Annotated in this window: 52 protein-coding genes (1 of these 52 cut by a window edge); 27 read left to right on the forward strand and 25 right to left on the reverse strand. The window is 71.2% G+C overall.

Translation table 11 applies throughout. The features are described 5' to 3' along the window. The 7 genes from csoS1 to cbbX form a co-directional block, all read left to right on the forward strand. On the forward strand, nt 1-332 hold a 332-nt coding region (csoS1, locus tag KUG39_RS14030), incomplete at its 5' end, for an alpha-carboxysome major shell protein CsoS1 (RefSeq protein ID WP_286194017.1). 5 nt (nt 333-337) lie between these two features. Next, complete coding sequence (locus tag KUG39_RS14035; protein WP_094584741.1) at nt 338-805, forward strand: ferritin-like domain-containing protein; 468 nt, start codon at nt 338-340, stop codon at nt 803-805. Between the two features lie 14 nt (nt 806-819). Then, nucleotides 820-2,664, forward strand: a complete 1,845-nt coding sequence (locus tag KUG39_RS14040; RefSeq protein WP_216915703.1) for an NAD(P)H-quinone oxidoreductase subunit F — start codon at nt 820-822, stop codon at nt 2,662-2,664. A gap of 7 nt (nt 2,665-2,671) precedes the next feature. After that, nucleotides 2,672-4,204, forward strand: a complete 1,533-nt coding sequence (locus KUG39_RS14045; protein WP_094584743.1) for an NADH-quinone oxidoreductase subunit M — start codon at nt 2,672-2,674, stop codon at nt 4,202-4,204. Continuing rightward, nucleotides 4,201-5,361, forward strand: a complete 1,161-nt coding sequence (locus KUG39_RS14050; RefSeq protein WP_216915705.1) for a CO2 hydration protein — start codon at nt 4,201-4,203, stop codon at nt 5,359-5,361. Before KUG39_RS14045 ends, KUG39_RS14050 begins: the two co-directional genes overlap by 4 nt. 15 nt (nt 5,362-5,376) lie before the next feature. Next, nucleotides 5,377-5,622: a 4a-hydroxytetrahydrobiopterin dehydratase gene (locus tag KUG39_RS14055; RefSeq protein ID WP_094584745.1), complete on the forward strand. Its 246-nt coding sequence runs from the start codon at nt 5,377-5,379 to the stop codon at nt 5,620-5,622. Next, on the forward strand, nt 5,609-6,577 hold the full coding sequence (cbbX, locus tag KUG39_RS14060; protein WP_094584746.1) for a CbbX protein: 969 nt from the start codon (nt 5,609-5,611) through the stop codon (nt 6,575-6,577). The genes KUG39_RS14055 and cbbX overlap by 14 nt, the downstream gene beginning before the upstream one ends. 3 nt (nt 6,578-6,580) lie before the next feature. On the opposite strand, the gene dnaA is transcribed toward cbbX, so the two are convergent. Continuing rightward, a complete protein-coding gene (dnaA, locus tag KUG39_RS14065; RefSeq protein WP_502988653.1) occupies nt 6,581-8,014 on the reverse strand; it encodes a chromosomal replication initiator protein DnaA in 1,434 nt (477 codons plus the stop codon). A 91-nt stretch (nt 8,015-8,105) separates the two neighbouring features. Between dnaA and KUG39_RS14070 the strand changes: the two genes are divergently transcribed. Genes KUG39_RS14070 through KUG39_RS14080 form a run of 3 tightly spaced genes read left to right on the forward strand, consistent with a single transcriptional unit; the run spans nt 8,106 to nt 10,638 of the window. Then, entirely contained in the window at nt 8,106-9,233 is a 1,128-nt protein-coding gene (locus tag KUG39_RS14070; protein WP_094584747.1) for a trypsin-like peptidase domain-containing protein, read from the forward strand. Beyond that, on the forward strand, nt 9,230-9,895 hold the full coding sequence (locus KUG39_RS14075) for a TIGR04282 family arsenosugar biosynthesis glycosyltransferase (protein ID WP_216915707.1): 666 nt from the start codon (nt 9,230-9,232) through the stop codon (nt 9,893-9,895). The genes KUG39_RS14070 and KUG39_RS14075 overlap by 4 nt, the downstream gene beginning before the upstream one ends. Continuing rightward, a complete protein-coding gene (locus KUG39_RS14080; protein WP_216915708.1) occupies nt 9,892-10,638 on the forward strand; it encodes a TIGR04283 family arsenosugar biosynthesis glycosyltransferase in 747 nt (248 codons plus the stop codon). The genes KUG39_RS14075 and KUG39_RS14080 overlap by 4 nt, the downstream gene beginning before the upstream one ends. Here the strand turns inward: KUG39_RS14080 and KUG39_RS14085 are convergent. Beyond that, complete coding sequence (locus tag KUG39_RS14085; RefSeq protein ID WP_094584889.1) at nt 10,581-11,051, reverse strand: GNAT family N-acetyltransferase; 471 nt, start codon at nt 11,049-11,051, stop codon at nt 10,581-10,583. The two genes, KUG39_RS14080 and KUG39_RS14085, sit on opposite strands and share 58 nt — an antisense overlap. Before the next feature lie 148 nt (nt 11,052-11,199). Between KUG39_RS14085 and KUG39_RS14090 the strand changes: the two genes are divergently transcribed. Next, complete coding sequence (locus tag KUG39_RS14090) at nt 11,200-11,991, forward strand: alpha/beta fold hydrolase (protein WP_094584750.1); 792 nt, start codon at nt 11,200-11,202, stop codon at nt 11,989-11,991. Here the strand turns inward: KUG39_RS14090 and KUG39_RS14095 are convergent. Both KUG39_RS14095 and hisG read right to left on the reverse strand, forming a co-directional pair. Continuing rightward, nucleotides 11,943-13,742 carry an ABC transporter ATP-binding protein gene (locus KUG39_RS14095; RefSeq protein ID WP_190611824.1) on the reverse strand — a complete coding sequence of 600 codons (1,800 nt, stop codon included), beginning with the start codon at nt 13,740-13,742 and terminating at the stop codon, nt 11,943-11,945. The two genes, KUG39_RS14090 and KUG39_RS14095, sit on opposite strands and share 49 nt — an antisense overlap. Further along, nucleotides 13,739-14,407, reverse strand: a complete 669-nt coding sequence (gene hisG, locus KUG39_RS14100; protein ID WP_094584890.1) for an ATP phosphoribosyltransferase — start codon at nt 14,405-14,407, stop codon at nt 13,739-13,741. Before hisG ends, KUG39_RS14095 begins: the two co-directional genes overlap by 4 nt. 29 nt (nt 14,408-14,436) lie before the next feature. Here hisG and gloB point away from each other — a divergent pair, with 29 nt between their 5' ends. From gloB to KUG39_RS14120, 4 genes are all read left to right on the forward strand, one after another. Continuing rightward, on the forward strand, nt 14,437-15,219 hold the full coding sequence (gene gloB, locus KUG39_RS14105; protein ID WP_286193185.1) for a hydroxyacylglutathione hydrolase: 783 nt from the start codon (nt 14,437-14,439) through the stop codon (nt 15,217-15,219). 102 nt (nt 15,220-15,321) lie between these two features. Beyond that, complete coding sequence (locus KUG39_RS14110) at nt 15,322-15,690, forward strand: STAS domain-containing protein (protein ID WP_094584752.1); 369 nt, start codon at nt 15,322-15,324, stop codon at nt 15,688-15,690. Between the two features lie 10 nt (nt 15,691-15,700). Further along, nucleotides 15,701-16,174, forward strand: a complete 474-nt coding sequence (locus tag KUG39_RS14115) for an ATP-binding protein (protein ID WP_216915710.1) — start codon at nt 15,701-15,703, stop codon at nt 16,172-16,174. 5 nt (nt 16,175-16,179) lie between these two features. Beyond that, nucleotides 16,180-17,433 carry a PP2C family protein-serine/threonine phosphatase gene (locus KUG39_RS14120; RefSeq protein ID WP_216915712.1) on the forward strand — a complete coding sequence of 418 codons (1,254 nt, stop codon included), beginning with the start codon at nt 16,180-16,182 and terminating at the stop codon, nt 17,431-17,433. Here the strand turns inward: KUG39_RS14120 and KUG39_RS14125 are convergent. Next, nucleotides 17,417-18,613 carry an ABC transporter ATP-binding protein gene (locus tag KUG39_RS14125; RefSeq protein ID WP_286193186.1) on the reverse strand — a complete coding sequence of 399 codons (1,197 nt, stop codon included), beginning with the start codon at nt 18,611-18,613 and terminating at the stop codon, nt 17,417-17,419. The two genes, KUG39_RS14120 and KUG39_RS14125, sit on opposite strands and share 17 nt — an antisense overlap. A gap of 29 nt (nt 18,614-18,642) precedes the next feature. Between KUG39_RS14125 and KUG39_RS14130 the strand changes: the two genes are divergently transcribed. The 3 genes from KUG39_RS14130 (at nt 18,643) to KUG39_RS14140 (ending at nt 20,060) form a co-directional block, all read left to right on the forward strand. Further along, on the forward strand, nt 18,643-19,071 hold the full coding sequence (locus tag KUG39_RS14130; RefSeq protein ID WP_233133834.1) for a Rid family detoxifying hydrolase: 429 nt from the start codon (nt 18,643-18,645) through the stop codon (nt 19,069-19,071). A 68-nt stretch (nt 19,072-19,139) separates the two neighbouring features. Continuing rightward, a complete protein-coding gene (locus tag KUG39_RS14135; RefSeq protein WP_216915716.1) occupies nt 19,140-19,415 on the forward strand; it encodes a cell division protein SepF in 276 nt (91 codons plus the stop codon). A gap of 90 nt (nt 19,416-19,505) precedes the next feature. Further along, entirely contained in the window at nt 19,506-20,060 is a 555-nt protein-coding gene (locus tag KUG39_RS14140; protein WP_216915718.1) for a L,D-transpeptidase, read from the forward strand. 2 nt (nt 20,061-20,062) lie between these two features. Here KUG39_RS14140 and KUG39_RS14145 read toward each other — a convergent pair whose 3' ends face one another. From KUG39_RS14145 to KUG39_RS14155, 3 genes are read right to left on the reverse strand one after another with little or no spacing between them, the layout of a single operon-like run. After that, complete coding sequence (locus KUG39_RS14145; RefSeq protein ID WP_094584757.1) at nt 20,063-20,293, reverse strand: hypothetical protein; 231 nt, start codon at nt 20,291-20,293, stop codon at nt 20,063-20,065. Further along, nucleotides 20,290-20,550 (reverse strand): TIGR02450 family Trp-rich protein, encoded by a 261-nt coding sequence (locus KUG39_RS14150; RefSeq protein WP_216915720.1) that lies wholly within the window; start codon nt 20,548-20,550, stop codon nt 20,290-20,292. The genes KUG39_RS14145 and KUG39_RS14150 overlap by 4 nt, the downstream gene beginning before the upstream one ends. Nucleotides 20,551-20,573: 23 nt before the next feature. Beyond that, nucleotides 20,574-21,401, reverse strand: coding sequence for a fumarylacetoacetate hydrolase family protein (locus KUG39_RS14155; protein WP_216915721.1), 828 nt, complete (start codon nt 21,399-21,401; stop codon nt 20,574-20,576). A 130-nt stretch (nt 21,402-21,531) separates the two neighbouring features. Between KUG39_RS14155 and KUG39_RS14160 the strand changes: the two genes are divergently transcribed. The 4 genes from KUG39_RS14160 to KUG39_RS14175 all read left to right on the forward strand — a co-directional run bounded on the left by KUG39_RS14160 (nt 21,532) and on the right by KUG39_RS14175 (nt 28,448). Then, nucleotides 21,532-23,262, forward strand: coding sequence for an NAD-dependent malic enzyme (locus KUG39_RS14160; protein ID WP_216915723.1), 1,731 nt, complete (start codon nt 21,532-21,534; stop codon nt 23,260-23,262). Nucleotides 23,263-23,365: 103 nt separating this feature from the next. Then, entirely contained in the window at nt 23,366-24,925 is a 1,560-nt protein-coding gene (locus KUG39_RS14165) for a bifunctional orotidine-5'-phosphate decarboxylase/orotate phosphoribosyltransferase (RefSeq protein ID WP_216915725.1), read from the forward strand. Between the two features lie 43 nt (nt 24,926-24,968). Beyond that, on the forward strand, nt 24,969-25,190 hold the full coding sequence (locus KUG39_RS14170) for a DUF3136 domain-containing protein (protein WP_094584893.1): 222 nt from the start codon (nt 24,969-24,971) through the stop codon (nt 25,188-25,190). A gap of 69 nt (nt 25,191-25,259) precedes the next feature. Then, nucleotides 25,260-28,448 carry an efflux RND transporter permease subunit gene (locus tag KUG39_RS14175; RefSeq protein ID WP_216915727.1) on the forward strand — a complete coding sequence of 1,063 codons (3,189 nt, stop codon included), beginning with the start codon at nt 25,260-25,262 and terminating at the stop codon, nt 28,446-28,448. Nucleotides 28,449-28,486: 38 nt separating this feature from the next. Here the strand turns inward: KUG39_RS14175 and KUG39_RS14180 are convergent, their stop codons facing one another. Beyond that, entirely contained in the window at nt 28,487-29,398 is a 912-nt protein-coding gene (locus tag KUG39_RS14180; RefSeq protein WP_216915729.1) for a TraB/GumN family protein, read from the reverse strand. 105 nt (nt 29,399-29,503) lie between these two features. On the opposite strand from KUG39_RS14180, the gene KUG39_RS14185 reads away from it, so the two are divergent. Next, nucleotides 29,504-32,359 carry a cation-translocating P-type ATPase gene (locus KUG39_RS14185; RefSeq protein WP_216915731.1) on the forward strand — a complete coding sequence of 952 codons (2,856 nt, stop codon included), beginning with the start codon at nt 29,504-29,506 and terminating at the stop codon, nt 32,357-32,359. On the opposite strand, the gene hypE is transcribed toward KUG39_RS14185, so the two are convergent. From hypE to KUG39_RS14260, 15 genes are all read right to left on the reverse strand, one after another. Further along, the gene (gene hypE / locus KUG39_RS14190) at nt 32,328-33,359 is read right to left on the reverse strand and encodes a hydrogenase expression/formation protein HypE (protein ID WP_216915733.1); all 1,032 of its coding nucleotides are present in this window, start codon (nt 33,357-33,359) and stop codon (nt 32,328-32,330) included. The genes KUG39_RS14185 and hypE overlap by 32 nt on opposite strands. Further along, entirely contained in the window at nt 33,352-34,488 is a 1,137-nt protein-coding gene (hypD, locus tag KUG39_RS14195; RefSeq protein ID WP_216915735.1) for a hydrogenase formation protein HypD, read from the reverse strand. The genes hypE and hypD overlap by 8 nt, the downstream gene beginning before the upstream one ends. Then, nucleotides 34,485-35,519 (reverse strand): dihydroorotate dehydrogenase-like protein, encoded by a 1,035-nt coding sequence (locus KUG39_RS14200; protein ID WP_094584767.1) that lies wholly within the window; start codon nt 35,517-35,519, stop codon nt 34,485-34,487. The genes hypD and KUG39_RS14200 overlap by 4 nt, the downstream gene beginning before the upstream one ends. After that, complete coding sequence (nifJ, locus tag KUG39_RS14205; protein ID WP_216915737.1) at nt 35,516-39,118, reverse strand: pyruvate:ferredoxin (flavodoxin) oxidoreductase; 3,603 nt, start codon at nt 39,116-39,118, stop codon at nt 35,516-35,518. Before nifJ ends, KUG39_RS14200 begins: the two co-directional genes overlap by 4 nt. Beyond that, nucleotides 39,115-39,300 (reverse strand): HypC/HybG/HupF family hydrogenase formation chaperone, encoded by a 186-nt coding sequence (locus KUG39_RS14210; RefSeq protein ID WP_353617392.1) that lies wholly within the window; start codon nt 39,298-39,300, stop codon nt 39,115-39,117. The genes nifJ and KUG39_RS14210 overlap by 4 nt, the downstream gene beginning before the upstream one ends. Next, entirely contained in the window at nt 39,293-41,821 is a 2,529-nt protein-coding gene (gene hypF, locus KUG39_RS14215; protein WP_216915803.1) for a carbamoyltransferase HypF, read from the reverse strand. Before hypF ends, KUG39_RS14210 begins: the two co-directional genes overlap by 8 nt. Before the next feature lie 11 nt (nt 41,822-41,832). Beyond that, nucleotides 41,833-42,573, reverse strand: coding sequence for a hydrogenase nickel incorporation protein HypB (hypB, locus tag KUG39_RS14220; protein WP_216915741.1), 741 nt, complete (start codon nt 42,571-42,573; stop codon nt 41,833-41,835). Between the two features lie 112 nt (nt 42,574-42,685). Further along, the gene (locus KUG39_RS14225; protein WP_216915743.1) at nt 42,686-43,543 is read right to left on the reverse strand and encodes an outer membrane protein; all 858 of its coding nucleotides are present in this window, start codon (nt 43,541-43,543) and stop codon (nt 42,686-42,688) included. Between the two features lie 500 nt (nt 43,544-44,043). Further along, nucleotides 44,044-44,367: a hydrogenase maturation nickel metallochaperone HypA/HybF gene (locus KUG39_RS14230; RefSeq protein WP_286194018.1), complete on the reverse strand. Its 324-nt coding sequence runs from the start codon at nt 44,365-44,367 to the stop codon at nt 44,044-44,046. A gap of 10 nt (nt 44,368-44,377) precedes the next feature. Then, entirely contained in the window at nt 44,378-44,827 is a 450-nt protein-coding gene (locus KUG39_RS14235) for a hydrogenase maturation protease (protein ID WP_216915746.1), read from the reverse strand. Beyond that, a complete protein-coding gene (locus KUG39_RS14240) occupies nt 44,824-46,266 on the reverse strand; it encodes a Ni/Fe hydrogenase subunit alpha (protein WP_216915748.1) in 1,443 nt (480 codons plus the stop codon). The genes KUG39_RS14235 and KUG39_RS14240 overlap by 4 nt, the downstream gene beginning before the upstream one ends. Before the next feature lie 10 nt (nt 46,267-46,276). Beyond that, nucleotides 46,277-46,855, reverse strand: coding sequence for an NADH-quinone oxidoreductase subunit B family protein (locus tag KUG39_RS14245; protein ID WP_216915750.1), 579 nt, complete (start codon nt 46,853-46,855; stop codon nt 46,277-46,279). Between the two features lie 11 nt (nt 46,856-46,866). Continuing rightward, nucleotides 46,867-47,586 carry a bidirectional hydrogenase complex protein HoxU gene (gene hoxU / locus KUG39_RS14250; RefSeq protein ID WP_216915752.1) on the reverse strand — a complete coding sequence of 240 codons (720 nt, stop codon included), beginning with the start codon at nt 47,584-47,586 and terminating at the stop codon, nt 46,867-46,869. Further along, a complete protein-coding gene (locus tag KUG39_RS14255) occupies nt 47,586-49,181 on the reverse strand; it encodes a NuoF family protein (protein WP_216915754.1) in 1,596 nt (531 codons plus the stop codon). The genes hoxU and KUG39_RS14255 overlap by 1 nt, the downstream gene beginning before the upstream one ends. A 54-nt stretch (nt 49,182-49,235) precedes the next feature. Continuing rightward, a complete protein-coding gene (locus KUG39_RS14260) occupies nt 49,236-50,273 on the reverse strand; it encodes a type 2 periplasmic-binding domain-containing protein (RefSeq protein ID WP_216915756.1) in 1,038 nt (345 codons plus the stop codon). Between the two features lie 140 nt (nt 50,274-50,413). Here KUG39_RS14260 and KUG39_RS14265 point away from each other — a divergent pair, with 140 nt between their 5' ends. Both KUG39_RS14265 and KUG39_RS14270 read left to right on the forward strand, forming a co-directional pair. Then, entirely contained in the window at nt 50,414-53,056 is a 2,643-nt protein-coding gene (locus KUG39_RS14265; RefSeq protein WP_216915758.1) for a putative bifunctional diguanylate cyclase/phosphodiesterase, read from the forward strand. Then, on the forward strand, nt 53,053-54,852 hold the full coding sequence (locus tag KUG39_RS14270) for a sensor domain-containing diguanylate cyclase (protein ID WP_216915760.1): 1,800 nt from the start codon (nt 53,053-53,055) through the stop codon (nt 54,850-54,852). The genes KUG39_RS14265 and KUG39_RS14270 overlap by 4 nt, the downstream gene beginning before the upstream one ends. Here KUG39_RS14270 and KUG39_RS14275 read toward each other — a convergent pair. After that, nucleotides 54,834-55,373, reverse strand: a complete 540-nt coding sequence (locus KUG39_RS14275; protein ID WP_216915762.1) for an NAD(P)H-dependent oxidoreductase subunit E — start codon at nt 55,371-55,373, stop codon at nt 54,834-54,836. The genes KUG39_RS14270 and KUG39_RS14275 overlap by 19 nt on opposite strands. Before the next feature lie 128 nt (nt 55,374-55,501). On the opposite strand from KUG39_RS14275, the gene KUG39_RS14280 reads away from it, so the two are divergent. Together KUG39_RS14280 and KUG39_RS14285 are read left to right on the forward strand one after the other, a co-directional pair. After that, entirely contained in the window at nt 55,502-55,648 is a 147-nt protein-coding gene (locus KUG39_RS14280) for a hypothetical protein (protein ID WP_158219503.1), read from the forward strand. A gap of 127 nt (nt 55,649-55,775) precedes the next feature. Beyond that, a protein-coding gene (locus KUG39_RS14285; RefSeq protein ID WP_216915764.1) for a sensor domain-containing protein crosses the window boundary here: on the forward strand, nt 55,776-56,062 show its 5' end (the start). It continues 1,690 nt past the right edge of the window; the window shows 287 of its 1,977 coding nt (coding positions 1-287); it begins with the start codon at nt 55,776-55,778; the stop codon falls past the right edge of the window.

Genomic DNA, 56,062 nt, shown 5'->3' on the forward strand with positions numbered 1-56,062 from the left:
CCCCCACTCCCCGTACCCCCTCCATGGCCCCCACCATCCACGGCATCGCCCTCGGTCTGATCGAAACCCGGGGCCTGGTGCCGGCGATCGAGGCGGCGGACGCCATGACCAAGGCCGCGGAAGTCACCCTGATCGCCCGCGAGTTCGTCGGCGGCGGCTACGTCACCGTGATGGTCCGCGGTGAGACCGGCGCCGTGAACGCCGCCGTGCGGGCCGGCGCCGATGCCTGCGAGCGGGTCGGCGACGGCCTGGTGGCGGCCCACATCATCGCCCGTCCCCACAGCGAGGTGGAGCCGGCCCTGGCAGCCTCCGGCGTCGGCCGCAGGGGCTGATCCCCATGGACGCCGCCCATCCGCGCGTCCTCGGCTACCTGGGCCGCGCGTTGAGTCTGGAGCTGTCCGCCGTGCAGCAGTACATGACCCAGGCCTCCCTCGTGGAGCTCTGGGGCGACACCAGTGCCGCCGAACGGTTCCGCCAGGAAACCGTGGAGGAGATGCGGCACGCCGAACGGCTGGTGCAGCGCATGCTGCAGCTGGGGGTGGCCCCCGCCGCCTCCCAGCTGCGGCCGGTCGCCCACGCCGCCGACCTGGAGGGTCTGCTGCGGCTGAATGCGGTGCTCGAAGAGGACCTGATCCAGCACTACGGCGAAGCGATGCGCTTCTGCCTGCTGATCGGCGATGGCAACAATGCGTCCTTCTTCCGTGCCCTGCGGGACGAGGAACAGCAGCATGGGGAAGATCTGGCCGCCTGGATCGGCAGCCTTGCCACCGTCCCGTCCAGGGCCCTGCAACGGGCCACCTTCTGAGGTCCCTCCTCCCCTTGCCGGACACCCTTCCCCTGTCGATCCAGCTCAGCTGGCTGATTCCCCTCTACGGGTTCAGCGGCATGCTGCTGTCGTTGCCCTGGGCGGCGGGCTGGGTCAAGCGCAACGGCCCCCGTCCAGCCGCCTACCTCAACCTGCTCGTCACCCTGCTGGCGGTGCTGCACGGCAGCCTGGTCCTGCGCGACGTGCTGGCCCTCGGTCCCCAGCACCTCGACATCGCCTGGTTCTCGGCGGCCGATCTGGATCTGCGCATCGGCTTCGATCTGTCCCTCACCAACCTGGCGGCCCTGGAGCTGGTGACCGGCCTGAGCCTGGTGGGGCAGGTGTTCGCCCTCGGCTACCTCGATAAGGAGTGGTCCCTGGCCCGCTTCTATGCCCTGGTGGGCTTCTTCGAAGGGGCCATGGCCGGGGTGGTGCTGAGCAGCAACCTGTTCATGAGCTATTTCCTGCTGGAGATGCTCACGCTCTCCACCTACCTGCTGGTGGGCTTCTGGTACGCCCAGCCCCTGGTGGTGACCGCCGCCCGCGATGCCTTCCTCACCAAGCGGGTGGGGGACGTGCTGCTGCTGATGGGGGTGGTGACCCTGTCGGCCTGGGCCGGATCACTGGAGTTCAACGACCTCTACGCCTGGTCGGCCAACGAGACCCTGCCGGCCCTGGGGGCCACCCTGCTGGGCCTGGCCCTGATCGCCGGCCCGATGGGCAAGTGCGCCCAGTTCCCGATGCACCTCTGGCTGGATGAGGCGATGGAGGGTCCGAATCCGGCCTCGATCCTGCGCAATTCGGTGGTGGTGACCTGCGGCGCCGTGGTGCTGCTCAAGGTGATGCCGCTGCTGCTGATCTCCCCGGTGGCCATCGACGTGCTGCTGGCGGTGGGCACCATCAGTGCCCTCGGCGGCGCCCTGGTGGCCATCTCCCAGGTCGACCTCAAGCGGGCCTGCTCCTACTCCACCACCTCCTATCTGGGGCTGGTGTTCATCGCCATCGCCCTGCAGCAGCCCTTCATCGCCCTGCTGCTGCTCTTCTCCCACGCCCTGGCCAAGGCCGTGCTGTTCATGAGCGTCGGCAGCGTCATCGCCACCACCAACTGCCAGGACCTCACCGAACTGGGCGGCCTCGGCTCCCGCATGCCCGCCACCACCACCGGCTTCCTGGTGGGGGCCGCCGGCCTCACCGGCCTGCTTCCCCTCGGCTGCTTCTGGAGCTTCGGCCTGATGGTGGAAGGGTTGGGCTCCCGGGCCCCGTTCTTCGCCGCCGTGGTGCTGCTCACCAACGCCCTGACGGCCCTCAACCTCACCCGGGTCTACCGCCAGGTGTTCGTGGGTGCCCCCCACCCCAAGACCCGGCGGACGCCGGAGGTCAACTGGCTGATGGCCCTGCCCATGGTCACCGTCGCGGTGCTGGTGCTGGTGACGCCCTTCGTGATGGCCCGCATCGACCGGGTTCCCGGCATCGGCGCCTTCTCGAGCGGCACCGCCCTGGCCCTGGTGGGCAGCGGCCTGGCCGGGCTGCTGGTCGGCAGCCTGGTGCCCCTGGACACCTTCTGGTCCCGCTCCGTGCTGCGGCCCCTGCGGGTCCTGCAGGACCTGCTGGCCTTCGACTTCTACACCGACCGCATCTACCGGGCCACGATCGTGGCCTTCGTGGCCGGCCTGGCCCGGATCACCAACGGCTTCGACCAGCTGGTGGTCAACGGCATGGTCAACCGCATCGCCGCCGTCTCGATGGGCTCGGCCGAGAGCCTCAAGCTGGGGGTGAGCGGCCGGCTGCAGACCTACGTCTTCACGGTGGTGGCCGCGATCGTGCTGCTGGTCGGCAGCCTCTCCTGGCTGGGGGGCTGAACGGACGATGCTGAGCGCCCTGCTGCTGATTCCCTTCTTCGGCGCCCTCGGCCTGCTCTGCTGGCCGGGGGAACTGGCCACCGAGCGCATCCGCCGCGCCGCCCTGGCCCTGCTGGGCCTGCAGCTGCTCTGGAGCCTGCGGGTGCTGCTGGCCTTCGACCCCGGCCAGGCGGGCCTGCAGCTGCAGGAGTCCTTCGCCTGGGTCGACAGCATCGGCCTCGACTACCGCCTGGGCGTCGATGGCCTGGCCATGCCCCTGGTGCTGGTCAACGCCGCCCTCACCCTGGTGTCGGGGATCTGCACCCGCGACCTCAGCCAGCGCCCCCGGCTCTACTTCGCCCTGTTGCTGACGATCAGCGGAGCCGTCAACGGGGCGTTCCTTTCCGAAAACCTGCTGCTGTTCTTCCTCTTCTATGAGCTGGAGCTGATTCCCCTCTGGCTGCTGATCTCCATCTGGGGCGGCGCCAACCGGGGCTACGCCGCCACCAAGTTCCTGATCTTCACGGCCGTGTCCGGGGTGCTGATCCTGGGGGCCTTCCTCGGCCTCTCCCTGTTCACCGGCCAGGCTGATTTCGGCATCCACCCCGTCACCACCGCCCAGCTGGGCATGGGCACCCAGCTGGCGCTGCTGGGGGCGCTGCTGATCGGCTTCGCCATCAAGATTCCCCTGGTGCCGTTCCACACCTGGCTGCCCGACGCCCACACCGAGGCCTCCACGCCGGTGTCGGTGCTGCTGGCGGGCGTGCTGCTGAAACTGGGCACCTACGGCCTGCTGCGCTTCTGCCTGGGGATGTTCCCCGAGGCCTGGGCCCTGCTCGCCCCCTGGCTGGCGGGCTGGGCGGCGGTGTCGGTGCTGTACGGCTCCCTGGCGGCCATCGCCCAGCGGGACATGAAGCGGATGGTGGCCTACAGCTCGGTGGGCCACATGGGCTACATCCTGCTGGCGGCGGCGGCGGCCACCCCTGTCAGCATGCTGGGGGCCGTCTTCCAGATGGTCAGTCACGGGCTGATCTCCGCCCTGCTGTTCCTGCTGGTGGGCATCGTCTACCGCAAGACCCGCACCCGGGACCTGGAGGTGCTGCGCGGCCTGCTCAACCCCGAGCGGGGCCTGCCCTTCACCGGCACCCTGATGATCCTGGGGGTGATGGCCAGCGCCGGCATGCCCGGCATGGCGGGCTTCATCTCCGAATTCCTGGTGTTCCGCGGCAGCCTGGCCGCCTTCCCGGTAGCCACCCTGCTCTGCATGGTGGGCTCCGGTCTGACGGCGGTGTACTTCCTGCTGCTCGTCAACCGGGCCTTCTTCGGCCGCCTGGCGGTGACCCCGCCGAGCGGCGATCCGGTGGCGGACTCCCGCCTGGAGGTGCGACTGCCGGCGGTGGCCCTGCGGGAAACCCTGCCCGCCCTGGCCCTGGCCAGCGGCGTGGTGGCCCTGGGGGTGCTGCCCTTCGGCCTGGGCCGGCTCAGCGAACAGGCCACCACCGCCATGGCCCAGCTGCCGGCGCTGGTGGCGGCCCTCCAGGGCGGAGGGCTGGTGTCATGAGACCGATCCCCCGCTCCCCCAAACCGCCCCTCACCTACGCCGGGGGCCGCCCCAGCAGCGGCGATCTGGTGGAGACCCTGCTGGCCGGACACACCCTGCTGGCGGAGTCCCCCGATCACCTGGCCCAGGTGGTGGACGTGCTGGAGAGCTACGGCGAGGTGCTGGATGCCTACAGCATCAATCTCATCTACCAGGCCGAGAAGCAGTTCCTGAACCCCTTCCCGGTGTTCCGCTTCCTCGACGGCGACCTCAGCCCGGCGAAGATCTGGCGCCACCTGCTGCACGACCGGATCAACTTCGAATACGCCGAGTACTGCCAGAAGGCGATGCTCTGGCACGGCACCGGCGGCCTCGACGCCTATCTCGACAGCGAAGCGTTCGCGGCCAACTGCGCCGCCATCGTCGCCCGCAAGACCCGGCGCGATCCCCTGCTGGCGGCGCTCAACCCGCTGTTCCCCCAGTTCCTCACGGAACTGATCCGCTCGGCCGCCACCACCCATGCCCTGGGCCAGTTCTGGCGGGTGATGAGCGATCTGTTCCTGGATCTGGCCCTGGCCGAACGGGACGGGCGCGTCGACTCGATCGCCTCCGTGGTGACGTTCATCAAGGAGGGCCTGGTGGCGGCGGCCGGGGCGCCGATCACCTACGCGGTGGAGATCGGCGGCACCTCCTTCTGGGTGCTTCCCCCCGAGGCCGGTCTCACCTTCCTGGGGGATGTGGCCGTGCCCTACGTGGAGGCGGTGTTCCTGCGCGGCACCCCGTTCCTGGGCACGGTGTCCTTCAACGCCCAGGCCCAGCAGATCTCCCCCGACCAGGCCAAGTTCATGTACGGCGCCCTCTACGCCGACCCGCTGCCCACCATGGGATCGGGCATCCCCCCCAGCCTGCTGATGCAGGACATGTACCGCCATCTCCCCGAACGGCTGCGCAACCACTACGTCAGCGGCATCCGCGGCGACGGGGACATGCGGGTGAAGATCTGCATGAGTTTCCAGAAGGCGATGTTCTGCGTCACCAACGCGGCCATCGCCGGCACCTTCCCCCACCCGCTCACGAGCCAGGCGCCGGCGGAACAGGCCGCCAACCGGGCCCATGCCGCCGCCTGGGCCGCCCGCCTCTGCGTGGCCCGCACCGACTGCCTCGACGATCCGGGCTGATCTAGGGTCGGACCCATGGATCAGCCCTGGACCCGTCGGCCACGACCCGATCGGCTCGAGCGCCGCATCGAGTTCGACGACTACGAAAGCACCCGCGTCTTCCTGGAGCGCCTGAACGGGCTCTCGGAGCAGGAGGGCCGCTTCCCCGACATCAGCTTCGGGCGCACCTACGTGAACCTCACCGTCCGCGCCGAAGCCGACGAGGACCCCATCGGCGAGCCGGAGGAAACCTTCGCGAAGGCCATCGATGGTCTCCTCTGAGGGCGCCGCGTCCGACGGGGAGGACGGCTCCTCGCCTCTGGAGTCGACGCTGGTGGATCTGCGGGCGGCCTATGACGCCGCCGGCATCAAGGAGGTGCTCGACCAGCTCGACCGGGAACTGATCGGTCTGCGGCCGGTGAAGGCCAGGATCCGGGAGATCGCCGCCCTGCTGGTGATCAACCGGGCCCGCACCCAGGTGGGCCTCGACACGGCGCCACCCAGCCTGCACATGTCGTTCACCGGCCGGCCCGGCACCGGCAAGACGACGGTGGCGGCGCGGATGTCGAAGATCCTGCACGGGCTCGGCTATGTCCGCAAGGGCCATGTGGTGACGGCCACCCGCGACGATCTGGTGGGCCAGTACATCGGCCACACCGCCCCCAAGACCCGGGAGATGCTCAAGAAGGCGATGGGCGGGGTGCTGTTCATCGACGAGGCCTACTACCTCTACCGGCCGGAGAACGAGCGGGACTATGGCGCCGAAGCCATCGAGATCCTGCTGCAGGTGATGGAGAACAACCGCAACGACCTGGTGGTGATCTTCGCCGGCTACAAGGAGCGGATGGACGTCTTCTACCAGAGCAATCCGGGCCTCTCCTCGCGGGTGGCCAACCACATCGACTTTCCTGATTACACCGCCAGCGAGCTCCTGGCGATCGCCCAGCTGATCCTGGCGGCGGAGAACTACCGCTTCAGCCCCGAGGCCGCCGCCGCCTTCGCCGAGTACATCCAGCGCCGCATGCAGCTGCCCTTCTTCGCCAATGCCCGCTCGATCCGCAATGCCATCGACCGCTCCCGCATGCGCCAGGCCAACCGCCTGTTCAGCGGCATGGGCCGGGCCCTGACCAAGACCGACCTGATGACGATCGAGGCCGAGGACATCACCGCCAGCCGGGTGTTCCACGGGGAAGTGGAAGGGCTGGATCCGGCCCGGCCCCTCACCGGCGCGGGCTGAACCTCAGCGGCGCTGGCGGCAGGCGATCTGCAGCAGGTCCCGCACCTGCTGCACGCGCCTGGCCAGGGCGGGATCGCTGCTGAGCTTCTTCTCCACCTGCTCCACCGCGTACATCACGGTGGAGTGATCCTTGCCGCCGAAGGCTTCGCCGATGCGCGGCAGCGAGAGGTTCGTGTTCTGGCGCATCAGGTACATGCCCACCTGGCGCGACTGGCTCACGGCCCGCTTGCGGCTGGGGCTGAGCATCTCCTCGATGCGGACCTCGAACACCTCGGCCACCTTCTCCAGCACCTGCTGGGGGGTGACCGCCACCTCGTTGCCGACCGGATCGAGCATCGGCGCCAGCGATTCCACGGTCATCGGCAGGCCCGTGATCGAGGCGAAGGCCACCGCCCGGGTGAGGGCACCTTCGAGTTCGCGGATGTTGGAGGTGAAGCGTCCGGCGATGTACTGGATCAGCTCCCGGGGCAGGGCCACCTGCTCGGCCTCCGCCTTCTTGTGCAGGATCGCCATCCGGGTCTCCAGATCGGGGATCTGGATGTCGGCGATCAGCCCCATCGAGAAGCGGGAGATCAGCCGCTCCTGGAGCCGGGGGATCTGGCTGGGGGGCCGGTCGCTGGCGATCACGATCTGGCGGCCCGCCTCGTGCAGGGCGTTGAAGGTGTGGAAGAACTCCTCCTGGGTGTATTCCTTCCCTTCGATGAACTGGATGTCGTCCACCAGGATCAGGTCGGCGGCCCGGTAGCGGTCCCGGAAGGCCTGCATGCCGTCCTTGCGGATGGCCTGGATCAGGTCATTGGTGAAGGTCTCGGTGCTCACGTAGAACACCCGCGCCTCCGGATCGATCTCCAGCCGGTAGTGGCCGATGGCCTGCATCAGGTGGGTCTTGCCCAGCCCCACCCCGCCGCAGATGAACAGGGGATTGAACTCCCGGCCCGGGGCCTCGGCCACCGCCAGGGAGGCGGCATGGGCCATGCGGCTGTTGGCCCCCACCACGAAGCGGTTGAACACGTAGCGGGTGTTCAGGCCCGCCCCGGGGCGCAGGGGGCCGGGCAGGGGACGGGCGGCGCCGGCGGTACCGGCGGACGGAGAGGCCTGGGGCCGCTCGGGGGCCGGGACCGGCGGCGGCGTGGGCGCGCCGGCGCCGTTCTCGCCCACCAGCTCCGGGGGGGCGCCCAGGGGTTCGGCATCGGGGGCCACCTCCACCTCCACCCGCACCTGCCGACCGGCGTGCTCGCTGGCCACCGCGGCGATCATCACCAGGTAGTTCTTGCGCAGCCAGCCGCAGGCGAAGCTGTTGGGGGCCTCCAGGCGCAGCAGGCCGTCGGCGTAGTCGCGGCAACGGGCCTGACGGATCCAGGTCTCGTAGGTGGGCTTGCTGAGCCTGCCCTGAAGATCCTGGCTCACCCGGTGCCACAGCTGATCACCCTGCTGCACCAGGAGCCCACGACGCGATGGCCGAATATAGGCATCCCCGGCCCGGAGGTTCGTCTTTAATGAATCCTTCAGCGCCGACCGCCCACCTCCGATGGTCCAGCCCCGTTTCCTGTCACGCCTCACCCTGCTGGCGGCCACGGCAGGCCTGCTGACCTCCTGCACCGGCACCCGTCTGGCCCTGCCGGGGGTGCGCCAGCCCGAGCAACCCCCGATCAGTGATGCCTCTCCGGCACCGACGCTGCAGCCCAGCAGCTCGGTGATCGTCGATGCCGTCGAGAAGGCCGGTCCGGCGGTCGTGCGCATCGACACGGTCAAGCGCACCGTGAACCCCCTCGGGGGGATCTTCGGCCGCGGTCCGGCGATCCAGCAGCAGCAGGGCCAGGGATCGGGCTTCATCACCCGCTCCGACGGGGTGCTGCTCACCAACGCCCACGTGGTCGAGGGCGCCAGCGAGGTGAGCGTCACCCTCCCCGACGGCCGCAGCTTCACCGGCAAGGTGCTGGGGGCCGACCCCCTCACCGACGTGGCGGTGGTGAAGGTGGTGGCCTCCAAGCTGCCGGTCGCCACCCTGGGCGACTCCAACAAGGTGCGACCGGGGGAATGGGCGATCGCCATCGGCAACCCCCTCGGCCTCGACAACACGGTCACGGCCGGGATCATCAGCGCCATCCAGCGCACCAACGCCGTGGGTGAGGGCCAGCGCGTGCCCTACATCCAGACCGATGCGGCCGTGAACCCCGGCAACAGCGGCGGCCCCCTGATCAACGACCGGGGCCAGGTGATCGGCATCAACACCGCCATCCGCCAGGCGCCGGGGGCCGGCCTGAGCTTCGCGATCCCGATCAACACGGCCCGCCAGATCGCCGCCCAGATCCTCGAGCGCGGCTACGCCAGCCACCCCTACATCGGCGTGCGCCTGCAGGCCCTGACGCCCCAGCTGGCCAAGGAGATCAATGCCACCACCAACGAGTGCCGCCTGCCGGAGGTGAACGGCGTGGTGGTGGTCGAGGTGATGGACAACAGCCCGGCGGCCCGGGGCGGCCTCAAGCCCTGCGACCTGATCGAGAAGGTGGGCGACAAGGCGGTGAAGAACGCCTCGGAGGTGCAGCTGGCCGTCGACCGGGGCAGGGTGGGCGAGCCGCTGACGATCACCGTGCAGCGCAACGGCTCCCGGCAGAACCTCACCGTTCGTCCCGCCGAACTGCCGCGCGAGGGTTGAGACCGCCGAACGGCCGGGGAACCGGGCCGCCCCAGCTGGTGATGCTGGCCCGCTGGCCGGCGCCGGGTCGCTGCAAGAGCCGTCTCGTCCCCGGCGTGGGGACGGGGCGGGCGGCCGCGATCCAGGCCCGCCTCACCCAGCACGGTCTGGCGGCCGCCGCCCAGGCCCGCCGGGCCATGGCCAAGGCCGGCTGCGATGGACGCCCCGGGGCCGGGCTGCGGCTGGTGCTGGCCACCAGTGGCCTGGGCCCCGGGGCCGCGGGCCGCTGGGGGCGCCGGCTCGGTGTCGACCGGGTGGTGGACCAGGGATCCGGCAGCCTCGGCCTGCGGATGCAGCGCCAGATGCGGCGCGGCTGGCGGGAGGGGGCCGCCGCGGTGGTGCTGATCGGCAGCGACCTGCCGGAGCTGGCGGCCGACGACCTGCTGGCCGCATTCCAGGCGCTCGAGCACAGCGACCTGGTGCTGGGTCCCGCCGGCGACGGGGGCTACTGGCTGATCGGCCGGCGCCGGGCGACGCCCCAGGTGTTCAGCGGCATCGACTGGGGCAGCGACCGGGTGCTGGAGCAGACCCTGCAGCTGGCCCATCGCTCGGGCCTGAGCACGGCCCTGCTGGGGGAGCGCCACGATCTCGACCGTCCCGCCGACCTGGACCGCTGGCGATGAGCCCGCCCCTGAGCGTGGTGATCGCCGCCCGTGACGAGGCCCAGGGCCTGCCGGGGCTGCTCGCCGATCTGGCCACGGCGGCCGACCTGGTCCGGGAGGTGGTGGTGGTGGATGGGGGCAGCACCGATGCCACCCCGCGGCTGGCCGCCCTGGCTGGCGCGCTGGTGCTCCACCAGGGTGGTGGCCGCGGCGGCCAGCTGGCCGCCGGGGTGGCCCGCAGCACGGCCCCGTGGCTGCTGCTGCTGCACGCGGACGTGCGCCTGCCGCCGGGATGGGCCGAGGCTCTGGCCGCCGCGATCGGCGGCGGTGCGTCCACCGCCTGGGCCTTCCGGCTGCGCATCGCCGGCGACGATCCGGCCCTGCGCATGGTGGAGCTGGCGGTGGAGCTGCGCAGCCGCTGGCGCCAGCTGCCCTACGGCGACCAGGGGTTGCTGCTGGCCCGGCGCCTGCACGATGCCGCCGGCGGGATCGCCCCGCTGCCCCTGATGGAGGACGTGGAGTTCGTGCAGCGGCTGCGGCCCCTGGCCAGGATCGCCCTCCTGGCGCCGGCCCTGCGGGTCAACGGCCGGCGTTGGCGACGGCTGGGGGTGTGGCAGACGATGCTGGCCAATGCCCGGCTGCGGCGCGACTGGCGCCGCGGCACCCCGGTGGAGCAGCTGGCCGCCCGCTACTACGGGCCTGCCTCTCAGGGGGCGTACCAGAAGGCGCAGCGGCGCTGCAGCGGCTCCAGCTCCCAGCCCTGAGCGGCATAGAAGCCCACCACGTCGGGGTCGGCGAACAGGCTCACCCGGTCGATGCCCATGGCCCGCAGCTGTTCGAGCACGTAGTCCATCAGCTCCTTGCCCAGCCCGGCTCCCTGGTAGCGGGGATGGACCGCCACATCCCAGACCGTGGCCTCCACCACCCCGTCGCCGGTGCAGCGGGCGAAGCCCACCAGCCGCGGCAGGCGGGCGTCATGGCGCCAGAGCCCCACCTGGAGCAGGCTGTGCTGGAGGGCCTTGCGAACGCGCCGCAGCGGGCGGCGGCTCCAGCCCACGGCATCGCAGAGCGCTTCCAGCTCGATCAGGTCGATCGGCCGGGCCTGGCTGAGCACCAGCTCCAGGCTGGGGTTGGGGCAGGCGCAGAGGCGATGGCCGGGCCCGTAGAGGTCGGTCATCAGCGGATGGGTCCCGGGCACGGCGAGAGGGCTACGCGTTCTGAAGATCCTGACGGATGCCGGCCGGACTGCGGCAGGGTGGGGGATCGACGCGGCCCTCGTCCTGAGCGTCCCCTCCACCGGCTCCGATCGGACCCAGGCCGCTCCGGTGACGCCTGGGTCCCCCCTGCTGGTGGGCGTGCATGGCTGGTTGCTGGCGGGACGTCTCTGGCACCCGCTCCAGCGGGAACTGGCGCCCCGCTGGACGCTGTGGTGCCCCGATCTGCCCGGATTCGGCGGCAGCGACCGGCCCCGGGGGCTGCAGGCCAGCCTGGCCAGCTACGGGCGCTGGCTGGCGGAGGCCGTCCAGCGGGAAGCCGCCGGGCGACCGGTGGTGCTCCTGGGTCACTCGCTGGGGGGCAGCGTGGCGCTGCATGCGGCGCCCCTGCTGGGGGGACAGCTGCGGGGCCTGGTGCAGATCGCGGCCGGGGGCGGTGTGTTCCAGCCCCGCCCCTTCGCCCGGGTGCGCCGCGGCGGGGCCGCCTTCCTGCGCTGGCGGCCGTCCTGGCTGGCCCGTCTGCCGGGCACGGAGGCGATCCGCAGCCCGCTGCTGGCGGACGTCCGCGCCGCCCGGGGGCTGCTGGCCTGCAGCACCAACCGGGGCGCCGTGCGTCAGCTGCCCAGGCTGGCCGCCGCCCTCACGGTGCCCAGCCTCTGGCTCGCCGGCAGCCGCGACCAGGTGATGGAGCCCCGCTACGTGCGCCACCTGGCCGGCTACAGCCCCGACCACCAGCTGGCGATCCTTCCCGGGCTGGGCCACCTGCCGATGCTCGAGAACCCCCGCGCGCTGGCGGCCCTGATCGACGCCTGGCTGGCGGACGACCTGGGCCTGTCGTCCGAGCCGCCCGGGCCTCAGAGCGTGGCCAGTCCCTTCTCCTGCAGCTCCGCCAGCTGGGCGTAGAGCCCGCCGACGGCCCGCAGTTCGCGGTGGTTGCCCTCCTCGATCAGGCGGCCGCGGCGCAGCACCAGGATCCGGTCGGCGGCCTCGACTGTGGCCAGGCGGTGGGCGATGACGATGGCGGTGCGGCCGCTGAGCAGGGTGTCGAGGTCCCGCTGCAGGGTGGCTTCGGTGGAGGGATCCATGAAGGCCGTGGCCTCGTCCATCACCAGCACCGACGGGTCGCGGATCGCCACCCGCGCCACCGCCAGCAGCTGGCGCTCGCCGGAGGAGAGGTTGCCGCCCCGCTCACGCAGCTCCGAGGCCAGGCCATCGCCCAGCCGGGCCAGCAGGGGGCCGAGGCCGAGGTCGCTGCAGAGGCGCTCCAGATCCTCATCGCTGATGGCCGCATCGAGGCGCAGGTTCTCCGCCACGTTGCCGCTGAACAGGAACGTGTCCTGCAGCACCACCCCCAGGCGGCGGCGCAGGGTGGCGATCGGCAGCTCGCGGATGTCGACGCCATCGAGGCGGATGGTTCCCTGCTGGGGTTCGTAGAGCCGGCAGAGGAGGCGGATCACGGTGGTCTTGCCGGATCCGGTGGGCCCCACGATCGCCACGTGCTCACCGGGGGCGATGCGGAAGGAGAGATCGGTGAGGATCGGGTCGTCGGGGCGGTAGGCGAAGGAGACGTTCTCGAACTCCACCTCGCCGGGGCTGAACCGTTCCGCCCCCGACACCATGGCGGCGGCGCTGCGCTGGCTGGTGGGCAGATCGGCGATCTCGATCGGCTGCTCCAGCAGCTCGCCGATGCGCTCCACCGCCGTGAGGCCCCCCTGGATCTGGGTGAAGCGCTCCGCCAGCTGGCGCAGGGGGTCGAACACCCGCTGGGAGAAGAGGATGAAGGTGGTCAGGGTGCCCAGGCCCATCGCACCGCCGGTGACCATGGCGCCGCCGAGGGCCAGCACCATCGCGACGGCCGCCAGGGCCACCCACTCGATGAAGGCGGAGATGGCGCTGTCGTAGAAGATCGTGCCGGTCACCGCCCGGCGGTAGGCGTCGGTGGTGTGGGAGAAGCGCTGGCCGTTGACGGCCTCGCGGCGGAACATCTGCACCACCTCCAGACCCTGGAGGTTCTCCTGCAGGTCGGCGTTGAGCTGGCCCAGCTCCTCGCGCACCCGGTAGTTGGCCTTGCGGTAGCGGCCCTGGAGCCAGAGCACACCGAGGGTGACGGGCACCTGGCTGACGAGCAGCAGCAGCCCCAGGCGCCACTCAATGGAGAGCATGGTGAGCCCGATCACCAGCAGGGTGACCAGATCGGAGAGCACCCCCACCGCACCGCTGCCGAACACCTCGGCCAGGGCATCGACGTCGCTGGTGAGGCGGGTGAGCAGCTTGCCCACCGGCGTGCGGTCGTGGAAGCGCAGCGACAGGGCCATCGCATGGCGGAACAGGTCGTCGCGGATGCGCGCCGTGAGGCGCTGGCCCACCACCTGCACGTTGTAGGTCTGGGTGCCCTGGAGGGAGAGGCGCAGCAGCACCGCCGCCAGCAGCATCGCCACCAGCACCCGCAGGGCCGTCGGTACCGACAGGGGGGTCAGCCAGGGCAGCACCTCCTCGCCCCGGAGCTTGGAGATCACCTGGCCCACCAGCAGTGGCTGCACGGAGGCCGCCAGGGCCAGGGGAATCAGCAGCAGCAGGGACAGCAGCAGCCGCTTGCGATCGCGGCCCAGGTAGGGCAGCAGGCGCCGCAGTCGCTGGCCATCGAGGCTGCTCATCGGGCCGGCACCTGGGCGGCAGCGACACGCTCCACCAGGCCCTGGAGGGTGCCGTCGTCGAGCCGCAGGGCAAGGGGATGGCCGATCAGCCGGGCCGTGCTGCTGAACAGGTCCTCGATCGCCACCAGGCCGTTGTCCCGCAGGGTGCGGCCGGTGGCCACCAGATCGACGATCGCCTCGGACATCCCCGTGATCGGCCCGAGCTCCACCGAGCCGGTGAGATGGATCAGCTCCACCGGCAGATCCAGCTGCTCGAAGAAGGCTTCGGCGCAGCGGGTGAACTTGCTCGCCACCCGGCAGTGGGCCGGCAGGTCGGCGGCCCGGCGGTAGCCGCTGCTCGCCTTCACCGCCACCGCCATACGGCAGCCGCCGAAGCCCAGATCCACCAGCTGGGCCACCGGCAGCTGGTGCTCCCGCAGCACGTCGTACCCCACCACCCCGAGCTGGGCCTGGCCGTAGGCCACATAGACGGGCACATCGGCGTTGCGCACCAGCAGGGCCCGGGCGGTGCCACAGCGGCTGGGCACCATCAGCAGACGGTTGTCCTCCTCCAGCAGGGCGGAGAAATCGAGGCCGGCCGACTGGAAGCGGCGCACCGAGTCCTTCAGCAGGGCGCCTTTGGCCAGGGCGACGGTGATCGGGGACCGCTGGTTCGCGGTGATCATGGAAGCCAGCAGCAACCTGGACTGTAACGATGCCTGATCATGCCGAAGCCGCCGTCGCAGCCGGAGCCCCGGCGCCACTCCCGGAGCCCCTGCAGGTGGCGCTGCTGCCGGTGCTGCGGGACAACTACCTGTTCGTGCTCCACGACGGTCGGCGGGCGGTGCTGGTGGACCCGGCGGTGGCGGAGCCGGCGATCGCCTGGCTGAAGCAGCGGCACCTGGAGCTGGTGGCCGTGCTGCACACCCACCACCACAGCGATCACATCGGTGGCACCCCCGCCCTGCTGCGGGAATGGCCCCGGGCCGAGGTGGTGGCGGCCAGCGACGACCGGGAGCGGATCCCCTTCCAGACCCGGGGGGTGGCGGACGGCGATCACTTCACCCTGCTGGGTCAGCCGGTGGAGGTGCTGGCGGTGCCGGGCCACACCCGCGCCCACATCGCCTTCCACCTGCCCCTGCAGGGGGAGCTGTTCTGCGGTGACACCCTGTTCGCCGCTGGCTGCGGCCGGCTGTTCGAAGGAAGCCCCGAGCAGATGCACCGTTCCCTGCAGCGGCTGGCCGCCCTGCCGGAGACCACCCGGGTGTGGTGCGCCCATGAGTACACCGAGGCCAACCTGCGCTGGGCGGCGGCGCAGCGGCCCGGGGACGGGGCCATCGCCGAACGGCTGGCCGCGGTGTTGCTCACCCGTGCCCAGGCCGGACCCACCATCCCCAGCAGCATCGGCGAGGAGCGCCGCACCAACCTGTTCCTGCGGGCGGCGGATCCCCGGGAACTGGCCGATCTGCGCCGCAGCAAAAATGACTGGGCGGGATGAGCGGCGAAACCGAATGTGTTGTGCGACACAACGCCCTGTTTGCATTGTCAGGTGATGGCCCTCGACAGGTAATCTCATCAGGTTGAATTTCCAGCGGACAGGATGGAAACGGCTTCAATCCGATCGGATGATGTCCTGGAGGCCGACGGTTCGACGAAGCTGCGTAGGGTTGTTCTTTCCGGCCGCCTCGACATGCTCGGCATGGAAGAGATTTCCCTGAAGCTCACCTCCCTGACCGCCATCAAACCTCTGCCGGTGATTCTTGATCTCCGGGAAGTCAGTTTTCTCGCTTCCATCGGGATTCGCAGCATCATCTCCAGCGCCCGGGCCCTGGATCAGAAAGGTGGCCGCATGGTGATTCTCCTTGGCGGCAACGAGCTGGTGCAGGCGACGCTGGAGTCCACAGGGATCGATGACGTGATTCCGATGGTCTTTGACGCGGATCAGGCCGAACGGGACGTGCTGGCCTGAGACCGCTGCGATGGCGCCGCCCCTGCCCGAAACCCTCAGCCTGTTGCTGCAGCCCAACCCACTGGAACTGCGGCGCTGCTCGGATTGGCTCCAGGCCACCTGCCAGCGGCTGGATGTCCCCGCCGCTTCCAGCGGCAAGCTCGACCTCTGCCTCAACGAGGTTCTGGCCAATCTCATCGACCATGGCGGCGCCAGAGCGTCCAGCTGCCCGGTGCAGCTGACCCTGGAGCGGGTCGATGGCGACGAAGATGGCGGCGAAGGTGGCGCCGACCGTGGCCTCGCCACCTTGACCATCAGCGATGCGGGAGCTCCCTTCGACCCCCTGTCCTTCAGCCGCGAGCCCTTGCCCCGCACCCTTCAGGAGGCGGAGCCTGGCGGGTTGGGACTGCTGCTGGTGAATCGATTCATGGATGAATGCAGCTATCGGCGGGAGGGGGACAGGAACGTGCTTAAGCTCAGCATCCGCTGGTTGAAAAGCCCCTGATCGGCATGAGCGTTGAGCCCTCGCTCTCCCTGGACCTGTCCAAAAAAGCCTCCCTTCCCTACAAGAAAATCCCGCTGTTTCGGAATGTCAAGAGAAAGCACCTGAAGGCGGCCGTCAGCCGTTGTGAGCTGCTGCCCCTGGCTCCGGGCCATGTGCTGCTCAGCCCGGGACAACCGAACGCCGACATCTTCATCATCGTCGCCGGAACCGTCTCGGTTCATCTGGGCGCCGATGGTTATCGGGGCAAGGGGATGGCGATTCCCGTTGGCCAGTGCATCGGCGAGTTCTCCGCCATCGACGGACGACCGGCCTCGGCGCTGGTGCGGGCCGAAGATGATGCGATCGTGCTGAGGATTCCGCAGCATGTGTTCTGGTCGCACATGGTGCAGCTGCCTGGAGTCGCGCGCAACATGATGATCTCCCTGGTGGAGCGCACCCGGCTGACCAACCAGCTGACCCTGGAGGCCCAGCGGGAAGCCCTGGAACTCTCCCATCTGCGCAAGGAACTGGACCTGGCCCGTGACCTGCAGCGAACCATGCTGCCGCCGCAGGGACGTCTGTTCGCCGAGCATCCGGGAATCGAGCTCGCCAGCCTGATGGAGCCGGCCACCACGGTGGCCGGAGATTTCTTTGATGCCTTCTTCGTCGACAGCAACCGACTGTTTCTCTGCATCGGCGACGTCTCCGGCCATGGTCTCGGTGCCGCCCTGTTCATGGCCCGCACGGTCGGCCTGCTCAGGGTGCTGGCCAACACGGAGTCCTCGCCGGATGCCGTTCTTCAGCGGCTCAACGACACCCTCAGCGAGGGCAATGAGGCGAGCCTCTTCGTGACGATGTTCTGTGGCTTTCTGGATCTGACCTCCGGGGAGTTCAGCTACTCCAACGGCGGCCATTGCCCGCCCCTGCTGCTGCACGGTGACGAGAGCCATCCGATCCCGCTCCCCCGCGGGGCCCTGCTGGGCGTGTTTCCCGGCCGGACCTACCGGAGCCAGGCCCTGCAGCTGGAACAGGGCGACCTGCTGATGGTGTACACCGACGGGGTCACCGAAGCGGAGAACATCGCCGGCGAACCCTTCGGCGTCCAGGGGTGCCAGCGCCTGCTGGCGGAGACGGGCCAGGCCCCGCTCGATGCCCTGATCGAGGGCCTGCGCCAGAGCCTGCGGGGCTTCACCAGCAGCAACCACCTCGAGGACGACGCCACCCTGCTGCTGCTGCGGCGCCCGGCCGGCCCCGGCTCCGGCCTCAGGGAGGGGAGCTGAGGCCCCCGGCGTTGCGCCCCGAGGGCAGCGTCACCAGCGGCCGGCCACCGGGAAACAGCAGCGCCGACTCGCCGGCACGGAACCGCAGCCGTCCCCGGCGGCCATGGGGGTGGTCGGCCTGCAGGGGCGCCCGCCAGCGCAGCCGCTGGTCACCGAGCTGCACCTGGTAAAGCCACTCCCGGCCGAGGAACTCCCGGCCGCTGATCCAGGCGGATCCATCCTCCCCGGGCAGGAACTCCAGGGCCTGGGGGCGGACCATCACCTCAACGGCCTCGGATCCCCCGCAGCCGTCATGCCCCCCGGAGAGCGGCTCGAGCTCGCCGAGGACGGTCTGCAGCCGCCGGCCGCGCCAGGTGGCCGGCAACAGGTTGGACTGCAGCACGAACTGGCCGACGAAGGCGGTGGCGGGCTGGTCGACCAGCTCCCGTGGCGGGGCGCACTGGTGCAGCACCCCGTCGCGGAGCACGCCCACCCGGTCGCAGATCGCCAGGGCTTCCTCGGGATCGTGGGTCACCATCAGGCCGCTGGCGCCGCAGCGGGCCAGCACGGCCGGAAGTTCACTGCGCAGCCGCAGACGCACCTCCACATCCAGGTTGGAGAAGGGCTCATCGAGCAGCACCACCGAAGGGGACGGCGCCAGGGCGCGGGCCATGGCCAGGCGCTGGCGCTGGCCGCCGGACAGCTCGTGGGGGTAGCGGCGCTCCAGGCCGCCCAGGCCCAGCAGATCGAGCAGCCAGGCCACCCGGGCGGTGTCCTGGCCGCGGCGCAGGCCGAAGCAGGCGTTGCGCCAGGCATCGAGATGGGGGAAGAGGGCATCGTCCTGGAAGACCATGCCGACGCCCCGCCGCTCGGGGGGCAGCAGGCGATCCGGGCCCGCCACCGTCTGGCCGCCGATGCGGATGGTGCCGCGGCCGGGGCGCTCGAAGCCGGCGATCAGGCGCAGCAGGGTGGTCTTGCCGCAACCGGAGGGCCCCAGCAGCCCCACCAGCTCCCCGGCCCCAAGGACGAGGTCGATCCCCTGGAGGGTCCAGGTGGAGACGTCGCGGCCCGGGTAGCGGTACCAGAGGTCCTCGATGCGGACGTGGGCGCCGGGGCCTGTGACATCCCCGGGGGTGACGGCCGTGGCGGCGGCGGTGGACGGCGTGACGATGGTCGTGGCGATGGTGTTGGAGTAGGCCATAAGATCCCAGTCCCGCATTTTTACCCGTCATGAGTTCCAGCGCTGGCGGAGGTGACCAAAGGCACAGCCCCTTGTCTCATCCGGTCAACACCCCGGAGGCCCCCGCGCCGGTGGGTCCCTACAACCAGGCCGTGCTCGCCGGCGGGGTTCTCTACTGCTCCGGCCAGATCGCCCTCGACCCGGTGAGCGGGGTGCTGGTGGGGGATGGCGACGTGGAGGCCGAGACCCGGCAGGTGCTGAGCAATCTCCAGGCGGTGCTGGCGGCCGCCGGCTGCGGTCCCGATCAGGTGGTGCGCACCACGGTGTATCTGGTCGACCTCGACGACTTCGCCCGGGTGAATGCCCTCTACGCCGGTCTCTTCAGCGAGGGGGTCGCACCGGCCCGCGCCTGCGTCCAGGTGGCGGCCCTGCCCAAGGGCGCCCGGGTGGAGATCGACGCCATCGCCCTGGTCGCCTGAGCCGGTTCTCACCGGAGGCTCACGCTCTGCCGCTGGCTGGCGGGGGCGGGCTGAGGCAACCTGGAGCGATGGAAACCCCCTTCGGCACCTGGTTTCACGAGGTGGTGGTGATGACACCGGGCCGCTTTGAGGAGGCCGTTGAGGCTGTGCTGGCGGTGCAGCAGTTCAAGACCGTGGTGCTGCACCTCAGTGCCATGGCGCCGGAGGAGGCCCAGCGCACCATCGATTTCGTCTCCGGCGGCGTCTTCGCGCTGGACGGTCAGTCGGAGCGGCTGGGGGACACGGTGTTCCTGTTCGCACCGGCCCTGGTGACGATCAGCCGGGACCAGGACGAACGGGCCTGAACCTTCGCGGTGCGTCTTCGAGGGCTGGCTGCCCCTCCCTTGTGGCACCCGTGCCGGGGCAGTAACACGGGCGCTGGTCCCGTGCTGTTCATGAAGCGTTCCACCGGCCAGGCCCCGCTGGTCCTCGCCTGGGCCCTGGGCCTGGTGCTGGCCGCTCCCGCCCCCTCGGCCCAGGCCACCCAGGCCGCCCAGGCGGTGGCGGCCGCTGGCGGCCGGATGGTGCTGGTGCGCACCGACCGCCAGCTGCCCGTCACCGGCGATCCGATCTGGGAACTGCAGCTGCTGCTCCCGGGCCAGCCGGCGCGGGCCTACGAGGCCCTGGTGGGCCGGGTGCGGCGCCAGGGGGGCGATCGCGACCGGCTCGGCAGCAAGGCCCCATTGCCGCGGGGCCGCTATGCCGTCACCGAAATCACGCCCGTCGCGCCCACCGATGACGTGGAGCTCGGTCGTTTCCTCTGGATCGGCCTGGAGCCCGCCTTCCCCACCGCCCGCCGGGGCCTGGGGATCCACCACGACCCCAGCGCCGGCCGGGGGCGGAGCAGCGGCACCGACGGCTGCATCGGGCTGATCCACGGCAACGACCTGCTGGTGCTCGGCGATCTGCTGCGCCGCAGCGGCACCACGGAGCTGGTGGTGAAGGACTGAGCTCAGGCGCGACCGGCCAGGGCCTCCTTCAGCCGCGGTTCCAGGTCCCTGCGCTGGGCCGGGTCCCCCACCAGCATCAGGGTGCCGGTGCCGGGCCACCAGTTGAGGCGCAGGTTTGATTCGCCGTCCTCGATGACGAGCATCTCGAAGGCCCCTTCGTGGACCCAGTGACCGAAACAGCCGAGGCCCTCGACCAGCGACTGAAGTTCCTCCAGGGTTCCGTTGAAGGTCACAGGTCCGCGGTGGAGTTGTCGAAGTTTACGGGCAGTTCCTCCTCGCGAGGCAGGCGCTGCCAGCCCGGCAGCCAGGCGGCGCGGTCGCGGAGCTCGCCGGTGGGCACCAGCAGCCGGAAGCCTGGGTCCAGCACCGCCTGGAGCTCCACGCTGCGCTCCCGGCCCCGGCCCCGCTGGCCCAGCACGGCGAAGTGGCGATAGCCGCCGCAGCCGGCGGCCCTGGCGGGCTGGCAGGTCCAGGCGGCGGACAGCTTCATGGGGCGCGACGGGGGAGAAGCCCTCAGCGGGCCGGCTCTGGGGAGGACTCCTCCAGCACCGGATTGCGCAGCACACCGATGCCTTCGATTTCCACCTCGACCGTATCGCCGCGGCGCAGCCAGCGGGGCGGATCGGCCGCCATGCCGACACCACTCGGGGTGCCGGTGAGGATCACGGTGCCCGCCGCCAGAGTGGTGCTGGCGCTCAGGAATTCAATGATCTCCGCCACGGTGAAGATCATGTCGGCGGTGCTGGCCGCCTGCACCGTTTCGCCGTTGAGGCGGGTCTCCAGAGTGAGGGCCTGGGGATCGGGGATCGCCGCGGCGGTCACCAGGCAGGGGCCCAGGGGGGCGAAGCTGTCGAAGCTCTTGCCGCGGCACCACTGGCCGCCACCGAGCTGGGGCTGCTTCTGCCAGTCGCGGGCGCTGACGTCGTTGGCGCAGGTGTAGCCCAGCACCACCCCCAGGGCCTCGGAGCGGGGCACGTTGCGGCAGGTGCGGCCGATCACCACCGCCAGCTCCCCCTCGTAGTCCACCTGGTGGCTGGCCAAGGTGGTGGGCAGGGTGATCGGCGCCTCCGGATGCTGCACCGCCCCCGGCACCTTCATGAACAGCACCGGCCAGGTGGGGATCGTGGCGCCGGTCTCGGCGGCATGGCGGCGGTAGTTGAGGCCGATGCAGAGGATGGCGCGTGGCTCCAGGGGGGCCAGGATCCTGCGGGCCGCGGCCGGCTCGCCCGTGGGCTCCAGGGCGCCGAACAGATCGCCCGCCAGGCGCTCCAGGCTGCCGTCGGCATGGCGGCAGGCGAGGTGGATGGCGCCGGCTGGATCCTCGTAGCGCACGATCTTCATGGGGGCTTCGCGGGGGGCTGAACGGAGGACCTGCCGATGGGCTGCCGGCAGGCTGGGAGGCGCCTGCGGCGAACACTCTCGCCTGGCAGCCCGTGGATGATGGGGGCACCAGCGGAACCAGGAGCACGCCGTGGTCGCCGAACCCCGTCGCCAGCGGAGCACCACCCTCCGGGGCGCCGAGCTGCTCAATGATCCGCTGCTCAACAAGGGCACCGCCTTCAGCCGGGAGGAGCGGCGGGCCTTCGGACTGGAGGCCCTGCTGCCCTGGCAGGTGGAGACGATCGAGGCCCAGGTGGAACGCTGCCGGCTGGCCTTCGGCGCCATGGGCAGCGACCTGGAGCGCTACGCCTATCTCCAGACCCTGAGGGAGCGGAACGTCACCCTGTTCCACCGCTTCCTCGCCGACCACATCGAGCTGGCGATGCCGATCGTGTATACCCCCACGGTGGGGCAGGCGATCCAGCACTTCAGCCACACCTACCGCAGCCCCAGCCAGGGGATCTACCTGGCGGCCACTCAGCAGGAGCGGCTCGAGGAGCTGCTGGCCCAGGCCTGCGGCGGCCCCGCCGGCCAGGCTCCTGACCTGCTCCTGGTCACCGACGCCCAGGGGATCCTCGGCATCGGCGACCAGGGGGTGGGGGGCATCCAGATCTGCCAGGGGAAGCTGGCGGTGTACACCCTCTGCGCCGGGCTCGATCCGGCCCGGGGCCTGCCGGTGATGCTCGACGTGGGCACCGACCGGCCCGAACTGCTGGCCGATCCCTGCTACCCCGGCCTGCGCCGGCCCCGGCTGCAGGGGGAGGCCTACACCGCTTTCCTCGACCGCTTCATCGCCGCGGTGCAGGCGGTCTGCCCCGGCGCGCTGGTGCACTGGGAGGACTTCGGCGCCGCCCACGCCCGCCCCGTGCTGGAGGCCTACCGGCACCGGGTGCCGAGCTTCAACGACGACATCCAGGGCACCAGCAGCGTGGCGGCGGCGGCGATCCTGGCGGGCCTGCGGGGCCTCGGGCGGCCGCTGGCCGACCAGCAGATCGTCATCTTCGGGGCGGGCAGCGCCGGCTGCGGCATCGCCGAGCGGCTCTGGCGCCTGCTGCAGCGCCAGGGGCTTTCGGCCGCCGAGGCCGCCGACCGCCTCTGGCTGATCGACCGCGACGGGCTGATCCACACCGGCACCCCGGGCCTGTCCGGCGGCGCCCGGCCGTTCGCCAAGGGGCCCGAGCTGCTGGCGGCACGGTTCGGGGCGGCGGCCCCTGGCGACGGGCCGGGCCCGGGCCTGCTGGCGGTGATCGAGGCGGTGCGGCCGGGGGTGCTGATCGGCACCTCCACCGCCGCCGGGGCCTTCGATCAGGCGGTGGTGGAGGCCCTCTGCGCCGACGGCGGGCGGCCGATCGTCCTGCCCCTGTCCAATCCCACCCCTCTGGCGGAGATCACCCCGGAGAACCTGCTGCGCTGGAGCCGCGGCCAGGCCCTGGTGGCCACCGGCAGCCCCTTTCCGCCAGTGATCTGCGCCGACAGCGCGGGCGAGCCGATCGAACGGGTGATCGGTCAGTGCAACAACTGCTTCGTGTTCCCGGGCCTGGGCTACGGCGCCGTGGCGGTGGGCGCCACGGAAGTGAGCGACGCCATGATCGATGCCAGCATCGAGGCCCTGGCCGGGGTGATCCCGGCCGCGACCGATCCCGACGCTCCGCTGATGCCCCCCCTGGCGGCGGTTCAGGCGGTGTCGCGGGCGGTGGCCGAAGCGGTGGCGATCCAGGCGGTGCGGGAGGGACTGGCCCGCCGGGCCGCCACTCCCGAGGCCGCCCTCGCGCGCCTGGAGGCCTGCCGCTGGAGCCCCGCGTACGCCGAACTGCAGGGCTGAGCTGAGGCAGCCGGCGGGGCACGGGGATCAATAAGTCCTGTGTCACCCCCTCGCGCAGGCGCCGGCCCTCGCCTTAGCACCTTGGGCACCAACCCCCCGCGCGATGGGCTTCTTCGTCCAGCTCACCGACGCCATCGCCGCCCGTCAGTCGCTGCTGGTCACCGGCCTTGATCCCAACCCGGAGATGCTGCAGGCCTGGGCCCATCGCCGCGGCATGGGTGGCCGTTCGTTTCTCTCCCAGGCCCGCCACTGGATCAAGGCGGTGGTGGAGGCCACCGCCGACCACGTCTGCGCCTACAAGCCCAGCCTGGGCTTCTACCAGGCCCTCGGCCCGGTGGGACTGGAACTGCTGCGGGAGGTGCGGGAGCTGGTGCCGCTCGACATCCCCCTGATCATCGACACCAAGCACGGGGACCTGAACAGCTCCTCGGCGCTGGCCCACTACCTGTTCCGCGAACTGGGCGCCGACGGCGTCACCCTCTCCCCCCTGGCCGGCCAGGACATCGCCGCCCCGTTCCTGCTGTATCCCGACAAGGCGGTGGTGATCACCTGCCACAGCTCCAACGCGGCCGCCCGGGTGCTGCAGCACCACCCCAACGAGAGCGATCCCCTCTACCTGCGGATCGTGCGGGAGTGCCAGCTCTGGGCCACCCCCGACCAGCTGCTGCTGGAGGTGGGCACCAGTGACCCGGCGATCCTGGCCCGGGTGCGCCAGGAGGCCCCGGAACGGTTCCTGATCCTGCGCAGCCTCTGGGGCGAGGAGGATCGCCTCGACGCCCTGCTGGAGGCCGGGCTGAGTCCGGCCGCCGACGGCCTGCTGATGCCCCTGCCCCAGAACCTGCTGGTGGAGGACGACATCGCCGTCCGCGCCGCCGCCCTCAAGCAGCGGATCAGCGAACGCCGGGACCGCTGGCTGGAGCGGCGGGCGCCGGACCAGGGCGAGGCCTGCAGCCTGTGGCTGCCCGAGCGTCGCCCGGAGAGCAGCGCCGAGGCCGCGGCCGGCGCGGACGCCGATGGCTCCGGCGATCCCCTGGCCAGCCTGATCCTCGACCTGTTCGACATCGGCTGCCTGCTGTTCGGCGACTACGTGCAGGCCTCGGGAGCCGTCTTCAACTACTACGTGGATCTGCGCCAGATCATCTCCGATCCCAACCTGTTCCACCGGGTGCTGCACGCCTACGCCGGCCAGCTCGGGGAGCTGGTCTTCGACCGCATCGCCGGCATTCCCTACGGCTCCCTGCCCACCGCCACCGGGCTGTCGCTGCAGCTGCACAAACCCCTGCTCTATCCCCGCAAGGAGGTGAAGGCCCACGGGGCCCGCCGCCTGATCGAAGGGGATTTCGAGGAGGGCGACCGGGTGGTGGTGGTGGACGACATCCTGATCACCGGCAACAGCGTGCTCGAGGGCATCGCCAAGCTGGAAAGCTCCGGCCTGGAGGTGGAGGACGTGGTGGTGTTCATCGACCACGGCGGCCGGGCCGACACCAGCGCCCGCGAGCGGCTCGCCCGGGCGGGCTACCGCTGCCACGCCGTGCTCGACATCGCCCGCATCACCGCCGTGCTGCACGCAGCCGGGCGGCTCAGCGATGACCAGGCCGCCACCCTCGGCCATGCCCCAACGACCCTGGCGCCGGACGTCGAGGGGATACTGGCCAGCTCGTAGAGTGGAGCAGCACCCCTGCAAAACCCGGGTGCCCCCTTCCGCCATGCCCCAGGTCCAGGGTCAGCCCCCCACGATCGGAGAGCTGGAGGCGAAATATTCCCTTTACTGCAAGGCGATGCGGCTCCTGCTGAAGGAGGGCCGCACCATGGAGGCGATTCAGAAGACGGTCTGCTGGAGCCGCCTGGAGCAGCTCCATATCTGCCTTCCCAGCCGCTACAAATCCCCGGATTACCTCTATGCCGTGCTGAAACGCGACCTGCGCTGATCGCGGGCCGGCGGCCGCCCCTGCCAGGATCGGGCGGCGATCAGGGTCGGTGCCCACCCAGGCGTTTCCGTGAAGTCGATCTCCGACCCCTTCCTGCGCCGGCCGGTGCTGACGCTGGTGATCAGCCTGCTCATCCTGCTGGGGGGCCTGGTGAGCCTGCCGGTGCTGCAGGTGGAGAACCTGCCACCGATCGCGCCAGGACGGGTCACCGTGCGGGCCAGCTATCCCGGGGCCGGACCGGAGGTGGTCGAGCAGGGCGTCACCGCCCTGCTGGAGAAGCAGTTCAACGGGCTTGAACGCCTCGACACGATCCGCTCCACCAGCTCCGCCAACGGCAGCACGATCACCCTGGGCTTTGAGGGCGGCAACCCCGAGCTCAACCAGATCAACACCCAGAACGAAGCCGCCGTGGTGGCGCGCCAGCTTCCGGCGCCGGTGGCCCGTTTCGGGGTGCAGGTGCGCCGCAGCTCCGATGATCTGCTGATGGTGCTGAGCTTCAGCGCCAGCCGCGGCACCTATGCCGACACCTTCCTCACCGGCTGGGTGGATCAGGTGGTGCGCGACCGGCTGCGGCGGGTGCCCGGCGTCGGTGACGTCAATCTCTTCGGCGGCAGCAGCCTGGCCTTCCGGCTGTGGCTGGACCCGGACCGGCTCCAGTCCCGCAACCTGACGATCGCCGAGGTGCGCCAGGCCCTGCAGCAGCAGAACGTGCTGGCGGCCCTGGGACAGACAGGAGAAGCTCCCGTCCCGGCGGACCAGGTGACCACCCTGCCGCTGCGGATGGAGGGACGCCTGCGGACGCCCCAGGAGTTCGAGAAGCTGGTGGTGGCCCGCACCGGCGACGGTGGGGTCACCCTGCTGAAGGACGTGGGACGGGTGGAGCTCGGCAGCGAGACCTACGACACCATCGCCACCAACCTGGACGGCAACACGGCCGTGGCGATGGGCATCTTCCAGCGCGATGGCAGCAACGCCCTCGAGGTGCGGCAGGGCGTCGAGATGGCCCTGGACGCCCTGGCCCCCCGCTTCCCGCCGGGGGTGGCCATGGAGGTGATCGTCGATGAGGCCGAGAACGTGCGCGCCAGCATCGATGGTGCCGTGGAGGCCCTCAGGGACGCGGTGCTGCTGGTGTTCCTGGTGCTGCTGCTGGGTCTGGGCAACAGCCGCCTGGCCCTGATCACCGCCGGCGCCGTGCCGGTGGCCCTGATCGGCTCGTTCAGCGTGCTGAAGCTCACCGGCAGCTCGATCAACACCCTCACCCTGTTCGGCATGGTGCTGGCCTCCGGGCTGGTGGTCGATGACGCCATCGTGGTGAGCGAGGACATCGGCCGGCGCATCGAGAACGGTCGCCCCCCCCTGCAGGCGGCGCGGGAGGCGATGGCGGAGCTGGGCAGTGCGGTGGTCGCCACCTCGGTGGTGCTGGTGGTGGTGTTCCTGCCGGTGCTGACCATGGAGGGGAGCGTGGGCCGGCTGTACGCCCCGATCGCCATCGCCATCAGCAGCGCGGTGGTCTTCTCCACCATCAACGCCCTCACCTTCACCCCGGTGGCCGCCAGCCGCCTGCTCCACGCTGAGCGGCGGGAACCGGCCTGGCTGCGGCGCTGGATCGACCCTCCCCGGCGGGCCCTGGAAGCCCTCGAAGCCCCCTACGCCCACCTGCTGGAGGGGGTGCTGGCCCGGCGCCGACTCGTGGTGGCCCTGCTGCTGGCGGGGCTCCTGCTCACCGTTCTCACCCTGCGGCAGTTCCCCACCGCCTTCATCCCCCAGGAGGACACCGGCCAGTTGCGTGGGGTGGTGATCCTGCCGGAGGGCTCGGCCCTGCCCCAGACCCAGAAGGTGCTGGAGCAGGTGAGGCTCCTCGCCGGCAAGGAACCGGCGATTCGCAGCGCCAACTTCTATGCGGGCCGCTCCTTCGGCGACAGCAGCCCCAACAAGGGGCAGTTCTTCCTGCGGCTGCGGCCCATCAAGGAGCGCCCCGAGGCCGACCAGAGCAGCGTGGCCGTGGCGGAACGGATGAACGCCCTCCTGGGTAAGGGGATCCGCGATGCCGTGGTCCAGCTCAGCGAGGCCCCGAGCGTGCGCGGCTTCAGCAGCGAAGGGGGCCTGGAGCTGGAACTGCTCGACACCAGCGGCGGCCTGCTCAGCCTGGCCGCCTTCGAGCAGGAGGCCCGCTCCTTCATCGCCGACGCCCAGGCCAGCGAGGTCCAGGGCCGGCCGGCCTTCCAGCGGGTGTCGACCCGCTTCAGCGCCGGGGCCCCTCAGCTGACCCTGGTGCCCGACCGGCTGCGCATGGCCTCCCTGGGGGTGGATCTGTCGGCCGTGGTCGACACCCTGGGGGCCAGCTTCGGCAGCGATTACGTCAACGACACCTTCGAGGGCGACCAGGTCCGCAAGGTGATCGTCCAGCTGGACGGCCGCTCCCGCTCCGGTCCCGAGGACGTGCTGGCCCTGCAGGTGCGCAACCGGGAGGGACGGCTGATCCCCTTGGCCGAGGTGGTGCAGGTGGAGCAGGGGGCCGGCCCGACCACCATCAACCACACCCGGCTGGTGCGCTCGATCAGCATCCGGGCCCTGCCGCGGCGCGGCGTCAGCAGCGGCCAGGCCATGGCCCTGCTCGAGCAGGTGCACCGCAGCCGGGCCTCCGACGCCGTGGATCTCGAATGGGCCGGGCTGGCCCGGGAGGAAGCCCGCGCCGGTGGTGGCAACGTGCGGGTCTTCGCCCTGGGGATCCTGGTGATGGCCTTGGTGCTGGCGGCCCTCTACGAGAACTTCATCGATCCGCTGATCATCCTGGTCACCGTGCCCCTGGCCATGCTGGGCGCGGTGCTGGGACTGAGCCTGCGGGGCCTGCCCCTGGACGTCTACGGCCAGATGGGTCTGCTGGTGCTCTCCAGCCTGGCGGCCAAGAACGGCATCCTGATCGTGGAGTTCGCCAACCAACGGCTCCGGGCCGGCCTGCCCCTGGAGGAGGCGATCCAGGGCGCCGCCGTCGCCCGCCTGCGGCCGATCCTGCTGACGACGATCTCGTCACTGGCGGGCTGCATCCCGCTGCTGTTTCCCTTCGGCGCTGGGGCCGCCAGCCGTCTGAGCATCGGCACGGTGGTGTTCAGCGGCCAGCTGGTCTCCACCGTTCTCAGCCTGGCGGTGGTCCCCGCCGTCTACCGGATCGTCAAGGGCTGGGAGCTGCGCGGGCGGCTGGGGCGGCAGCGGCTTGTGACCGTGGACGCCCTGCCCGGCGCCCCGCCCCCGGAGGCCTGAGTCAGGCCGCGATCGCCACCGAGCGGTGCCACTGGCCCTCAGGGATCCGGCCGCCAGGCCCCATCCACGAACCGCTCCGGCTTCAGTCCCTGCTGCCGCAGCAGGGCGATCAGCCCCCGGTCGCCAAGAAGGTGCATCAGCCCCACCACCACCAGGGTGTCGTCGGGGCGCCGCAGGAACCCCCGCACCGGAGCCACCCAGGCCCCATTGCGCCGGACCACCAGCCGCTCGTGGAGATCCGGCCGCTGGCGGTAATCCCCGAGCAGCAGGGTCTCGAGACGGTCCAGGTCGCCGGCCCGCCAGGCGTCCTCGAGGACGTCCAGCCGGGGCCCGACCCCATCCAGTTCCTTCAGGGTGACCTCCAGCAGCTGCACCTGGTCGGTCCGGGGCAGCCCATCGAACAGCTCGAACTGCTCGGCCGGGGTCTCCAGGCCGTCGATGGGCTTGCGGTCGGCGGCGGCCCTGGCCTGGAGCTGGCCCTCCACCCCGCTGTCGGGGGAATAGCCCCGTTGCAGGAACTCGGCGGAGGCGAGCAGCAGGGCCACGGCCCAGGGCTCGAAACGATCGATCGCCGCCTCGGGCAGCCCCAGGCCCGCCAGGCGCGGCTGCAGGGTCCGCCAGGTGGCCGGCGGCAGGCCATCGCGCAGGGAGCGGCCGTCGGGATCAAGGGCCCGCGCCACCAGCTCACCGGCCAGGGCCGCCGGGCTGATGGCATCCATGTCGAGCTCCATCGCCAGCCGCTCCGCCTCCCCGTAGGCCAGGCCATAGGACGGGGGGAGTCCGGCCCGGTCGCGCCGCAGCTGGTGCAGGGAGCCGGCGATGAAGACGGTGCCGGCGCCGTCCCGCACCCGCCAGAGGGTGCCGACCTCGGCCGCTGCCGCCGCCGCCGGAAAGGTGGCCAGGACCAGGGCCGCCACAGCCACCAGGCGACGCCGCATCGACCGGGGCATCTGCGGTGGCATGGGCAGCGGCATCCACAGGCCAAGGGACGCTAGCCACGTCACTTCGCCCGACCCCGGGCTGGCCATGCTGAACGTGGCCTCCGCCGCCGATCCGTGCTGCTCGCCGCCTCCCAGCCGATCTGGTCGCTGCCGCTGGAGGGCGTCCACCAGGCCCTGCAGACCACACCGGAGGGCCTTGGCAGCGGGGAGGCGGAACGGCGGCTGGCGCGATTCGGCGCCAACCGTCTGCCGCCCCTGAAGCGTCGACCCCTGGCCCTCCGCTTCCTGGACCAGATGGTCCACTTCATGGCCCTGCTGCTGTGGGTCGCCGGCGGTCTGGCCTTCGCCGCCGGGACCCCCCAGCTGGGCTGGGCCATCTGGACGGTGGTGCTGATCAACGGCGTCTTCTCCTTCTGGCAGGAGTTCCAGGCCGAGCGCACCCTGGCCGCCCTCACCCGTGCCCTGCCCAGCCAGGTGCAGGTGTGGCGTGACGGCCAGCTGGTCTTTCTGCCGGCGGAGCAGCTGGTGGCCGGCGATCGGATTCGGCTCGAGGAGGGGGACAGGGTTCCGGCCGACTGCCGGCTGAGCGAGGCCCATGCGCTCTATCTGGACCTGTCGGTGCTGACCGGCGAATCCCTGCCGGTGGCCCGCCGCAGTGAGGCCCTCGAGGGCAGCCAGCTGCAGGCGAAGGTCAGCACCGGTGAGCGCATCAACCTGGTGATGGCCGGCAGCACGGTGGCTTCCGGACGGGGGGCGGCCTTCGTCTACGCCACGGGCCCCGAGACCGAATTCGGACAGGTGGCCCGGCTGGCCGCCGGCACCGCCCGCGGGGCCAGCACCCTGGAGGTGCAGGTGAGCCGGATCGTGCACACGATCTGCACCATCGCCGTCACCATGGGACTGCTGGCCTTCGGCCTCAGCGTCCTGCTGGTGGGGATGAACCCCTTGGAGAGCGTGGTGTTCGCCACGGGCATCATCGTGGCCAACGTGCCCGAGGGGCTCCTGCCCACGGTGACCATGGCCCTGGCCATGGCCGTGCAGCGCATGGCCCGGCGCAAGGCGCTGGTCCGCCGTCTGTCGGCGGTGGAGGCCCTCGGCTCGGTCAGCGTGATCTGCTGCGACAAGACCGGAACGCTCACCGGCAACCGCATGGCGGTGGAAAGCACCTGGCTGCCGGTGGCCGGGGAGGGGCTGGAGCGGCTGCTGCTGCGCTGTGCCGCCCTCTGCTCCAACGCCCGTCTGGAGCCGGCCACGGCCGGGGGCAGCAGTGCCGCCGAACCCTGGCGCGCGGTGGGGGATCCCACCGAAACGGCGATGCTGCTGGCCGCCGCCGCCGCCGGCCTGGCGCCGGGGGAGCAGCCGGGCCGGCATCCGCGACGCCGCGAAATCCCCTTCGACTCCCATCGCCGCCGCATGACCGTGCTGGTCGACTGGAGCGACGGGGCCGATGACCTGCCGATCGCCAGCGGGGGCTCCCTGCTGATCACCAAGGGGGCGCCACTGGATGTCCTCGACCACTGCACCACCTGGTTGTCGCCCGGGGCGGACCTGCCCCTGGACGCCGCCCTGCGCCAGCGGGTGGTGGAGGCCAATGACGGTCTGGCCGCCCGGGGCTACCGGGTCATCGCCGTGGCGCTCCGCCGCGGCGACGGGGGATGCGGCGAGGCGCCGACGGAGGCCCTGGAGAGCGCCCAGATGTTCCTCGGCCTGCTGGGTCTCTACGACCCGCCCCGTCCGGAGGTGCCGGACGCGATCCGTCAGTGCCGTGAAGCCGGCATCAAGGTGACGATGGTCACCGGCGACTATGGCCTGACGGCCCAGGCGATCGCCCAGCAGATCGGCCTGCTCGACCCGCCCGGACCCAGGGCCGGATCGACGGCGCAACAGCAGGCCAGCGCCGACCCGGTGCGGGTGATCGAGGGGTCCACCCTGGCCCAGATCAGCGACGTGCACCTGCGCCAGCTGCTCAAGTTCCGCAGCAGGCTGGTGTTCGCCCGCATGGCGCCGGAGCAGAAGCTGCGCCTGGTGCAGGCCTACCGCGCCCTCGGCGACGTGGTGGCGGTCACCGGCGACGGGGTCAACGATGCGCCGGCCCTGCGCGCCGCTGATGTCGGTCTGGCGATGGGGATCAGCGGCACGGACGTGGCCCGCGAAGCCGCCGACATCGTGCTGCTGGACGACAACTTCGCCACGATCGTGCAGGCCGTCCGTTATGGCCGCTCGGTGGTGACCAACATCGGCCGCTTCATCATCTACGTGCTGGCGTCCAACGTGCCGGAGGTGCTGCCCTTCCTGGCGATGGTGGCCGTCGGGATTCCGGCTGCCCTCACGGTGTTGCAGATCCTGGCCGTCGACCTGGGCACGGACCTGCTGCCGGCCCTGGGGCTGGGGGCCGACCCACCCGAGCCGGGGGTGATGCGCCTGCCCCCGCGCCCCAAGGGCCTGCCGTTGCTCAACCGGGCCGTGATGGTGCGCGCCTATCTGGTGCTGGGGCTGGTGGAGGGCCTGGTGGCCATGGCGGGCTATCTGCTCACCTGGCGGGCCAACGGCGTGGGCTGGAGCCAGCTGCGGGTCCTGGCCCCTCAGCTGCTGCATCACACGGCTGACGCCGGCGTGGTGGCGATCCAGCAGCAGGCCACCACCGTCACCTTCTGTCTGATCGTGGCCGGCCAGATGGGCACCCTGCTGGCCTGCCGCAGTGAACGCCGTCCCGCCTGGGCGATGCTCGCCATCCCCAATCCGATGCTCTGGCTGGGACTGGTCAGCGAGCCGCTGCTGGCCAGCGCCCTGGTGCTGCTGGCTCCGGTGGCGGCGGTGTTCGGGATGCGGCCATTCCCGATGGCCTGGCTGGGGCCGATGGCCCTGGCTCCGCTGCTGGTGATCCTCGCCGATGCCCTCGACAAGCGCTGGCGCCACGCTGGACAGGCGCCGCCAGGCTTCAGCAGATCCGCGGCAGCAGTTCCCCGCTGAGGGGCACCAGCACCCGCTCACTGCCGTAGGGGGTGCGCAGCAGCACCCGGCCCCGGGGGCAGCCGGCTCCGGGACCCGCTTCCAGCACCCGGCCGATCCAGGCCCCACCGGCCGGCGCCAGCACCTCCAGGGCCCGTTGCTGATCGGCCTCGGACACCACGGCCAGGAAGCGGCCCTCGTTGGCCAGGTGCAGCGGGTCGAAGCCCAGCAGCTCGCAGGTGCGCCGCACCGGCTCGGCCACCGGGATGCGCTCCTCCTCGATCCGCAGCTCCAGGGCGTTGGGGCCCGCCAGCTCCTGCAGGGCGCTGGCCAGGCCGCCCCGGGTGAGATCCCGCAGGCAGTGGAGCCGCACCCCCGCTCCCAGCAGCGCCTCCACCGCCGGCCACAGGGGCATGCAGTCCGTGGCCAGGGGGGGCTGCAGATCCAGGCCATGGCGGGCGGCCAGAATCGCCACCCCGTGGCGGCCCAGGTCGCCGCTCACCAGCAGCTGGTCGCCGGGGGCGATCGCCAGCGGATCGATCGGCGCGTCCACCTCCAGCAGGCCGATGCCGCTGGTGTTGAGGAAGGCCCCGTCCCCCTTGCCCCGCTCCACCACCTTGGTGTCGCCGGTGACGATGGTCACCCCGCAGCGCCGGGCCGCCTCCACCATCGAGCTGACGATGCGGCGCAGCAGGGCCAGCTCCAGCCCCTCCTCCAGGATCAGGCCCAGGCTCAGCACCAGAGGCCTCGCGCCGGCCATGGCAAGGTCGTTGGCGGTGCCCGTCACCGCCAGGCTGCCGATGTCGCCGCCCTCGAACTCCAGGGGCTGCACCACGTAGCTGTCGGTGGTGAAGGCGAGCCGGCCGTGGGGCAGGGACAGGCGGGCGGCATCGTGCAGCACCTGGTCGGGGTCGGCATAGAGACGGCGCAGTTCGGCGTCGATCAGCTGCTGCATCAGGGTGCCGCCGCCGCCGTGGGCCAGCTGGATGCGGGGTGTGGCGGGCGGGGCCGGCTCAGCCACGGCGGCCGTAGCGGTGGTAGGCGGCGCAGGCCCCCTCGGAGGACACCATCGGCGCCCCCAGCGGATGCTCGGGGGTGCAGGCGGTCCCGAAGGCCGGGCAGTCCATGGGCCGGGCGCGCCCCTGCAGGATGCGGCCGCTGATGCAGACGCCCTCCGCACCGGCCTCGGCCCCCGGCTCCGCACCGGCCTCAGGCCCAGCGGGCAGGTCGGAGAAGCGGGCCCCGGCCTCCAGGTTGCGGAAGGGCGGCCGCAGCCCCAGGCCGCCCCCGGGGATCACCCCGAAGCCCCGCCAGGGCCGGTCCACCGGCTCAAACACTGATTCCAGCAGGGCCCGGGCGGCCGGATTGCCCTGCTGGCGCACCACCCGGCCGTAGGCATTCGCCACCCGCACCTCACCCCGCTCCAGCTGGCGCACGCAGGCCACCAGGCCCCGCATCAGATCCAGGGGCTCGAAGCCGCTCACCACCACCGGCACCCGGTGCCGATCCGCGAGCTGCTCCAGTTCCGCGGTGCCCATCACGGCGCAGACGTGCCCGGCCGCCAGGAAGCCCTGCACCTGGTTGCCCTCGGCCGTGAGGATCGCCGCCATGGCGGGGGGCACCCGCACATGGGCCGCCAGCAGGGAGAGGTTGGCCGTCCCGGCGGCCGTCGCCTGACGCACCAGCAGGGCCGTGGCCGGGGCCGTGGTCTCGAAACCCACCGCCAGGAACACCACCTGGCGATCCGGATGGCGCCGGGCCAGGGCGAGGGCCTCCAACGGGGAGGTGAGCAAGCGCACGTCGCCCCCCTCGGCCCGCACCCCCAGCAGATCCCCCGGCCCCTCATCGGCGGCACTGCCCGGCACCCGCAGCATGTCGCCGTAGGAGCAGAGGATCACCTCGGGCCGGCGGGCCAGGGCCCGGGCGGCATCGATGGTGGCGGCGGGGGTGACGCAGACCGGGCAGCCGGGGCCGTGGATCAGCCGCAGCCCGGGGGGCAGCAGCTGGTCGAGCCCCCAGCGCACGATGGCGTGGGTCTGGCCGCCGCAGACCTCCATCAGGGTCCAGGGACGGGTGGTGATCGCGGCCAGCTCGGCCGCCAGCTCCCGCACGGCGGCCACCTCCGCCGTCGCCGCCAGCGGAGCAGTCACCAGGGACCTGGCGCCGCGGCGGCATCGGCGGGCAGGAAGGTCTGGACGGCGCGCATGTACTGGGAGCGCTCGTACTCGCTGGGATCGGGGCAGCGCTGCTGGCTCATGCAGCCGATCAGCTCCCGGGCCGTGGCGTGCTCGTGCTCCAGCAACCACTGGGCCAGCTCCTCCTCCAGCCCCGCCAGCCGGCCCGGACCGTGGCGCAGCAGGGCGGCCACCACCTGGGTGATGGCGGCGCCGGCCATCAGCAGCCGCACCACGTCGGTGCCGCGGTGCACGCCACCGGTGGCCGCCAGATCCAGCGGGTGGCGGCCGTGCAGCAGGGCGATCCAGCGCAGGGGCAGCCGCAGGTCGTGGGGGGTGGACAGCAGCAGGTTGGGCCGCACCTCCAGTTCCTCGATGTCGATGTCGGGCTGGTAGAAGCGGTTGAACAGCACCAGGCCATCGGCCCCGACGGCGGCCAGCCGCTTGGCCATGGCGCCGAAGTTGGTGAAGAAGGGGCTGAGCTTCACCGCCAGGGGCAGGGTCACCTCGGCGCGCACCTCGGCGACGATCTCCAGCACCTGGTTCTCGATCGCCGCGCTGGAGAGGTCGGGATCGGTGGGGACGGAATAGATGTTCAGCTCCAGGGCGCTGGCGCCGGCCGACTCCATCCGCCGCGCCACCTGCACCCACTGGCCCGGGTGGGCGCCGTTGAGGCTGGCGATCACCGGCACCGCCAGCCGGGAGCGGGCCTGCTCCAGGTGGCGCAGGTAGAGGTCGTGGCCCACGTGGAAGATCGAGGGCTCGGGGAAGTAGCTGAGCGCCTCCCCGTAGCTGTCGGCGCCCTGCAGGGTCACCCGGTGCAGCTCCAGCTGGTCGCGCTCGATCTGCTCCTCGAACAGCGAATGCAGCACCACGGCCGCGGCGCCGGCCTCCTCCAGCCGCAGCAGCTGGTCGATGTCCTCGCTGAGGGGAGCGGCGGCCCCCACCACCAGGGGACTGCGCAGCTCCAGGCCCAGGTAGGTGACGGACAGATCGGGGCGGGTCATGCCGGTGCCTCGCTCGGGGATGGGGCCGGGGTACCGGCGAGGGCCTGATAGATGGCCCAGCGCCGGGTCACCTCCAGCTCCGCCTGGCGCGCCAGGGCCCGGGCCCGCTCCGGCTGGCTGAAGGAGAGCATCCGGAAGCGGTTCTCCGTGGCCATGGCTTCGGCCAGGGGTCGTTTCTGGCCCCGGCTGTCGATCTGCAGCGGGTGTTCCCCCCGTTCGGTGCGGCGCGGGTCGTAGCGGTAGAGCAGCCAGCGGCCGGAATCCACCGCCGCCTTCTGCTGCTCCATGCCCCGGGCCATGTCGATGCCGTGGGCGATGCAGTGGGAGTAGGCCAGGATCAGCGAGGGCCCCGGATAGCTCTCCGCCTCCAGGAACGCCCGCACCGTGTGCTCGTCGCGGGCCCCCATGGCCACGCTGGCCACATAGACCGTGCCGTAGCTCATCATCATCAGCCCGAGATCCTTCTTGGGGGCGGCCTTGCCGCCGGCGGCGTACTTGGCCACCGCCGCCCGGGGGGTGGCCTTCGACATCTGGCCGCCGGTGTTGGAGTACACCTCGGTGTCGAGCACCAGGGCATTGACGTCCCGGCCGCTGGCCAGCACGTGGTCGAGGCCGCCGAAGCCGATGTCGTAGGCCCAGCCGTCGCCCCCCACCAGCCAGACGCTCTTCTTGACCAGGGCATCGGCCAGATCCAGCAGGCGGGCGGCTTCGGGGGCCTCCGGTGCCATGACGTGCAGCAGGCGCTTGAGCTCCTCCACCCGCTGCCGCTGAGCGACGATGCCGGCCTCATCGTGCTGGTCGCCGTCGCGGATCGCCGCCACCAGGGACCCGGGGAGCAGGGGGTCGGCCCGCTCCGGAGCCGGGCCCAGCCGCTCCAGCAGTTCGAGGGCCATCTGGCGCTGCTGGTCGATCGCCACCCGCATGCCCAGGCCGAACTCGGCGTTGTCCTCGAACAGGGAATTGCTCCAGGCCGGGCCGCGCCCCTCGGCGTTGGTGCTCCAGGGGGTGGTGGGCAGGTTGCCGCCGTAGATGGAGGAGCAGCCCGTGGCGTTGGCCACCAGCATCCGGTCGCCGAACAGCTGGCTGGCCAGCTTGAGGTAGGGCGTCTCGCCGCAGCCGCCGCAGGCGCCGGAGAACTCGAACAGGGGCTGCTGCAGCTGCTGCTGGCCGATCTTGTGCAGGTTGAGGTCGCCGCGGGCCATCTCCGGCAGCCCCAGGAAGTAGTCCCAGTGACCGCGGCCGGCCTCCCGCAGGGGGCGCTGGGGGGCCATGTTGATCGCCTTGCGCTTCGGCTCGGTGCGGTCGCGGGCCGGGCAGACCTCCACGCACAGGGCGCAGCCGGTGCAGTCCTCCACGGCCACCTGGATCGTGAAGCTGCGGCCCGCCAGGTCCGGATCACGGGCCGGGGCCTGGCGGAAGCCCTCCGGTGCGCCCACCAGGGTCTCCGGCGCCACCGCCTTGGCCCGGATCACGGCATGGGGGCACACCATGACGCACTTGCCGCACTGCACGCAGAGGTCGCTCTCCCACACCGGCACGGTCTCGGCGATGTTGCGCTTCTCCCACTGGGCCGTGCCCGTGGGCCAGGTGCCGTCGCAGGGCAGGGCGCTGACGGGCAGGGCATCGCCGCGCCGCTCCAGGAGGGGTCCGATCACCTCCCGCACGAACAAGGGAGCCTCGGCGAGCCGGTCAGCCGCAGGGGCCGGTGGCGGGAGGTCATCCTCGGCCGGCAGCTGGCGCCAGTCGAGCGGCTGCAGGTTGTCGAGGGTGGCATCGAGGGCGCGCAGGTTCATGGCCACCACCGCCTCCCCCTTGCGGCCGTAGGTCTTGCGCAGGGAGGCACGGATCTGCTCGATCGCCTCCTGGCGCGGCAGCACGCCGCTGACGGCGAAGAAGCAGGCCTGCATCACCGTGTTGATGTGCTGGCCCATGCCGGCCTCCCGGGCCACCCGGTAGGCGTTGATCAGCCACACCGAAAGGCCCCGCTCGCGGATGCCGCAGCGCAGCGACGCCGGCATCCGCCGCCAGCTTTCCTCGATCGGAAAGGGGCTGTTGAGCAGCAGCACCCCACCGGCGTCCAGGCCGGCCAGCAGGTCGAAGCGGTCGACGAAATCCCACTGGTGGCAGGCCACCAGGGTGGGACGCTCGATCAGGTAGGGGGCGCGGATCGGCCGGGGGCCGAAGCGCAGGTGCGACACCGTGACCGAGCCGGATTTCTTCGAGTCGTAGACGAAGTAGGCCTGGGCGAACAGGTCGATCTGCTCGCCGATGATCTTGATCGTGGCCTTGTTGCCCCCGACGGTGCCGTCCGAGCCCAGGCCGTAGAACACCGCCCGCATCTGGTCGGGCCCATCCACGTGGAAGTCCGCCGCGACGGGCAGCGAGCGATGGGTGACGTCGTCGTCGATGCCGACCGTGAAGTGGTTGCGGGGCTGGCTCAGCAGCAGGTTGTCGAACACCGCCTTCACCATCGCCGGGGTGAACTCCTTGGAGGAGAGGCCGTAGCGGCCGCCCACCACCTGGGGCAGGGGGCGATCGCCGTGGCAGGAGCGCCACTCCTCGCTGAGGGCCGCCACCGCATCGAGGTAGAGGGGTTCACCGCCGGCCCCCGGCTCCTTGCAGCGGTCGAGCACCGCCAGAGTCCGCACCGTGGGCGGCAGGGCGGCGGCGAACAGGCTCGCCACGAAGGGCCGGAACAGGCGCACCTTGAGCACACCCACCCGATCGCCGGCCGCGATCAGGGCCTGCGCCGTTTCCTCGGCGGTCTCGCAACCGGAGCCCATCAGCACCACCACCCGCTCGGCATCGGGGGCGCCCACGTACTCGTAGGGGCCGTACTGGCGGCCGGTGAGGCCGGCGAAGCACTCCATCGCCTCCACCAGGTGGCCGGGGAGGTCGTCGTAGAAGCGGTTCACCGACTCACGCGCCTGGAAGTAGACGTCCGGGTTCTGGGCCGTGCCCCGCAGCACCGGATGGTCCGGGGACAGGGCCCGCTGGCGGTGGGCGGCCACCGCCTCCATCGGCATCAGGGCGTGGAGCACCGCATCGGCGATGGGCTCGATCTTCTGGATCTCGTGGGAAGTGCGGAAGCCGTCGAACATGTGCAGGAACGGCAGCCGCCCCTTCAGGCTCGCCCGGGTGGCGATGGCGGCGAAGTCGCCGGCCTCCTGCACCGAGGCGGAGCAGAGGATGACGCAGCCCGTGCCGCGGCAGGCCATCACGTCGCTGTGGTCGCCGAAGATCGAGAGCCCCTGGGCCGCCAGGGAACGGGCCGCCACGTGCAGCACGGCGGGGGTGAGCTCGCCGGCCAGCTTGTAGAGGTTGGGCACCATCAGCAGCAGCCCCTGGGAGGCCGTGAAGGTGGTGGTCAGCACCCCCGCCTGGAGGGCGCCATGGACGGTGCCGGCGGCGCCGGCCTCGCTCTGCAGCTCCACCACCGCCGGCACCGTGCCCCAAAGGTTGGGGCGGCCCTCGGTGTTCCAGGCGTCGGCCCACTCCCCCATCGGCGAGGCGGGGGTGATCGGGTAGATGGCGATGGCCTCGTTGAGGCGGTAGGCCACCAGGGCCACGGCCTCGTTGCCGTCGACGGTGATGGTCATGGGGGGTCGTCCTCGACGAGGCTGAGGGCCAGGCCCACGTGCACCAGCACCCGATGGCCGACCGCCGCCTCGGGCAGACAGGCCAGGCTCACCTGCTGGCGCACCCCCCCGAAATCCACCTCGGCCATGCGCCAGAGCCCGTCGTTGTCGTCGTCGGAGGCGGCCCCGGTGGGCTCAGGCACTCCCGGCGGCGGCTGGACCCGGATCGAGAGGATGCGAGCCGGCACGGCCAGGCACATGGGGTGGGTTCGGCTCGGGGGCACTCCACCCGGTTGTAGGCGCGCCGACCGGATCTGCCCACGGACCGCCCACCGCCCAGACCTGCCCCAGGGCCAGCCCGCCATCGCTGCAGGGCACCACCTCCGGCCAGAACGGCCGCAGGCCGCGGGAGCGCAGCGCCGCGATCGCGGCCTCCAGCAGCAGCCGGTTCTGGAAGCAGCCCCCCGCCAGGGCCACCGGCACCCCCCCACGGCCGGCCGTGGCGAGGGCGACCGCGTCGGCCAGGGCCTCCGCCAGGGTGTGGTGGAAACGGGCGGCGCAGAGGGCCGGCGGCGCGCCGGCGGCGATCGCCGCCAGCAGAGCGTCCAGCAGCGGTTCCCAGTCGAGCCAGCCCAGGCTGGGACCAGCGGCGGCGGTGCCCGCCGCGACGGCCTCGGGTGGCAGCAGGGGGAGGGACCAGCGCCCAGTCTCCGGGGGAGCGGCGGCGGCGGCCCCTTCCAGGCGCAGACCCCCCTCACCCTCGTAGCTCTGCACCTGCACCAGGCCCAGCAGGGAGGCGACCGCATCGAACAGCCGGCCCATGCTGGTGGTCAGGGGGCAGTTGCAGCCGCTGGCGATGGCCTGCAGCAGCAGGCGGCGCTCAGCGGCCGCGAAGGCCGCCAGGCTGTGGCGGGCGCCGGGGTGCCCCAGGGCCCGGGACCCGGCGGCGGCCAGGAGCCCCAGGGCCGCCCGGCGGGGTTCCGCCATGGCCCGCTCACCCCCAGGCAGGGGGAAGGGCCGCAGGGCCACCAGTCGCTCGCAGGAGGGATCGCCGGGCCCGCCCAGCAGCAGCAGCTCTCCGCCCCAGAGCTGGGGGCCGCCGTCGGCCCCCGGGGCGTAGCCGAGCCCATCCCAGGTGACGGCCAACAGCGGGAAGGGCAGCCCGTGCTCGGCCAGCACGGCCAGGCCGTGGGCCCGGTGGTGCTGCACCGTTTGTTGCGGCCACGGCTGATCGGCGGCGAGCTGGTGGCTGAGGTAGCCGGGGTGGGCATCGCAGGCGATCCGCGTCAGCCGCCCGCCCCAGCGCCGCTCGATCGCCGCCAGACCGTCGGCCAGCCGCGACAGCAGACGGCCCTCGGCCAGGTCCCCCAGGTGGGGGGCCAGCCACAGCCGCCCGACCAGCGCCAGGGCCGGCGCACTCTTGAGATCCCCCCCAAGGGCCACCACACCATCGGGCGCCGCACCAGGACCCGCCGCCAGCACCAGGGGCTCCGGGGCATAACCCCGGGCCCGGCGCAGCAGGGCCGGCCGGCCATCGATCAGCTGCAGCACCGAATCATCCAGGGGGCGGGCGATGGCGCGGTCGTGCACCAGGAAGACATCGGCGATGGGGCCGCCGGCCCCGGCCCCCAGCCGCTGCACCGCTTCGGCGGGATCGATGCAGAGCGGCTCACCGCTGGGGTTGCCGCTGGTGGCCACCAGGGGCCCGCCGAAGGCGCGCGCCAGCAGGTGGTGCAACGGCGACGCCGGCAGCATCGCCCCCAGAGAGGGGCTGCCCGGGGCCACCCCCGGCAGGGCGTCGGTGGCGGCCAGGCGGCGCCGCAGCAACACGATCGGGGCGGCGGGATCCGCCAGGGCCCGCCGCTCGGCGGCGTCGATGACGCAGAAGGGGGCCAGGGCTTCGGCCTCGGCCACCAGCAGGGCGAAGGGCTTGGCGGGCCGTCGCTTGCGCCGCCGCAGCCGGGCCACCGCCGCGGCGTTGGTGGCATCCACCAGCAGCTGGAAACCGCCCACGCCCTGCAGGGCCAGGATCTTCCCCGCCGCCAGCAGATCGCAGCAGGAGCGGATCAAGGCGGCGGGGCTGGCGGCGGAACCCGCCAGGGGCGCCCCGGACCCATCAAGCAGCGCCAGCCGCGGCCCGCACACCGGGCAGGCGATGGTCTCGGCGTGGAAGCGGCGATCGGCGGGATCCTCGAACTCCCGGCGGCAGGCCGGGCACAGGGCGAACGGCGCCAGGGTGGTGCGGGCCCGGGCCCAGGGCTCGGCGGTGGCGATGCTGAAGCGGGGACCGCAGTCGCAGCAGCTGATGAAGGGATAGCCGAAGCGGCGATCGGCGGGATCGGCCAGTTCGGCCAGGCAGGCGCTGCAGGGGGCCCGATCGGCCACCAGCGACGACGCGAACAGGTCGATGCCGAGCGGCTCGGCCTGGCCGGTCACGATCCGCACCCCCGCCTGGAAGGGACCCGCCGCGGGGGCGGCGGCTGCCAACCAGACGGGATCCAACGGCTCCAACCGGGCCCCGGGGGGCAACTGGAGCGGCAGGCGCCGCAGGAACGCCACCAGCGAAGGCCGCTCCCCCTCCAGCCGCAGGCGCACCGCCCCCGGGCCGTTCTCCACCTCGCCGCTGAGCTCCAGTTCGGCGGCCAGCCGATGCACCAGGGGCCGGAAGCCGACCCCCTGGACCACGCCGCGGCACTCGAGCTGCAGCCGGGCCCGGCCGGCCATGGGTGGCCGGCTCACCCGGCGACGGCCACCCGCTCCATGCCGAGGGCCGCCAACAGCGCGGCGATGCCCTCGCCGCTGCGGGCGGAGACCTCCACGATCCGGGCCCGGGGGGCCACCCGGGCGATGTGGCGACGCGCCTGGGGTGCGTCGAAGCCACAGGCCTCAGCCAGGTCGCCCTTGCTGATCACCACCACGTCTGCGGAATGGAAGGTGGCCGGGTACTTGAGGGGCTTGTCCTCCCCTTCGGTGACCGACAGCAGCACCACCCGCTGGCTTTCGCCCAGGTCGAAGGCGGCCGGGCAGACCAGGTTGCCCACGTTCTCGATCACCAGCAGCTCCAGGCCCGCCAGGGGATGGCCGAGGTGGTCGAGGTCGTGCAGGGCCCGGTGCACCATCGCCGCCTCCAGGTGGCAGGCCTGGCCGGTGGTGATCTGCAGGGCCGGCACCCCGGCGGCCCGCAGGCGACGGGCGTCGTTGTCGGTGGCCAGGTCCCCCACAATCACCGCCATCGGATGGCGCACCGCCGGAGAGGACGGGGCCAGCTCCAGGGCCAGCCGCTCGAGCAGGGCGGTCTTGCCGGAGCCCGGCGAGGAGAGCAGGTTGATCACCCGGACGCCGGCGGCGGCGAAATGCTCCCGGTTGGCCGCCGCCTGGGCATCGTTGTGGACCAGCAGGCGCTGGCCCAGCTCCAGGTGTCGGGGGGCCTCAATGGCGGGGGCGACCGGTTGGCCGCAGTTGCAGTCGACACACATCGCAGGATCGACCCCAGACAGGTGAGCGGCACGGAAAAGCCCCGCCGGGGCCCGGCCTCCCCCGAAGGCTAGGCACGGAGTTCCGACGGGGCCGGGGCCCTGAGACCCCTGATCACCAGAGGCCGCGGATCGGCGCGGGGGCCGGTTCGGGCTGGTAGATCGGCGCAGGAGCCGGTGCGGGCTGCATGATCGGTTCCGGCTCCGGGGTGGGAGCGGGCGCGGCCGCCACAGGACGGGCACCGAAGCGGTAACGGAAGCCGATCTTGCCGCCGAAGCTGTTGAACGCGTCGAAGGTCAGGTTCTCGGAGGAATAACCGCCGGCACCTTGATAGACGCCCTCAAGGTAGACATCGGAGTTGTAGCTCATGGCGTAGCTGACACCGACCTTGGCCTGCCAGCCGAACAGCCCCTTGTTGACGCTGTTGGTGGGGAAGCCATTGAGGCTGAAACTCGGGGTGCTCAGGTTGGTGTACCCGATGCCACCGCCGATGTAGGGCGTCCAGCGGCTGTTGGTCTCGATGTCGTAGTAGAGGCTGGCCAGCACATCATTCTTGTTGATGATGCCGGAGACGTTGTTGGTGAAGGGCACGATGCCGAAGGCACCGAAGCCGATCGGATTGGCGGCACCAACGGCATTGAGGCTGGCCCGGCTATAGCCGTAGGTGAGCTCGGCGCGGAGGGCGCCGAAGTCGTAACCCACGCCGACGTCCCCGGAGAAGCCGCCGCCGAGGTCAAGTTTGGTGGAGTTGTTGTTGCCGAAGTTGAACAGCAGCGGTGTGAAGAAGGGAGAAACGAGCGTGCCGGTGCTGTTGACCGTCTGGTCGCTGGGAGTCTGGGCGCCGGCACCGATGGTGAGGTACCACCCCTTGGCGGAATAGACCTCCTTCACCACCGGCTGGGGGTAGGTCTGGGCGATGAGGGTGGCGTCCGGCGCGACCTGGGGAGCCAGCTCTGCGCTGGGGGCTGCCACCGAAGGAGCGGATTCCAGGGCCGGAACCGCCGCGGCGGGGCGATCACTGGGGCCGGCCTCAGCAAGCCCGGGAAGGCCTGCGGACGATTCCAAATTCACGGGATTCGTCACGGGCTCGGTGCGTTCGCCAGCAGGCCTGATTTCCGCCATCGCGGGACCGCCAAGCAGGAGACCACCTGTTGCGGCGATTCCCACCCCGCGGAGAAACGTCCGACGGAATGTCCTGGTGGAATGCTTCGAGAAATAAGTCATGGGGGTTGCGCTCCTCTCACTCATTTACAAATAAACCCACGCCATGGACGAATTTGCGGGCCATGGACAGCATCAGTCCTGGCACAGAGTGGCGATAAAAAGAAAACTTGCACAAGTTTACGTTTCGCACCTCAGCCCTTTGCTATTTCAACCTTGAACGCATAATGGATGGAACATTTTCCGCTCCTGAGCGGGATCACCGCCAACCTCGGGCGCGACGGCCCCAGCCCCCTAACGAGCCTGGCCGATCAGTCGAGGTCCAGGGAGGCCAGCTGCAGTTCCCGGCCCCGCAGCAGCTCCCGGCTGATGCGGCCGCAGCGGGGGCACGCGCAGCAGCCATCGCGCGCCGCGAAGGGCTGCTCGCAGGCGGCACAGAGGCATTCGGCGCTCACCGCCTCGATCACCAGCCGGGAGCCGGCGGCGATGGTGCCCGCCATCACCACCGTGTGGGCCAGCCGCAGGGCCTCGATCTCCACCCCCGCCAGGCTGCCCACCCGCAGGGTGATGGCGGTGATGCGGCCGGCCCCGTGCAGGGCGGCCTGCTCCAGGGCCTGCTGCCGCACGGCGTCCATGAGGCTCAACTCATGCATGGGGCGCCGCCGCCTCCCCCAACCAGCCCCGCAGCAGCCGGCGTGCCTGGGGCAGCTGGCGCCGCATCTGGGGCGAGAAGCGCTCGCCCCAGGAGAAATCGAAGGCCGGCACGAGCAGCTCGTGGGCCGGCACGCAGCGGTGGAACAGCTGCTCGGCCAGGGCCAGCAGCCGGGCGGGCGCCACCCGGTGCGTGTCCCGCTCCCAGCCATCCGTGGCCAGCAGGGGCCGCAACAGACAGCGGCTGCGCGGGGGCGCCAGCCAGGCATCGACGATCAGCAGTCGGTCGGCCGCGGCCACCGCCTCAGCCAATTCGGGGGTGAGCTGGTGGCGCTGCAGCCCGAGGCCCTCCACCAGGTGCCAGCCCACCCCGTCATCGCCGCGCAGGGGGTTGCCGATACCGATCAGCAGCGCGCCGCCGGTGCCGACCCCGGCGCCGCTCATCCCCGCAGGCGCTCGGCCAGCACCGTGCCGTCGGCGGCCAGCAGCTGCAGGCGCAGCGGCATCTGGCCGGCGGCGTGGGTGGAGCAGGAGAGGCAGGGGTCGAAGCAGCGGATGCCCGCCTCCACCCGGTTGAGCATCGCCTCGGGGATCTCGGCGCCGGCGGGGACCGGATCGGGGATGTACTCCTGGGCGATCTGGTGCACCGTTCGGTTCATGGCCAGGTTGTTCTGGCCGGTGGCGATGATCAGGTTGACGCTGGTGAGCAGGCCGTCGTCATCCACCTTGTAGTGGTGGAAGAGGGTGCCCCGGGGCGCCTCGCTGACGCCCACCGCCTCGTTGCGGTTGAGGGAGGCCCGCAGGCGGATGCGGCCGTGCATCAGCTCGGGATCGGTCACCAGGATCTCGATCGCCTCCAGGCAGGCCACGATCTCCACCAGCCGGGCGTGGTGGTAGGCGAAGCTCGAGGTGGCCGGCTGGCCGCTGCGCTGGCGCAGTTCCGCCAGCTCCCGGTCGGCCCAGGGGGTGCCGACGCTGTCGCAGACGTTGAGCCGGGCCAGGGGGCCCACCCGGTAGATGCCGTCGGGGTAGCCGAGGGGCTTGTAGTACGGGAACTTGAGGTAGCTCCAGGGTTCCACCGCCTCACCGAGGAACTCGGCGTAGTCGTCCTCGCTGAGCTGGTCGGCCACGATCGCCCCATTCGCATCGCGGAAGCGGATGCGCCCCTCGATGTGCTCCCAGAGCCCGTTGGGGGTCACCAGGCCCATGAACAGGCTGGGGAAGTCGCCGAAGACCCGCTGCTCCTTCTGCAGGGGGCCATCCAGCAGCTTCTTGTAGAGCTCCAGCGCCAGGGTGACGGTGGCGCGGGCTTCCGGCAGGCGATCCAGGATCCAGTCCTTGGCCTCCTGGCTCAGGGGGGAGCGCACGCCCCCGGGCACCGCCCAGGCGGAGTGGATCTTGCGGCCGCCCAGGAGCTCCAGGATCTGCTGGCCGAACTGGCGCAGGCGGATGCCGGCCCGGGCCAGATCGGGGTCGGCGGCCATCAGGCCGAAGACATTGCGCTTGGCCGGATCGCTCTCCCAGCCCAGCAGGAAATCGGGGCTGCTGAGGTGGAAGAAGGAGAGGGCGTGGGACTGGGTCAGCTGGGCCAGGTTGAGCAGCCGCCGCAGCTTGTCGGCTGCCGGGGGGATCGAAAGGGCCAGCAGCTTGTCGCCGGTCTTGGCGGCCGCCAGCAGATGACTCACCGGGCAGATGCCGCAGATGCGGGCGGTGATGCCCGCCATCTCGGTGAAGGGCCGGCCCTCGCAGAACTTCTCGAAGCCCCGGTACTCCACCACGTGGAAGCGGGTGTCGGTGAGGTGGCCAGCCTCATCGAGGTGGAGGGTGATCTTGGCGTGGCCCTCGATGCGGGTCACCGGATCGATGATGACGGTGCGGGTCATGGCGAGGTCCTCATCCGAAGCGCAGCATGGCGGGCCCCTCCATCACGGGCCGCTCGCCGGCCAGCAACGGGGTGATCGCCTCACGGATGCGCTCGGCGGAGGGTGGGCAGCCCGGCAGGTAGAGGTCCACCGGGATCACCTCATGCAGGGGCAGCACCCGGGGCAGCAGCTCAGGGACGATGCCGGGGGCGAAGGGCAGCTGGCCGGTGGCATCGGCCAGCTCCAGGTAGCCCCGCTCCAGCACCGCCTTGGCGCTGTCATGGCCGCCATCGAGCAGGTTGCGCAGGCCGGGCACGTTGGCGGTGACGGCGCAGTCGCCGAAGGAGATCACCAGGGCCGTGCGCTCGCGCACCTGCAGCGCCAGCTCGAGGTTGTCGACGTTGGCCACCGCCCCCTCCACCAGGGCGATGTCGACGTTCTCGGGGTAGATCTTGACGTCGGTGCCGACGGGAGAAAAGACCACATCCACCTTCTCGGCCAGGTCGAAGAGGAACTCGTCGAGGTCGAGGAACGACATGTGGCAGCCGGAGCAGCCCGCCAGCCAGACGGTGGCGAGGCGCAGCTTGGCGGCGGGCGGGGCGGGGGTCATGGGGTGGGGGGTCACTGGTTGTGCCAGCGGTGCTGGTCGCGGGCGCTGCGCAACAGGGCGGGCAGGCTGGCGTCGGGCTGTTTCTCGGCGGTGGTGTCGGTGTTGCGGAACAGGGCGCCGGTGGGGCACACCTCAACGCACTTGCCGCAGGAGGTGCAGGCCTGCACCTGGCCCCAGGGTTCATCGAGCCCGGCGACGATGTGGCAATGGCCGCCGCGGCTGCCGATGTCCCAGACGTGGGCCCCCTCGATCTCGTCGCACACCCGCACGCAGCGGGTGCAGAGGATGCAGCGGTTGTGGTCGAGGGTGAACTGGGGGTGGGAGGCATCCACCGACCGCTGGGGGTACTGGTAGGGGAAGCGGGAGTGGTCCATGCCCACGGTCACGGCCATGTCCTGCAGCTCGCAGTGGGTGTTGGCCACGCAGACGGCGCAGACGTGGTTTCCCTCGGCGAAGAACAGCTCCACCGTCATGCGCCGGTACTCCTTCAGCCGGGGGGTGTGGGTGTGCACCACCATGCCCTCGGCGGCGGCGGTGCTGCAGGCGGGCAGCAGCTTGGTGGACCCCTCCACCTCCACCAGGCACAGCCGGCAGGAGGAGACGGGATTGAGGCCATCGAGGTGGCAGAGGGTGGGGACGTCGGCCGCGGCGGCCCGGGTGGCCTCCAGCAGGCTGGCGCCGGCCGGCACCGCCACGTCCTGGCCATTGACGTTGAGGGTGACGACGGCCATCAGCGGACCCTCCCGGTGGCGACGCAGTCCGAAGGTTCCCTGCAGGCGGCCTCGTATTCGTGGCGGAACCAGCGCAGGGTGCTGAGCACCGGATTGGGGGCCGCCTGGCCCAGGCCGCAGAGGCTGGTGACCTTCACCATCTGGCAGAGGGCATCGAGGCGCTCCATGTCCTCGGCGGTGGCCCGGCGCTCCACGAAGCGATCGAGCAGCTGGGCCAGCTGCACGGTGCCGGCGCGGCAGGGGACACACTTGCCGCAGCTCTCGTTGACGCTGAAGCCCATGAAGTGGCGCGCCACCTCGGGCATGGAGGTGCTCTGCCCCATCACCACCATGCCGCCCGAGCCCATCATCGAACCCAGCTCCAGCAGGCTTTCGTAGTCGACGGGGGTGTCCAGCCGTTCCGCCGGGATGCAGCCCCCCGAAGGCCCCCCGGTCTGCACCGCCTTGATCGGTGAGCCATCGGGAACGCCGCCACCGATCACCTCCACGACGGTGCGCAGGGGTGTGCCCATCGGCACCTCCACCAGGCCGGTGTTGACCACCGCCCCGGAGAGGGCGAACACCTTGGTGCCCTTGCTGTGCTCGGTGCCCATGGCGGCGTACCAGTCGCCGCCTTCCCGCAGGATCGCCGGCACGGCGGTGAAGGTCTCGACGTTGTTGATCAGGGTGGGCGCCCCCCAGAGGCCCGACTGGGCCGGGAAGGGCGGCCGGGGCTGGGGCATGCCCCGCTGACCCTGGATCGAGAGCAGCAGGGCCGTCTCTTCGCCGCAGACGTAGGCGCCGGCCCCCACCCGCACCTCCAGCCGCAGGTTGAAGCTGGTGCCGTGGATGTGGTTGCCGAGCAGGTGTCGGCTGCGGGCCTGCTGCAGGGCCAGCCGCAGCCGCTCGATCGCCAGGGGGTATTCCGCCCGCACGTAAACGAAGCCGCGCTCGGCGCCGACGGCGTAGGCGGCGATCGCCATCCCCTCGATCAGCCGATGCGGATCACTCTCCAGCACGCTGCGGTCCATGAAGGCGCCCGGGTCGCCTTCGTCGGCGTTGCAGACCACGTAGCGGGGGCCGGGGGGCTGGAGGGCCACCGTGTCCCACTTCAGGCCCGTCGGATAGCCGGCGCCGCCACGGCCGCGCAGGCCGCTGCGGCGTACTTCGTCCCGCACCTGCTCGGGGCTGAGCTCCTGCAGGATGCGCTGCAGCTGGGCGTAGGTGCCGAAGGCGATCGCGTCGTCGATGGACTCGGGATTCACCTGCCCGCAGCCCTCCAGCACCACGGGCCGCTGCAGGGCGAAGAAGGGACCCTCCAGATCGATCCGATGGGCCGCCAGGTCATCGGCGGGGTTGGCGAGGGTTTCGGCGATCAGGGCCCCGGCCTGCTCCGGCGCCAGCCCCCCGAAGAGCTGGGTGCGACCGGGCCGGTCGCAGGCCACGAGCGGGCCGCTGCCGCACTGGCGCAGGCAGCCCACCGGCTTGATCGTCAGCTGGGAGGGATCGAGGCCGGCGGCGTCACGGGCGCCCTCCAGGGCGGTGCGCAGGGCCTGGCTGCCGGCGGAACGGCAGCCACTGGCATCGCAGCAGCGCACCTGCACAGGGGAAGGCATGGTGAACCGGGGGCACCTTTCCTTCTGCTAGCCAGGAAATGGCCGGGGCGCCGTTCAGCGGCCCTTGACGAGGCCCCGGGCAATGGAGTCTTCCGTGGCGGGCAGGGGGGTGTTGGCCGGGATGACGCCATTGGCGTAGAGCACCTGGCGGATCTGTTCCAGCAGCGGGGGCAGGTTGTTCTGTATCGGGTCGAGCAGCTCGTACTGCTCCTGGGGCCCGGGATAGCGGACCCCCCCCAGAACCGCGTCGGCGGCGCCGGGATCGAGGCCGAGGTAGTCGGCCACCTCATGGCGGATGGCGGCGGGACGTTGCCTCTCCTCCGCCCGCACCGCCTGCCAGCCCTGGACGAGGGCCAGGACGGCATCGGGGTGAAGGCGCAGAAACTCGGGTTCGACGGCGAGCACATCGAGGATCTCGTTGGGGAGCTGCCGGCTGGTGAACAGCGTGTCCAGGGGCAGGGCGCGCAGCAGAAGCTCGCTGCGGGGTGGGTAGCTGACCACCGCCGCCACCGTTCCCTGCCGCAGGGACGCCTCCCACGCGGAGGCGGGCAGGAACCGGAGCTGGGAGGGGAGCGGAGGGGGCAGATCCTGGGACTCGAAGGCGCGGGCCAGCAGGTAGCGGGAGAGGCTGCTGCGGTCGAGGGCGATCGGCCGGCCGACCAGGCCCTTGAGATCCTTCACGGTCTTGAGGGCCAGCACCTGGTCGCCACCGCGGGATTCGTCGATGACGTAGACGATCACCGGACAGCGCTCCGGTGCCGCCCCGCAGATGGTGACCACATCGATCGCCGTGGTGGCGATCGCCTGGGCCGCCCCCGCGACGTAGGCCTGCACCGCCCGGTCGTTGTCGGCGAAGTTGCGCAGGTCCAGCGTGAGTCTGCGGGGGTCGTAGTGCTGCCGGGCCTGGGCCAGGGCGAAGTAGGCGTAGCCCGGCCAGGGATTCATCGCCAGCACGAACCGGGGAGGCTGGCTTGGGCAGCCGATCAGCAGCGACAGCACCAGGGCCGCCAGAGCCGCAAGCGCACCGTTCCGGTGCCGCCAGCCCTTCCGGCGCCACCCCGGGGGATTGGCGAAGCCAGCGACAGCCCCCATGGGTGGGCCAGAAATGTGAAAAAAGTATTATGGGTGATCAGAGTGAACGGTTCCCTCCCCGTCCGGCCCCGTCGCCGACTCCCACGCTGCCGCCTTCTCCGCCGCCAGCTGAGCAACACCCCCGGGAGTCGAGCTCCCTGGTGGCTGCCGTGCTGGCCCTCGGAGTCCTGGGCACCGCCCTGCTGACCTGGAGCAGCATCCATCAGACGATCACGGAGCACCGCAACCGGGAGCAGCCCGCCGCCGATCTCGTCGTTGCCGCCCTGCACAGGAAGCTGGACAACACCGAATCGGTGCTGCGGGGTCTGGTCGGCCTTCAGATGGCGTCCCAGGAGGTCACCCTCGGGGAGCTGCAGCGCTTCGTCGGGTCCCTCGAGAGCGATGGCCGCAGCCTGGAGGGCATCAGCACCCTGGGCTTCGCAACGGCCGCCTCCGGGCAGGCGCCGATCCGGCTGGTCGCGCCGATGGATCCCGGCAGCCGCGCCCTGCTGGGGGCGGATCTCTGGTCGTGGGTGCAGGGCTCCGGCAAGGAACCCGGCCGGGAGTCCTCACCGCCGGAGGGGTGGCTGCTCCCCGGCCGCCCCCGGCCGGGGGAGCCGGCCTTCCTGGTGCAGATCCTGCCCTTCGGCAGCCACCCCGGCACGGCAGCCGCAGGGTCGCCAGCGGCGAAGCGCTGGGCCTTCGCCACCCTGCCGCTGCGGGATGTCGTGCGGGCGGCCCTCAACCATCCGTTGGTCCGGCTGGACGAGCCCGTGGATCTGCAGCTGTACGTCGGCGATCGCGCCGACCCCGCCCATCTCCTCTACGACTCCCGCAACCTCCCCGAGGCGGCCGTCCTGACCCATGCCCTCTCCCGCAGGATCGACACCGGAGGCCAGCGGTGGCTGCTGCTGGTGCAGGTCCCCCAGCATGGCACCGCTGACTGGCTGCCCAGCTGGGTGGCGGTGCTGCTGCTGGGTCTGACGACCAGCCTGCTGGCCGCCCTGCTGACCGGGGAGCTGCAGCGGCGGCGCCGACTGGCTGAACAGGAGGGCCGCAGCCTGGGGGAGCTGCGGAGCCAGCTGGAGGACAGCCTCCAGTGGCTCCGCCTCCACCGCCAGGCCTGCTCCCTGATCCAGGAGGGGATCGTGGTCACCGACCGGGACGGGGCGATCCTCGCCTGCAACGAGGCTTATGTCGCCATCACCGGCTACCCGGAGGAGGAGCTGGTGGGCCGCAATCCCCGCATCATGAGCTCCAGCTACCAGTCGGAGGGGTTCTATGCCGCCCTGTGGGAGCAACTGCTCGCCAACGACCGCTGGGAAGGGGAGATCTGGAACCAACGCCGCAGTGGTGAGGTCTATCCCGTCTGGATGCGGATGGGGGTGGTGCGGGACGGCTCCGGGGCCCCCAGCCACTACATCGCCGCCCTGACCGACCAGACCGTGCTGCGGGAGAAGGATCGGCAGCTGGAGTATCTCGGCTTCCATGACCCCCTGACCCGCCTGCCCAACCTGCAGATGGCCGAGCTCCGGCTGGGTCAGCTGTGCCAGCAGGCCCAGCCCCTGGTGGTGATCTGGATCGAACTGGACGGCATCAAGCGCATCGAGGAAAGCTTCGGCCAGGCCAAGGGCGATCAGCTGGTGCAGCTCGCCGTCGATCGGCTGGGAGGCTTCGTGGGGCCCGCCGACGTCATGGCCCAGGTCGGCAGGGGCGAGTTCCTGATCGTGCAGGCCCTGGAGGCGACCGGCCCCACGGCCCAGGAGACGGCCCGCACCCTCATGGCGGCTCTCACCGATCCAAAGGCTCCGGGGGCCGTGCTGGAGCTCACCCTGTCGGCCTGGGCGGGCATCAGCTGCTTCCCCCAGGACTCGAGAGAGCCGGAAAACCTGCTGCTGTTTGCCTCCACGGCTCTCGCCCAGGCCAGACGCCAGGGGCCGCAGGCCGTGCAGCGGTACGCGGCCGAGATGACGGTCCGCAGCCGCCACCGTCTGGCGATCGAAGCCCATCTGCAGCGGGCGGTGGAAGGGGGCCAGCTTGAGCTGCTCTACCAGCCCCAGGTGGATGGCCAGGGGACCCTGCTGGGGGCCGAGGCCCTGCTGCGCTGGCGCAGTCCCAAGTTCGGTTCCGTATCACCACTGGAGTTCCTCCCCATCGCCGAAGCCAGCGACCTGATCCACAGGATCGGCGAATGGGTGCTGCAGGACGCCTGCCGCCAGTGGCAGCTGTGGGTCCGGGCCGGTTTCGAGCCCGGACGGCTGGCGGTGAACCTTTCGAGCCGGCAGTTTCAGGATTCCCGCCAGACCGTGCCGGACATGGTGCAGGCGTGCCTGAGCCACTCGGGGCTGGACGTGACACGGCTGGAGCTGGAAATCACAGAGAGCTGCCTGATGCCGGCTCTTGGGACCCGGGAGCAACTCCTACGGTTGTTTGCGATGGGTGTGGAACTGGCGATCGACGATTTCGGTACCGGTTTCTCCTCCCTGAGCACCATCCACAACTTTCCGATCCGCAAGCTCAAGATCGACCGTTCCTTCGTGGATGGGGTCGATGGCAACCCCACCTCCCAGTCGATCGTGCGCGCCACCCTGGCCATGGCCGAGGGCCTCGGGGTGAACGTCCTGGCTGAGGGGGTGGAGCGCCCCGAGGAACTGGACTTCCTGGTTCGCTGCGGCTGCCCCGCCTTCCAGGGTTATCTGTTCAGCCGTCCCCTGTCCGCCGAGGCGTTTGAGGATCTGCTCCGCAGGGGAACAGGCCTCGGCCCGGTGGCGGGCGGTGAGCCGGCGGCGGTCCCCCTGCCATGAGAGCCCCCCGCCCCACCAGGACGGTGCGCCAGGGACTGCTCCTGGCCCTGCTGGCCGGCCTGGCGGTGCTCGGCAATGTGAGCGCGCTGCCGCTGTTCTTCGGCATCCAGATCCTGCTCGGATCGATCTTTCCCACCCTCATCCTTCTCTGGCGCCGGGGCTGGTGGAGCGTGGCGATCGCCGTTGTGGCCAGCCTCTACACCTGGAAGCTCTGGGGCCATCCCTGGGCCATCGTCATCTTCAGCGCCGAGGCCCTGTGGCAGGCGGTGTTCGTCAATCGCTTCAACGGCCCTCCGGAGAACGACCTCAAGGGCCGGATCATCCTGGCCGAGATCAGTTTCTGGCTCCTGGTGGGGACACCGATGGTGTTCTTCTTCTATGGCGTCGTGCTGCAGATCGATCCGGCGAATGTGGCCGTGACGGCCGCCAAGCAGGCGGTCAACGGCCTGGCCAACACGGTCACGGCCTTCCTCCTGTTCGTGCTGCTGCAGGTGTGGCGCAACCGCAGGGGCCAGGGACTGCTACCGCTGCGGGGCCTGGTGTTCTCCGTGGTGCTGGCGGCCTTCACGTTGCCGTCGCTGGCCCTCACCTTCCTCTCGGGCAACCTGCTGCAGGGGGCTGCCCAGGAGGCGGTGCTGGACAACCTTCAGACCGTCGCCGAGGCCGCGGCCCGGATCGATCCCCGCCAGCTCGCCGAGCCCACCCGGGGACTGCCGGCCAGCCCCGGCGCGACGGCCTTCCTGCTCATCGACAGGGAGGGCCACCGGACCAGCTCCAATCCTGGGTTGTTCCTGCGGCTGGAGAACAACTTCCTGCCGGCGCCACAGGAGTTGATCCAGCCGGATGGGCTTCAGATTCTGGTGCCAAGGGGTCAACGCCCCGCCCTCAAGGTGTGGATCCAGGGGTACTGGAGCACGACCGTGATCTCCGGCCGCCATCGGGTGCAGGTGGTGCAGCCCGCCCGACCAGTGGTGCTGAAGCTGCAGGCTCAGAGCACCACCCTGCTCACCGCATCGCTGGGGCTGATGCTGCTGGGGGTCCTGCTCAGCGAGCTGATGGCCAGCCTGGTGGAGGGCCAGATGCGGCTGCTGCGTGCCTCGGTGCCGGAGGTCAGCGACGACGTTCCCGACCTCACCGGAGGCCCCGAGCCTGACGGGGGCTCCGGTGATGGCAGCGTCATCGCCGAAGTCCAGGGACTGGTGGGCCGTCTCCACGACCACCTGCGCAGGGAAGCCCGCCTGAGCCAGGATCTCGCCGCCATGAGCGAACGGTTCCGGCAGAGCAGCGAGCAACTGCGGCGTCTCTCGAGCACCGATCTGCTCACCGGGGCCAGAAATCGGTCCGAGCTGGAACGCAGCCTGCAACTGCTGGCCCATCGGGCCTCCGAGTGCACCGTGCCCCTGTCCTGCCTGGCCTTCGCGGTGCAGGGCCTGCGGCCGATCAACACCGTGCTCGGCCGGCAGAAGGGTGATGAGGTCCTGCAGCGGCTGATCGCCAGCGTGAAGCAACTGCTGCACGCCAACGACGAACTGTTCCGGATCGGCGGCAGCGAATTCCTGCTGCTGCTCTGGGATCAGCCGCTCGAATCGGCCCGCACCACGGCGGAACAGATCCGCAGGGTCGTGACCGAGACGGCCATGCCGGCGGGGAAGGGACCCGCCACCGGGCTGGCGATGAATGCGGGGGTGAGTCTGCGTGCGGCCAGCGATGCCAGCGGCCAGGCCATGCTGTCGCGGGTGGAGCTGGCCCTGAACCAGTCCCGGGATCTGGGGGCCAATCAGGTGGTGGTGCGCTGAGGCAGGCCGGCGGCCTCCAGCCGGGCCTCCAGTTCCTCGGGCTGGTCCACCGGGAGCCGCGTCACCAGCTCCCCGTCCACCACCAGTACCGGCGCCTGGCCACAGGCCCCCAGGCAGCTGACGTGCTGCAGGGCCCAGACGCCATCCCCGACCGGATCATCGAGGCGCACCCCCAGCCGCTGCTCGATGCGCGCCGCCACCTGTCCCCCCCCTTTCACATAGCAGGCGGTGCCGAGGCAGATGGCGCAACGGTGGGCGGTGGGGGGCTCCAGCCGGAAGAGGTGATAGAAGCTCGCCACGCCGTGGACGCGGCTCAGCGGCAGCCGCATGGCGACGGCCACCTCCCGCAGGGAGTCCTGCGAGAGATAGCCGTGGAGCTCCTGCACCTGGTGCAGCACCTCGATCAGGGCATCGGCGCGGGCCCCGTGGCGACGCACCACCTGGGCGATGCGCGGATCGTCGCTGGCGGCGCCGGTCGCGGCGGCGCCGGCTGTTGCTGCTGCGGCGGTGGAGCTGGTCATGCCATCGATCTCCCACGCCCTCTTGCTAGCCACCGCCGGGGCGATGGTCAGCACGGCCTTGGGCAGAAGGCCTGCGGACGCAAATGGGGAGCCATACCTATAATCATTCTTGATGCGGATGCCCGCCGATGACTCCTCTCCTGCGACAGGCCCAGCTTCAGGCGGCGATGCTCAGCATGGCGCTGCTGTTCGCATCAGCGACCCTGGCCTGTGAGAAGCATCTCAAGGGGCACCAGAACAGCGCCGAGACCCAGACGGAAGGCCTGAGCCGTTGAACCCATCCGCCACCGACAGTCGGTGGCATCGGCGGCTCCGAGATGGTCAGTTTCCTTCGTCAGTCACCACGATTTGGTTTCTTTCCAACGTCGCTATCGATCACGATTGGTCGTCCTGGCTGTTGCCTTGGTCGGCCTGTTCCTCGTGGATCTGCTCCTGTCGAGGCGCCTGGGAATCACGCTGTTCCCCTATTACTGGATCCCCGTGGTCCTGGCCGCCTCCTTCGCCACGCCCCGCCAGGTGGGCTGGTTCACGAGCCTGGCGATCGTCCTGACCGTCATCTGGTCGCTCCAGTCTCCCCAGGCCACCACCTTGAAGCTGCTGCTGCGGCTGGCCGGCCTGATCGGCATGGCCTGGGTCGCGATGCACCTGGCCCGGGAACTGCAGGCCAAGGAACGCAGCAACCGGGAGCT

Source organism: Synechococcus sp. CCAP 1479/10, from assembly GCF_019038515.1.
Taxonomy (GTDB): Bacteria; Cyanobacteriota; Cyanobacteriia; order PCC-6307; family Cyanobiaceae; genus Cyanobium.

Coding starts and splice junctions, on each gene's coding strand:
- KUG39_RS14230 (WP_286194018.1), bottom strand. CDS start 44,367: ATGGACGCCGTGCGGCAGCAGGCCCTGGAGCAGGCCGCCCTGCACGGG.
- hisG (WP_094584890.1), bottom strand. CDS start 14,407: ATGATCACCGCGAACCAGCGGTCCCCGATCACCGTCGCCCTGGCCAAA.
- KUG39_RS14270 (WP_216915760.1), top strand. CDS start 53,053: ATGAGAGCCCCCCGCCCCACCAGGACGGTGCGCCAGGGACTGCTCCTG.
- hypF (WP_216915803.1), bottom strand. CDS start 41,821: ATGGCCGGCCGGGCCCGGCTGCAGCTCGAGTGCCGCGGCGTGGTCCAG.
- KUG39_RS14130 (WP_233133834.1), top strand. CDS start 18,643: ATGAGTTCCAGCGCTGGCGGAGGTGACCAAAGGCACAGCCCCTTGTCT.
- KUG39_RS14035 (WP_094584741.1), top strand. CDS start 338: ATGGACGCCGCCCATCCGCGCGTCCTCGGCTACCTGGGCCGCGCGTTG.
- gloB (WP_286193185.1), top strand. CDS start 14,437: ATGCCTGATCATGCCGAAGCCGCCGTCGCAGCCGGAGCCCCGGCGCCA.
- KUG39_RS14280 (WP_158219503.1), top strand. CDS start 55,502: ATGACTCCTCTCCTGCGACAGGCCCAGCTTCAGGCGGCGATGCTCAGC.
- KUG39_RS14240 (WP_216915748.1), bottom strand. CDS start 46,266: ATGACCCGCACCGTCATCATCGATCCGGTGACCCGCATCGAGGGCCAC.
- nifJ (WP_216915737.1), bottom strand. CDS start 39,118: ATGACCATCACCGTCGACGGCAACGAGGCCGTGGCCCTGGTGGCCTAC.
- KUG39_RS14070 (WP_094584747.1), top strand. CDS start 8,106: ATGGTCCAGCCCCGTTTCCTGTCACGCCTCACCCTGCTGGCGGCCACG.
- hoxU (WP_216915752.1), bottom strand. CDS start 47,586: ATGGCCGTCGTCACCCTCAACGTCAATGGCCAGGACGTGGCGGTGCCG.
- KUG39_RS14085 (WP_094584889.1), bottom strand. CDS start 11,051: ATGACCGACCTCTACGGGCCCGGCCATCGCCTCTGCGCCTGCCCCAAC.
- KUG39_RS14055 (WP_094584745.1), top strand. CDS start 5,377: ATGGATCAGCCCTGGACCCGTCGGCCACGACCCGATCGGCTCGAGCGC.
- KUG39_RS14140 (WP_216915718.1), top strand. CDS start 19,506: ATGAAGCGTTCCACCGGCCAGGCCCCGCTGGTCCTCGCCTGGGCCCTG.
- KUG39_RS14200 (WP_094584767.1), bottom strand. CDS start 35,519: ATGACCCGCCCCGATCTGTCCGTCACCTACCTGGGCCTGGAGCTGCGC.
- KUG39_RS14125 (WP_286193186.1), bottom strand. CDS start 18,613: ATGGCCTACTCCAACACCATCGCCACGACCATCGTCACGCCGTCCACC.
- KUG39_RS14255 (WP_216915754.1), bottom strand. CDS start 49,181: ATGCCTTCCCCTGTGCAGGTGCGCTGCTGCGATGCCAGTGGCTGCCGT.
- KUG39_RS14170 (WP_094584893.1), top strand. CDS start 24,969: ATGCCCCAGGTCCAGGGTCAGCCCCCCACGATCGGAGAGCTGGAGGCG.
- KUG39_RS14180 (WP_216915729.1), bottom strand. CDS start 29,398: ATGCCCCGGTCGATGCGGCGTCGCCTGGTGGCTGTGGCGGCCCTGGTC.
- KUG39_RS14120 (WP_216915712.1), top strand. CDS start 16,180: ATGAGCGTTGAGCCCTCGCTCTCCCTGGACCTGTCCAAAAAAGCCTCC.
- KUG39_RS14260 (WP_216915756.1), bottom strand. CDS start 50,273: ATGGGGGCTGTCGCTGGCTTCGCCAATCCCCCGGGGTGGCGCCGGAAG.
- KUG39_RS14165 (WP_216915725.1), top strand. CDS start 23,366: ATGGGCTTCTTCGTCCAGCTCACCGACGCCATCGCCGCCCGTCAGTCG.
- KUG39_RS14150 (WP_216915720.1), bottom strand. CDS start 20,550: ATGAAGCTGTCCGCCGCCTGGACCTGCCAGCCCGCCAGGGCCGCCGGC.
- KUG39_RS14275 (WP_216915762.1), bottom strand. CDS start 55,373: ATGACCAGCTCCACCGCCGCAGCAGCAACAGCCGGCGCCGCCGCGACC.
- KUG39_RS14050 (WP_216915705.1), top strand. CDS start 4,201: ATGAGACCGATCCCCCGCTCCCCCAAACCGCCCCTCACCTACGCCGGG.
- cbbX (WP_094584746.1), top strand. CDS start 5,609: ATGGTCTCCTCTGAGGGCGCCGCGTCCGACGGGGAGGACGGCTCCTCG.
- hypB (WP_216915741.1), bottom strand. CDS start 42,573: ATGTGTGTCGACTGCAACTGCGGCCAACCGGTCGCCCCCGCCATTGAG.
- KUG39_RS14135 (WP_216915716.1), top strand. CDS start 19,140: ATGGAAACCCCCTTCGGCACCTGGTTTCACGAGGTGGTGGTGATGACA.
- KUG39_RS14095 (WP_190611824.1), bottom strand. CDS start 13,742: ATGAGCAGCCTCGATGGCCAGCGACTGCGGCGCCTGCTGCCCTACCTG.
- KUG39_RS14235 (WP_216915746.1), bottom strand. CDS start 44,827: ATGAGCGGCGCCGGGGTCGGCACCGGCGGCGCGCTGCTGATCGGTATC.
- KUG39_RS14080 (WP_216915708.1), top strand. CDS start 9,892: ATGAGCCCGCCCCTGAGCGTGGTGATCGCCGCCCGTGACGAGGCCCAG.
- KUG39_RS14245 (WP_216915750.1), bottom strand. CDS start 46,855: ATGACCCCCGCCCCGCCCGCCGCCAAGCTGCGCCTCGCCACCGTCTGG.
- KUG39_RS14155 (WP_216915721.1), bottom strand. CDS start 21,401: ATGAAGATCGTGCGCTACGAGGATCCAGCCGGCGCCATCCACCTCGCC.
- KUG39_RS14115 (WP_216915710.1), top strand. CDS start 15,701: ATGGCGCCGCCCCTGCCCGAAACCCTCAGCCTGTTGCTGCAGCCCAAC.
- KUG39_RS14045 (WP_094584743.1), top strand. CDS start 2,672: ATGCTGAGCGCCCTGCTGCTGATTCCCTTCTTCGGCGCCCTCGGCCTG.
- KUG39_RS14110 (WP_094584752.1), top strand. CDS start 15,322: ATGGAAACGGCTTCAATCCGATCGGATGATGTCCTGGAGGCCGACGGT.